The sequence below is a fragment of the Nocardia sp. JMUB6875 genome (assembly GCF_041154655.1).
Taxonomy (GTDB): Bacteria; Actinomycetota; Actinomycetes; order Mycobacteriales; family Mycobacteriaceae; genus Nocardia.
Genome location: NZ_BAAFGR010000050.1, coordinates 1 through 45,999, shown reverse-complemented (window position 1 = coordinate 45,999; position 45,999 = coordinate 1). Strand labels below are relative to the sequence as shown.

Annotated in this window: 40 protein-coding genes and 1 pseudogene; 26 read left to right on the top strand and 15 right to left on the bottom strand. The window is 68.3% G+C overall.

All coding sequences use genetic code 11. From position 1 onward, the window contains the following. Positions 1–643 (bottom strand): TerD family protein (locus ACAM49_RS15360; RefSeq protein WP_369636165.1); only part of this gene is annotated, 643 nt, incomplete at its 3' end. A 111-nt stretch (positions 644–754) separates the two neighbouring features. On the opposite strand from ACAM49_RS15360, the gene ACAM49_RS15355 reads away from it, so the two are divergent. From ACAM49_RS15355 to ACAM49_RS15335, 5 genes are read left to right on the top strand one after another with little or no spacing between them, the layout of a single operon-like run. Then, positions 755–1,486: a hypothetical protein gene (locus tag ACAM49_RS15355; protein ID WP_369636164.1), complete on the top strand. Its 732-nt coding sequence runs from the start codon at positions 755–757 to the stop codon at positions 1,484–1,486. 18 nt (positions 1,487–1,504) lie between these two features. Continuing rightward, on the top strand, positions 1,505–2,506 hold the full coding sequence (gene dhaK / locus ACAM49_RS15350) for a dihydroxyacetone kinase subunit DhaK (RefSeq protein ID WP_369636163.1): 1,002 nt from the start codon (positions 1,505–1,507) through the stop codon (positions 2,504–2,506). Then, entirely contained in the window at positions 2,506–3,120 is a 615-nt protein-coding gene (gene dhaL, locus ACAM49_RS15345) for a dihydroxyacetone kinase subunit DhaL (RefSeq protein WP_369636172.1), read from the top strand. Before dhaK ends, dhaL begins: the two co-directional genes overlap by 1 nt. Beyond that, entirely contained in the window at positions 3,117–3,860 is a 744-nt protein-coding gene (gene dhaM, locus ACAM49_RS15340) for a dihydroxyacetone kinase phosphoryl donor subunit DhaM (RefSeq protein ID WP_369636162.1), read from the top strand. Before dhaL ends, dhaM begins: the two co-directional genes overlap by 4 nt. Next, the gene (locus tag ACAM49_RS15335; protein WP_369636171.1) at positions 3,841–4,599 is read left to right on the top strand and encodes an isocitrate lyase/phosphoenolpyruvate mutase family protein; all 759 of its coding nucleotides are present in this window, start codon (positions 3,841–3,843) and stop codon (positions 4,597–4,599) included. The genes dhaM and ACAM49_RS15335 overlap by 20 nt, the downstream gene beginning before the upstream one ends. 18 nt (positions 4,600–4,617) lie before the next feature. On the opposite strand, the gene ACAM49_RS15330 is transcribed toward ACAM49_RS15335, so the two are convergent. The 4 genes from ACAM49_RS15330 to ACAM49_RS15315 all read right to left on the bottom strand — a co-directional run bounded on the left by ACAM49_RS15330 (position 4,618) and on the right by ACAM49_RS15315 (position 10,268). Next, entirely contained in the window at positions 4,618–5,418 is an 801-nt protein-coding gene (locus tag ACAM49_RS15330) for an HAD family hydrolase (RefSeq protein ID WP_369636170.1), read from the bottom strand. 15 nt (positions 5,419–5,433) lie between these two features. Further along, complete coding sequence (locus ACAM49_RS15325; RefSeq protein ID WP_369636161.1) at positions 5,434–7,821, bottom strand: phosphoribosyltransferase; 2,388 nt, start codon at positions 7,819–7,821, stop codon at positions 5,434–5,436. After that, entirely contained in the window at positions 7,818–8,975 is a 1,158-nt protein-coding gene (locus ACAM49_RS15320; protein ID WP_369636169.1) for an HpcH/HpaI aldolase/citrate lyase family protein, read from the bottom strand. Before ACAM49_RS15320 ends, ACAM49_RS15325 begins: the two co-directional genes overlap by 4 nt. 90 nt (positions 8,976–9,065) lie before the next feature. Beyond that, the gene (locus ACAM49_RS15315) at positions 9,066–10,268 is read right to left on the bottom strand and encodes a hypothetical protein (RefSeq protein ID WP_369636160.1); all 1,203 of its coding nucleotides are present in this window, start codon (positions 10,266–10,268) and stop codon (positions 9,066–9,068) included. Between the two features lie 215 nt (positions 10,269–10,483). On the opposite strand from ACAM49_RS15315, the gene ACAM49_RS15310 reads away from it, so the two are divergent. Beyond that, entirely contained in the window at positions 10,484–11,059 is a 576-nt protein-coding gene (locus ACAM49_RS15310) for a TerD family protein (protein WP_369636159.1), read from the top strand. 99 nt (positions 11,060–11,158) lie between these two features. Next, on the top strand, positions 11,159–12,277 hold the full coding sequence (locus ACAM49_RS15305) for a DUF475 domain-containing protein (protein WP_369636158.1): 1,119 nt from the start codon (positions 11,159–11,161) through the stop codon (positions 12,275–12,277). Between the two features lies 1 nt (position 12,278). On the opposite strand, the gene ACAM49_RS15300 is transcribed toward ACAM49_RS15305, so the two are convergent. Then, on the bottom strand, positions 12,279–13,241 hold the full coding sequence (locus ACAM49_RS15300; RefSeq protein WP_369636157.1) for a DUF389 domain-containing protein: 963 nt from the start codon (positions 13,239–13,241) through the stop codon (positions 12,279–12,281). A gap of 36 nt (positions 13,242–13,277) precedes the next feature. Further along, positions 13,278–14,219, bottom strand: coding sequence for a DMT family transporter (locus tag ACAM49_RS15295; protein ID WP_369636156.1), 942 nt, complete (start codon positions 14,217–14,219; stop codon positions 13,278–13,280). 85 nt (positions 14,220–14,304) lie between these two features. Here ACAM49_RS15295 and ACAM49_RS15290 point away from each other — a divergent pair, with 85 nt between their 5' ends. Next, complete coding sequence (locus tag ACAM49_RS15290; protein ID WP_369636155.1) at positions 14,305–14,865, top strand: ABATE domain-containing protein; 561 nt, start codon at positions 14,305–14,307, stop codon at positions 14,863–14,865. On the opposite strand, the gene ACAM49_RS15285 is transcribed toward ACAM49_RS15290, so the two are convergent. After that, the gene (locus tag ACAM49_RS15285) at positions 14,767–16,122 is read right to left on the bottom strand and encodes a glycosyltransferase family 87 protein (RefSeq protein WP_369636168.1); all 1,356 of its coding nucleotides are present in this window, start codon (positions 16,120–16,122) and stop codon (positions 14,767–14,769) included. The genes ACAM49_RS15290 and ACAM49_RS15285 overlap by 99 nt on opposite strands. 247 nt (positions 16,123–16,369) lie before the next feature. Between ACAM49_RS15285 and rpsF the strand changes: the two genes are divergently transcribed. The 6 genes from rpsF (at position 16,370) to ACAM49_RS15255 (ending at position 21,592) form a co-directional block, all read left to right on the top strand. Beyond that, positions 16,370–16,660 (top strand): 30S ribosomal protein S6, encoded by a 291-nt coding sequence (rpsF, locus tag ACAM49_RS15280; protein WP_369636154.1) that lies wholly within the window; start codon positions 16,370–16,372, stop codon positions 16,658–16,660. Positions 16,661–16,783: 123 nt separating this feature from the next. Then, complete coding sequence (locus tag ACAM49_RS15275) at positions 16,784–17,344, top strand: single-stranded DNA-binding protein (protein WP_040814318.1); 561 nt, start codon at positions 16,784–16,786, stop codon at positions 17,342–17,344. Positions 17,345–17,406: 62 nt separating this feature from the next. Beyond that, positions 17,407–17,676 (top strand): 30S ribosomal protein S18, encoded by a 270-nt coding sequence (gene rpsR / locus ACAM49_RS15270; protein ID WP_040814320.1) that lies wholly within the window; start codon positions 17,407–17,409, stop codon positions 17,674–17,676. 17 nt (positions 17,677–17,693) lie between these two features. Continuing rightward, entirely contained in the window at positions 17,694–18,149 is a 456-nt protein-coding gene (gene rplI, locus ACAM49_RS15265; protein ID WP_369636153.1) for a 50S ribosomal protein L9, read from the top strand. A gap of 644 nt (positions 18,150–18,793) precedes the next feature. Continuing rightward, a complete protein-coding gene (gene dnaB, locus ACAM49_RS15260; RefSeq protein WP_369636152.1) occupies positions 18,794–20,191 on the top strand; it encodes a replicative DNA helicase in 1,398 nt (465 codons plus the stop codon). Between the two features lie 45 nt (positions 20,192–20,236). Beyond that, on the top strand, positions 20,237–21,592 hold the full coding sequence (locus ACAM49_RS15255; RefSeq protein WP_369636151.1) for an LAGLIDADG family homing endonuclease: 1,356 nt from the start codon (positions 20,237–20,239) through the stop codon (positions 21,590–21,592). Position 21,593: 1 nt separating this feature from the next. On the opposite strand, the pseudogene ACAM49_RS15250 reads toward ACAM49_RS15255, so the two are convergent. After that, positions 21,594–22,609 (bottom strand): annotated as a pseudogene (locus tag ACAM49_RS15250) (alpha/beta hydrolase). A gap of 479 nt (positions 22,610–23,088) precedes the next feature. On the opposite strand from ACAM49_RS15250, the gene ACAM49_RS15245 reads away from it, so the two are divergent. The 3 genes from ACAM49_RS15245 (at position 23,089) to ACAM49_RS15235 (ending at position 27,538) form a co-directional block, all read left to right on the top strand. Then, positions 23,089–24,831 carry a CocE/NonD family hydrolase gene (locus ACAM49_RS15245; RefSeq protein ID WP_369636167.1) on the top strand — a complete coding sequence of 581 codons (1,743 nt, stop codon included), beginning with the start codon at positions 23,089–23,091 and terminating at the stop codon, positions 24,829–24,831. Between the two features lie 137 nt (positions 24,832–24,968). After that, positions 24,969–26,903, top strand: coding sequence for a DUF6301 family protein (locus tag ACAM49_RS15240; protein ID WP_369636150.1), 1,935 nt, complete (start codon positions 24,969–24,971; stop codon positions 26,901–26,903). After that, a complete protein-coding gene (locus ACAM49_RS15235) occupies positions 26,900–27,538 on the top strand; it encodes a class I SAM-dependent methyltransferase (protein ID WP_369636149.1) in 639 nt (212 codons plus the stop codon). Before ACAM49_RS15240 ends, ACAM49_RS15235 begins: the two co-directional genes overlap by 4 nt. Positions 27,539–27,543: 5 nt before the next feature. On the opposite strand, the gene ACAM49_RS15230 is transcribed toward ACAM49_RS15235, so the two are convergent. Next, the gene (locus ACAM49_RS15230) at positions 27,544–27,966 is read right to left on the bottom strand and encodes a winged helix-turn-helix transcriptional regulator (protein WP_369636148.1); all 423 of its coding nucleotides are present in this window, start codon (positions 27,964–27,966) and stop codon (positions 27,544–27,546) included. A 66-nt stretch (positions 27,967–28,032) separates the two neighbouring features. On the opposite strand from ACAM49_RS15230, the gene ACAM49_RS15225 reads away from it, so the two are divergent. The 3 genes from ACAM49_RS15225 (at position 28,033) to ACAM49_RS15215 (ending at position 32,147) form a co-directional block, all read left to right on the top strand. Then, complete coding sequence (locus ACAM49_RS15225; RefSeq protein ID WP_369636147.1) at positions 28,033–28,932, top strand: NADP-dependent oxidoreductase; 900 nt, start codon at positions 28,033–28,035, stop codon at positions 28,930–28,932. A gap of 91 nt (positions 28,933–29,023) precedes the next feature. Then, positions 29,024–30,559, top strand: coding sequence for an FAD-binding protein (locus ACAM49_RS15220; protein WP_369636166.1), 1,536 nt, complete (start codon positions 29,024–29,026; stop codon positions 30,557–30,559). A 37-nt stretch (positions 30,560–30,596) separates the two neighbouring features. Further along, a complete protein-coding gene (locus ACAM49_RS15215) occupies positions 30,597–32,147 on the top strand; it encodes a phytoene desaturase family protein (protein ID WP_369636146.1) in 1,551 nt (516 codons plus the stop codon). On the opposite strand, the gene ACAM49_RS15210 is transcribed toward ACAM49_RS15215, so the two are convergent. Further along, positions 32,144–32,620, bottom strand: a complete 477-nt coding sequence (locus tag ACAM49_RS15210; protein WP_369636145.1) for a winged helix-turn-helix transcriptional regulator — start codon at positions 32,618–32,620, stop codon at positions 32,144–32,146. The two genes, ACAM49_RS15215 and ACAM49_RS15210, sit on opposite strands and share 4 nt — an antisense overlap. Positions 32,621–32,648: 28 nt before the next feature. Here ACAM49_RS15210 and ACAM49_RS15205 point away from each other — a divergent pair, with 28 nt between their 5' ends. Then, positions 32,649–33,536 carry an NmrA family NAD(P)-binding protein gene (locus ACAM49_RS15205; protein ID WP_369636144.1) on the top strand — a complete coding sequence of 296 codons (888 nt, stop codon included), beginning with the start codon at positions 32,649–32,651 and terminating at the stop codon, positions 33,534–33,536. On the opposite strand, the gene ACAM49_RS15200 is transcribed toward ACAM49_RS15205, so the two are convergent. Further along, entirely contained in the window at positions 33,511–34,155 is a 645-nt protein-coding gene (locus tag ACAM49_RS15200) for a class I SAM-dependent methyltransferase (RefSeq protein ID WP_369636143.1), read from the bottom strand. The genes ACAM49_RS15205 and ACAM49_RS15200 overlap by 26 nt on opposite strands. A 25-nt stretch (positions 34,156–34,180) precedes the next feature. After that, positions 34,181–35,101, bottom strand: a complete 921-nt coding sequence (locus ACAM49_RS15195; RefSeq protein ID WP_369636142.1) for a LysR family transcriptional regulator — start codon at positions 35,099–35,101, stop codon at positions 34,181–34,183. Between the two features lie 188 nt (positions 35,102–35,289). Here ACAM49_RS15195 and ACAM49_RS15190 point away from each other — a divergent pair, with 188 nt between their 5' ends. Then, positions 35,290–36,843, top strand: coding sequence for a threonine/serine exporter ThrE family protein (locus ACAM49_RS15190; RefSeq protein WP_369636141.1), 1,554 nt, complete (start codon positions 35,290–35,292; stop codon positions 36,841–36,843). Here the strand turns inward: ACAM49_RS15190 and ACAM49_RS15185 are convergent. Further along, positions 36,789–37,412, bottom strand: a complete 624-nt coding sequence (locus ACAM49_RS15185) for a GDSL-type esterase/lipase family protein (protein ID WP_369636140.1) — start codon at positions 37,410–37,412, stop codon at positions 36,789–36,791. The genes ACAM49_RS15190 and ACAM49_RS15185 overlap by 55 nt on opposite strands. A 229-nt stretch (positions 37,413–37,641) precedes the next feature. Here ACAM49_RS15185 and ACAM49_RS15180 point away from each other — a divergent pair, with 229 nt between their 5' ends. Continuing rightward, positions 37,642–40,092 carry a lysylphosphatidylglycerol synthase domain-containing protein gene (locus ACAM49_RS15180; RefSeq protein ID WP_369636139.1) on the top strand — a complete coding sequence of 817 codons (2,451 nt, stop codon included), beginning with the start codon at positions 37,642–37,644 and terminating at the stop codon, positions 40,090–40,092. Here the strand turns inward: ACAM49_RS15180 and fadD5 are convergent. Further along, positions 40,089–41,654, bottom strand: coding sequence for a fatty-acid--CoA ligase FadD5 (gene fadD5, locus ACAM49_RS15175; protein ID WP_369636138.1), 1,566 nt, complete (start codon positions 41,652–41,654; stop codon positions 40,089–40,091). The two genes, ACAM49_RS15180 and fadD5, sit on opposite strands and share 4 nt — an antisense overlap. Positions 41,655–41,937: 283 nt before the next feature. Here fadD5 and ACAM49_RS15170 point away from each other — a divergent pair, with 283 nt between their 5' ends. The 3 genes from ACAM49_RS15170 to ACAM49_RS15160 form a co-directional block, all read left to right on the top strand. Further along, positions 41,938–42,912 carry an NAD(P)H-dependent flavin oxidoreductase gene (locus ACAM49_RS15170; RefSeq protein WP_369636137.1) on the top strand — a complete coding sequence of 325 codons (975 nt, stop codon included), beginning with the start codon at positions 41,938–41,940 and terminating at the stop codon, positions 42,910–42,912. Positions 42,913–43,103: 191 nt separating this feature from the next. Then, the gene (locus ACAM49_RS15165) at positions 43,104–43,277 is read left to right on the top strand and encodes a type II toxin-antitoxin system VapB family antitoxin (protein WP_369636136.1); all 174 of its coding nucleotides are present in this window, start codon (positions 43,104–43,106) and stop codon (positions 43,275–43,277) included. 210 nt (positions 43,278–43,487) lie between these two features. Further along, positions 43,488–45,999 (top strand): acyltransferase domain-containing protein (locus tag ACAM49_RS15160; RefSeq protein ID WP_369636135.1); only part of this gene is annotated, 2,512 nt, incomplete at its 3' end.

Sequence of the window (45,999 nt, the reverse complement as noted above, 5' to 3'; positions counted from 1 at the left end):
GGGGATACCCGGTGCCCGCGGCGAACTGGTCCACGGGCGGCCGGTAGCCACCGGTCGGAGCGTAGTTGGCGTCGGGCGCGGGGGCGGAGTAGCCGGTGGGCGCGGCCGGAACCGGCTGGGGCGCGGGCTGTGCGGCGTCGTCGTCGACCTTGACGCCGTGGTCGGTGACCAGCGCGGCGAACCCGCCCGCGTAGCCCTGGCCCACGGCGCGGACCTTCCAGTCGCCCTGGCGGCGGTACAACTCCAGTGCGATGACGATGGATTCGGTGCTGAGTCCCTCGATCCGGTACTCGTACAAGGCGTTTCCGGCCCCGTCGCTGACCACGGCGACCGGCGCGGGCAGCCGTCCGAAGCTGCCGGTGGCGTCCTCGAGGGTGATCACGGCCCGAAGCTGTTCGATATCAGCGGGAATCGCGCTCAGCGACACTCCGAGCACGGCGGGCTGCCCGGGCGCTCCGGGCCGCAACTGCACGCCGGGGCCCGAGGGCTGGTTGAAGAAGATGAAATCGGCGTCGGTGCGTACCTTGCCGGCGGCGGTGACCAGCAGCGCGGACAGGTCCGCGGGCGCGGCCACCTGCACGCTGATCACCAGATCATGGACGTTCAGAGGACCGTTCTGGCCCTTCACCAAAACTGCGGACAAGATCGACCCTTCGCTTGTCGGTGCTGTCGCTGCCACTCTACGAGAACTCGGCGACACGAGCCCCGGCGGCGATTAACGGCCATCGCGCGCGGGCGTGGCAGTATCGGCGGAGTGAGCGACGGTGAAGTCGATCCCGTGGAAGCGCACGAGCAGTACCTGCGCGCCTTCCGGCATCCGGCCGTGTCCCGGGATCAGCTGCGTGACCTGCTCGATGCCGTGAACGCGTTCCTGGACACCATCACACCCAAGGACGGCGAGTTCGTCCCGCGCGGGGGCTGGGCGCCGGCGTCGACGGCCATGGCCTTCCAGATCGGCCGGGCGGTTGAGCAGGTGCTGTCCGAGCGCGAGGACGCCGATCGGGAGCTGGTGCGCCGCCGCGATATTCGCGACCGGCTGGTGGCCGCGCTGGACGCGGTACTGGACTGCCTGCGCACCCTGCCCGAACTGGCCGAGAACGAGGTGAAGCTGGGCACCGTCTGCGTGAACGAGGGCTTCCAGGTCTACGAGGACGGTTCGGTGCGCACCACGCCCGCACAGGAGCTCGGCGCGGAACCGGGCCTGCTGGAACGCCGCCGGGCCGAACTGGACGAGCAGATGACCGCCGCCGTCGCGGCCCGCACCGGGCTGGTGGACGACACCACCGATCTGATCCGGGAGCGGCTGGGCGTGGCCGAGGTGGGCATTCCCTGGGTGATCCTGGCCGCGACCCGGGGCGGCCTGGATGTCTCCGAGCCGTTCGAGTTCGCCGCCGAGCACCTACCCGACTGTGAATTACGGGATTTGATGGTGCAATTGGTGACCGATATCGAGTTGGCCCGCACCCTGGAGGAACCTGCGGAATAACTCGAGAGAGGCGATTCGGTGAAGAAGCTCATCAACGATCCGGCCGAGGTGGTGGATGCCGCGCTGGCGGGTATGGCGGCGGCGCATCCGGAGCTGCGGGTGGATGTCAAACAGCGAATCGTGGTGCGCGCGGACGCGCCGGTGCCCGGGAAGGTGGGCCTGGTGTCCGGCGGCGGGTCCGGGCACGAGCCGCTGCACGGCGGATTCGTCGGGCTGGGCATGCTCGACGCCGCGTGCCCGGGCGAGATCTTCACCTCGCCGGTGCCCGATCAGATCCAGGCCGCCACCGCGGCGGTGGACGCCGGGGCGGGCGTGCTGCACATCGTGAAGAACTACACCGGCGATGTCATGAACTTCGACATGGCCGCCGAGCTGGCCGCCGCCGAGACCGGCATCGAGGTGCGCTCGGTGGTGGTGAACGACGATGTGGCGGTGCAGGACAGCCTCTACACGGCCGGGCGGCGCGGGGTGGGTGCGACGGTGATCCTGGAGAAGATGGCGGGTGCGGCCGCCGAACAGGGGCGGCCGCTGGCGGAGGTGGCGCGCATCGCCGAGGCGGTGAACGCCAATTCGCGCAGCATGGGCATGGCGCTGACCTCGTGCACGGTCCCGGCGGTCGGGCATCCGACCTTCGAACTCGGTGCGAACGAGATGGAGATCGGCGTCGGCATCCACGGCGAGCCGGGACGGCTGCGGCTGCCGCTGGCCCCGGCCCGGGATGTGGCGCAGCTGCTGCTGGAGCCGATCCTCGCGGATCTGCCCTTCGCGCAGGGGGATCGGGTGCTGTGCTTCCTCAACGGCATGGGCGGGACACCGCTGATCGAGCTGTATCTGATGTTCGACGAGGTGTCGCGGCTGCTGGGCGGGCACGGGATCCGCATCGAGCGTTCCCTGGTCGGCCCGTACATCACCTCGCTCGAGATGGCGGGCTGCTCGATCACGCTGACCAGGCTCGACGAGGAGCTGACGGAGTTGTGGGACGCGCCCGTGCGGACTCCCGCGCTGCGGTGGGGCATCTGATGGCCGCCGTCGACGCGGCCGCGTGGGTGCGCGGATTCGCGGCGCTGGTGGACGCACACGCGACGGAGCTGACGGCGCTGGACGCGGCCATCGGCGATGCCGACCACGGCACGAACATGCAGCGCGGCATGGCGGCGGCGGTTGCGGCGCTGGATGATTCGACCCCGGCGACACCGGCCGAGGTGTGCAAGCAGACGGCGATGGTGTTGATCCGCACGGTCGGCGGGGCGAGCGGGCCGCTGTTCGGCACCTTCTTCCTACGCTTCGCCGGTGCCGTCGAGGGCGGGGAGATCGCCGATTTCGCGCGCGCCTTCCGGGCCGGGCTGGACGGTGTGATCGCCCGCGGCAAGGCCGAGCCCGGGGACAAGACCATGGTGGACGCGCTGGGCCCGGCGGCGGACGCGCTGGACAAGCAGGTCGCCGGGGGCGCGTCGGCGCAGGACGCGCTGGCGGCCGCGGTGGCTGCCGCCGAGGCCGGACGGGACGCGACCACGCCCCTGGTGGCGCGCAAGGGCCGGGCCTCCTATCTCGGGGAACGCAGTGCGGGACACCAGGATCCGGGTGCGACGAGCGCGGCGCTCTTGGTGCGGGCCGCGCTGGAGGCGCTGCGGTGATCGGCCTGGTGGTGGTGTCGCACAGCCGCGCCTTGGCCGAGGCGGCGGTGGCGCTGGCGGCCGGGCTGCTGCCCGAGCAGGGCGTGGCGGTCCGGATCGCGGCGGGACTGCACGACAATGAACTGGGGACCGATGCCGTCGCGGTGGCCGACGCCATCACCGCGGCCGATTCCGGCGACGGCGTGCTGGTGCTGATGGATCTGGGCAGCGCGGTGCTGTCCGCCGAGACCGCCCTGGATCTGCTCGAATCGCCTGTCGAGGTGAAGCTTTCGGCCGCGCCGCTGGTGGAGGGTCTGCTGTCGGCGCTGGCCGCGGCGGGCGGCGGCGCGGATCTGGCGACCGTCGCGCGGGAGGCGGAGGGTGCGCTCGCGGCCAAACGAGCTCAGCTCGGCGAATCCGCCGATGCCGCAGTCGGAAACGATCCACAGTTATCCACAGGCGTGATGCCCGTGGATAACTCGGTCACCGGTACTTTCGAGGTCACCAACGAGCACGGCCTGCACGCCCGCCCGGCCGCCGAATTGGTCGCGGTGCTCCGGAATTTCGATGCCACGGTGAGTTTGCGCAATGCCACCACCGGCGCGGGCCCGGTGCCCGGCGACAGCTTGACCAGGGTGCTCACCCTCGGTGTGCTGCCCGGCCAGTTGCTCGAGGTGAGCGCGACCGGTCCGGACGCGGCCGAGGTGGTCGCCAAAGTCCGCGCCCTGAACCAGAATCGAGATCATGACCAACCTCGGTGAGAAAGCAACGACCTTCCTCGAACTGCACCAGCCCGGCAATCCGGTAATCCTGCCGACGGTCTGGGACGCCTGGTCCGCGAAGCTGGTGCAGGAGGCCGGTTTCCGGGCCCTGACCATCGGCAGCCACCCGCTCGCCGATTCGATGGGCAAGCGGGATCAGGAGGGTATGACCCTCGCCGATGTGCTGGCGCGCGTCGCGGAAATCACGGCGGCCGTGGACATTCCGGTCTCGGTGGATCTGGAGTCCGGCTACGCCCAGAAGCCCGCCACCATCATCGAGGGCCTGCTCGAGGCCGGGGCCGTCGGCTTCAATCTCGAGGACACCGTGCACAGCGAGGGCGGGCGGCTGCGCACCCCGCAGGAGCACGCCGACCTGGTCGCCGAGCTGCGCGCGGCCGCGGACGCCACCGGCGTGCACGTGGTGGTGAACGCCCGCACCGACGTCTTCATGCGGCCCGACACCGGCACTCCGGCCGAGCGGCTCGAGAGCGCGCTCACCCGCCTGCGGCTGGCCGCCGAGGCGGGCGCGGACGTGCTCTACCCGGTGGGCCGCCACGAACCGGACGTGCAGCGCACCCTCACGGCGGAATTGCCGCGGCCGATCAACGCCATCGGCATCCCGGACCAGGGCTCCCCCGCCTATTTCGCCGAACTCGGCGTGGCCCGGGTCAGTTTCGGGCCGTTCCTGCAGCGCGCGCTGACCGCGGCGGCCAACGGGCTGCTGGCGGGCTGGCGCTGATCGCGGACGTCCGGCGGGTCAGGCCCGCACGCCCAGGAAATAGTCGAGGATCTCCTCGGAGGCGTGGATGCCCGATGCCGCGGTGACCACCACTCCGGGGTGGTTCCAGTTGCTCTGCTCCAGTTCACCGTGGCGGGGCCGGATGGCGGCGTCGGCGGTGCGCAGCATCTCGGCATCCAGCGCGCCGTCTCCGGCGGCCAGCAGCCGCGAATCCGGATGCAGCTCACCGGCGTCCAGCATGCGGCGCCGGACCTCGTGCACCGCATGGCTTTTGCACACCGGCAGCGGCATGGTGTAGATCTTGCGCCCCTGCCGGGACGCCGACCAGCCGCGCGGGCGGCACCAGGCGTCCCATTCGGCGAGGAAGCCGTCGGGCAGTCGCTCGAGGTCGACGACCAGGTAGACGAACAGGTCGTCGGCCTCGCGCAGCTTCAGCGCGAACGATTCGTCCACGCGCGCCCGCAGTTCCGCGCGCACCTCGACCAGGCTGGCGCATTCGGCGCGCACCCGGGCGTCCAGCGCGGAGCGCCAGCGCCGGTCGGGCAGGCCGTTGCGCAGGATGGTGCCGCCATTGCTGGTGACGGCGTAGGGCCAGGGCGCGCCGGGCAGGCGCACCCGCTGGAACTGCTCGATGGTGCGGGTGGTGACCGGCACCAGCGCCGCCGCCGAGGCCAGCGCGCCGAGCTGCTTGGTCGCCGCCACGGTCATGTACGAGATCTCCCGGCCGTCGAGGTGTTCCACACACACCGTCTCCGGCTCCGCCGGCCCGAAGGCCGCCCGTGAGTAGATCACGGTCCGATCCAGATCGGTCGCCACCATCACCCCGCGCACCAGTTACCCCTTCACGTCCTTGATCAACCCCATACAGGAATACGCCAAATCGGGCAGGACCTCGACCGGCACGCCGCGCGAGCGCGCCAGCAGCCGGATGTGGGCGTGCTCGGGCGCGTCCGCATCGCGCACCAGCACCCGCCACGGCACCCGCCGCAACAGCACCCGGGTCGTCTCGCCGACGCCGGGCTTCACGAAGTTCACGCTGGAGATCCCGTACGCGGCGCGCACCCGCTCCACCGAGGCCCAGCCCGCCCAGGTGGGCGTGCGATCGGCGGCCAGCAGCTCGCGCACCCGGTCGGCGACCAGTGGCCGCACCCGCGCGAAGCAGTCGCTCACGGCGTCCAGGAGTCGACCCGACACATCCTGGTCGGCCAGCTCCCGATAGAACTTGGCCCCGTGGAACTGCCCCGGCCCGATCAGGTCCCGGTTCAGCACCGTCCGCGAAACCAGTCCCGACACAGTCGAATTCAGGCACGCGGACGCGATGAGGAAATCGTCGCGGGTGCCGTAGGTCCGCACGCACCCGCCCGGATCGGCGAGCACCGCGAGTTCGGGATCGAACCGCGCCCCGCCCGCCGCGTGATAGGCCGCCAGCGCGTCGGCGAGCTCGTGCGTGATGGCTCCCTTGCCCGTCCACCCGTCGACGAACACGACCTTCGCCGGATCATGATGGCGCGCAAGATAATCCAACGCCACGGAATCGATCCCGCGATCCCGCACGATCGACACCGCATAGTGCGGCACCTCGACGCCCCGCTCCGCCAGCCATCGCCGCATGAGCACCCCGACCGGCGTCCCCGCCCGCGCCAGCGACACCAGCACGATATCGGTCCCGCGTTCGGCCACAACGAGTTCCGTCACCGTAGCGACCGCCAAAGCCAACCGCTCGGCGCTCTCCGCCAGCACGGTCTCGAACAACTCCCGATAGGCGGCATCCGGCTGATACTCCACCGGCAGCGATTCCGCGTAATGCGCCACCCCCGCCTGAATCCGCTTCTCCCGCTCCGCCACATCGGCTTCCAGCGCCACCCCCGACAGATCGGTCAGCAGCCACGCCACCTCGTCCCGCCCATACGACCCGAACTCGGGCCCGTACAGCGGTTCCGGACCGTGCGAGCGCGCGGCGGCGAGCGCCCGCGGATCCGCCTCCGGCAGCACGGCCAACAGCACGTCAGCGCCGGACGCGGTGAGTACGTCGATGAGTCCCCCGGCGGCCGTGAGCCTTTCGGTGTCGGCGGGCCGGTCGGCGACCACGAGCAGGATCGGATCGAGCGCGGGATCCGGCCACTGCGCGTTGTACAGGAAGCGCGGCGCCTCCTCGCCGAGTTCCGGTGCGGTGAACCGGAATCCGCGCCGCAGCGGGTAGCCGGGTTCGTCCAGCACATATGCCGGGGACCGGGTGGTGGTCTGGTAGCGGGTCGGGATGCCGCCCTCGGCAAGTGCCGCCGCGATGCGCAGCGGCAGGTACATGAGTTCCTCATGGGCGAGGACGATGACCGGGCGTCCGGTGTCGGCCAGTTCCCGGGTGAGAGCGCCCGTCACGGTCGCGAGCGCCGCGTCGAACGCGTCGGTGTCCGAGTTCAGGAACCCGTGCCGCCCACCCTCCGGAACGGTTCCCGGCCAGGGCAGTTCGACGCGGGTGAACATACCGCGCTGGGCGGCAACCGGATTCAGGACGGGATCGGGCAGTTCGGCGACGGCGTCGATCAGGTCGGCGGGCAGTGTGGTGCTGCCGCTGGCCAGGCAGACGGTATCGATGCGAGCACCGAGATCGGCGGCGGCTTCCTCGAATTCGTGACGGTCGGCTTCGGTGCGCATGTCGACCAGGGAGGCGAGGACGTAATGGTCGCGCGGCTGGAAGGCGTGCAGGGCACGGATGGCGTCCAAGGCGGTTGCGCCGGTGGAGATCTCGTCGTCGACCAGGACCAGGGGCAACCGGTCGCCGAAGACTTCCGCGGGGGCGGGCTGCAGCAGGTGCGCGGTGGCGTGCGAGTGCCCCTCCTCGAAACCGGTGAGGGTTTCCGCGCTCGGCACGTCGCGGCGGGTGGAGTGCAGATAGCAGCGCGCCTCGATGCGGGCGGCCACGGTGTGGCCCAGACCGGTGGCGGTTTCGGCGAAGCCGAGCACCAGCGCATCGGACTTGCCGAGCACCTCACGGACCAGGTCGCCGAGGCGGTTGCCGGCGTCGAGGACGCGATTGGGATCGGTGGGCAGGTGCTTGCCGAGGACCGTGGAGACCAGCAGGTGGGCGCGGCGGGGGTTGCGGCGCAGGCCGGGTTCGACGAGCGCCTCGATGCGCCAATCGGGTTCGAGGAGGGCCGAATCGGTGTGGCGGAGGGTGAGACCCAGTTCGCGGGAGGCCCAGGGCAGGGTGGCGTCGGCGGTCACGATTCGACCAGGGCCTTGAGCAGGTCCACGAAGGAGACTCCTTTGTTGGCTACGCCGAAAACCTTGGCGCGCAGCATGATCTGGTGCGCCCAGCTGCGGTGCGGGCGCATTTCGTTCATCTTGTTGCGGTACTCGGAGGCAGCCACGCCGCCGGCGCCGGTGCTCAGGATGTCGAGGGCGTCGGCGTACTCCTCGTGGGTGACGATCGCCAGCGCGTGCACGACCGCCACATGCGAGGGATGGATGACGGTCTTGCCCTGGATGCCATTGGCGCGGTCCAGGGTGATCTCCCGCAGCAGCCCGTCCAGATCGCGGCTGACCAGCGACTGCCGGAAGCGCACGGCATCACTGTCGGCGAACGGCGAGGTGCGCAGCAGCGGCCGGAACATGCGGGCGTGGTCGGCGAAGTACTCCCATACCGGCCCGGTGATGGTGAAGCCGGTGCCGTCGGCGCGGCCCAGGTAGTTGACGATGTCGGCGATGACATCGGCGACCACCCGCACGTCGTAGATGGTGAGCTCGCGGTCGCGGCGAATGCCGAAGGTGGAGCACATATCGGTGGCCCCGATCCGCACGGCCAGCACCCGGTCGCGATGTTCGGCCAGCAGCTCACCGATCGCGCGCAGTTCGGTGTCCCGGGTCTCACGGTGCACCAGCGCCGGGGATTCCAGCACCGGCATCCCGAAGATGGTGCGCCCCAGCCGATCCGATGCCGCGGCCACGGCCCGCAGGTAGGCCTCGGCGCGGGCGCTGTCGAATTTGGGCAGCACGAATCCGGTCAGCGCCGCCGCCCCAGGCCCGATCCGCTCGGCGATCTCGCCGATGCTCTGCGGATCGCGCACCCGCACGAACAGCAGCGGATGCGATTCGCCGCTGTCGGCCAGTTCGTCGAGAGTCCGTGCGGCCTGCCACTTCCCGTCCTCGACGGCGTGGTCGGCGACGGCGTCCTCGAGGTCGATGACCATCGAGCACACCCCGCGTTCGGCGCGGCGCGCGATGGTGGCGGTGAGATCGGGGCGGGTGGCGGGCACGTAGAGGGTGGCGCCCAGCGCCATGGCCAGCAGCTCGCGGTCGCGGGAGCCGCCGAAGGCCTCGGGCTCGCGGTGGAACAGTCGCCGCAGTTCCGGGCCCGGTACCTGCCGGAAGTGCCGCAGCGGCACATGTTTCCGCAGGGAGACGGGGGCGACACCCGGATCGCTGGTGATCGTCGCGGTCATCGGTGTGGCCGTCCTCCTGCTTGCTGTCTATCTGTCGGTGTTTCTCATGCGCTCGACCACTCCGGCGACGAACGCGGAGATGGCGTCGAGTTCGGACACATAGGCCCAGTAGTCGGGATGGCGTCCGGTCAGGCCCGCACCGGCCCGGTCCAGGCGCTCGGCCTGGGCGTCGAGCACCGAACCCCATTGCGGGACCACACCTTTGTTCACGGCCAGCATCTGGGCGTCGCGCAGTTTGAAGCGGACGGCCTTGGCGCGTTCGGCGGGCTGCTCGCGCACCTGCCGCAGCAGGGCGAGCCGATCGGTGACGGCCTCGGCGCGCTCCTCGGCGGTGGCGAGGTGGGCGCGGGCGGTGGTGGTCAGGTCGAGCGCTTCCTCCGGGTCGTGGTCGGCAAGGGCGGCCCGGGCGCGGGTCAGATCCGCGTCGGCGGCCGCGACGGCCTCCCGGGCTTGCCGCTCATTGTTGGCCAAATCGTTCGAGGACGCAGCCGCAAACTCGCGGAGCAGCGCCGACATGGCCGGGGCGACCCGCTCCAGCCGATTGCGCGCGGCATCCAGCCGGGTGGCCGCGGAGCTGATGGCGGTGGTGGCCGAATGCTGTTTTCCGGGAGCGGCTTCCAGGGCGGCGGCCAATTCCTTGATGAGGGTCTCGAGCCTGGTCGCGGCGTCGCGGGTGGCGGCCCCGACCCCGGCGGCCACCGCGGCCTCGAGTGTGACGAGTCCCTCATCCACGGCGGCCGCGCATCGCCGGATCGACCGATAGGCGGCATAGGGCGAGGCGTCGGCGGCCTGCCGCTGCTGGGCCGCCTGCGCACGCACCTGCGCGACCAATTGCGGCACCGAACCGTAGACCGCGACCGCGTTCTCGAGATGGGCCTGATTGCCGCGGTAGAACTCGTCGACCCCGCGGGCGGCGTCGGCCAGGCCCCGGATCACGGTGTCGATCTCGGGCTGGGCGATCGTGCCGCCGTCGCGTTCGGCCTGGTCCAGGCGGTCGTTGAGGGCCAGGTAGGCCCCCGACGCGCCATAACAGCGGGCGCGCACCGGTTCCCAGCGCGCGGCCATGCCGCGTTCGGGGAACAGTGCCGCGGACGCGGCGACGGCAGCCTCGGCGATGCTCTGCCGGCGATCCATGTCCAGGAAGGCGGTCGTCAGCACCTGCCGGGCCTGCTGCACCCATTCGTTGTTCCGGGGATTCGTCCGGAACCATCCGCGTCGACGGCCTGCCACGTCCCCGATGGTAGGAGAACGTTGACGAACACCGCGACTGCGGCGATGGAGTGTGTGAGTCTGTTCTGTGACAGGCAGCTCACGCAGGGTGGCCTTGAGCTTTACCTACCCAAGGCTTGGGGAAACCATTACTGTCGAGACGGCGGAACCGACTTGCTGGACACGCCGTTAAGCAAGAAAAGCAGCAGACGCTTTACAACGGAAGGATTCCCGCAATGGGTGTCAGTTTGTCCAAGGGCGGAAACGTTTCACTGACCAAGCAGGCTCCGAACCTGACCCAGGTGGCCGTCGGCCTCGGCTGGGACATCCGGACCACCACCGGCACCGACTTCGACCTCGACGCCAGCGCCATCGCCACCGGCGCCGACAAGAAGGCGCTGTCCGACAAGCACTTCGTGTTCTTCAACAACCTGCAGTCGCCGGAGGGCTCGATCGTCCACACGGGCGACAACCTCACCGGTGAGGGCGAGGGCGACGACGAGGTCATCAACATCGACCTGGCCAACACCCCGCCGACCATCGAATCCATCTTCTTCCCGGTCTCGATCTACGACGCGGACTCGCGCGGCCAGAGCTTCGGCCAGGTGCGCAACGCCTACATCCGGGTCGTCGACCGCGCCAACGGGGCGGAGCTGGCCCGCTACGATCTGTCCGAGGACGCCTCGACCGAAACCGCCATGGTGTTCGGCGAGCTCTACCGCAACAATGGTGAGTGGAAGTTCCGCGCCATCGGCCAGGGCTACGCCTCCGGCCTCGCGGGCATCGCACGGGACTTCGGCGTCAACGTCTGATTTCATATCCCGCGACACGTTGAGGGCTCGGTCGCACGGGCCCTCTTCGTGTGTCCATCCACCCGCTACCCGACCCGCCACAACGAAAGGCCCCAAGCGGTGCGAATTTTCGGCCTCTCCATAGTCGTCACCGTATTGGCGCTGATCGCGGCGCTGGTCTACGGCGGCCCCACCGCGCTGCTGCTGTGCGCGATCCTGGGCATCCTCGAGGTGTCGCTCTCCTTCGACAATGCCGTCATCAACGCCAGCATCCTGCAGCGGATGAGCGACTTCTGGCAGCGCATCTTCCTGACCATCGGCGTCGTGATCGCCGTTTTCGGTATGCGCCTGGTGTTTCCGCTGGCCATCGTGTGGATCACGGCCGGGCTCAACCCGGTTCGCGCCTTCGATCTGGCCATGAACCCGCCCGCCGACGGCGCGCTCACCTTCCCCGACGGCAGCGCCTCCTACGAGAAGCTGCTCACCGACGCGCATCCGCAGATCGCCGCCTTCGGTGGCGCGTTCCTGCTGCTGCTGTTCTTCAACTTCATCCTCGAGGAGCACGAGGTCACCTGGCTGGGCTGGATCGAGCGGCCGCTGGCCAAGCTCGGCAAGCTGGACATGCTCGCGGTGGTGCTCACCCTGGGCGGCATCGTCATCGCGGCGGAATTCATTGCCACCGAGGATGATCGCGGGACCGTGCTGCTGGCCGGCATCCTGGGCGTGATGACCTACATCCTGGTCGACGGGCTCGGCTCGATGTTCCATGCCGAGGAACACGCGGAGGGCGCGGCATCCGGACCCTCGGGCGCGGTGAAGGCGACCGGCAAGGCGGCGTTCTTCCTGTTCCTGTACCTGGAAGTGCTCGACGCCTCGTTCTCCTTCGACGGTGTCATCGGCGCGTTCGCCATCACCTCCGACCCGATCCTGATCGCGCTGGGCCTGGGCCTGATCGGCGCCATGTTCGTCCGATCCATCACGGTGTACCTGGTGCGCAAGGGCACGCTCTCGGAGTACGTGTACCTCGAGCACGGCGCGTTCTGGGCCATCGGCGCCCTGGCGGTCATCCTGCTCATCACCATCGGCGTGCACGTGAACGAGGTGATCAGCGGTCTGGTCGGCGTGGCGTTCATCGGCGCGGCGTTCATCACCAGCGTGATCCGCAATCGGCGCGAAGGGGCGAACGGCGAGGGCGACGACGAGGAGTTGTCTCTGGAGAAGTCCTCTAGCGTCGGCTGATTCAGAGCATGCGGCGGGGGATGGCCATATGCCGAGCCCGCCGCACCGACACCCGGGTCCACAGCCGCTCCTGCACGGTCAGGGTGAGCCAGCCCGCGATGGCCATACCGACCAGGTTGACCAGCAGCTGGGCGGTACTGCCCCACACCGTGGCGCCGTCGGCGATGGCCACGCCGAGTGCGATATTGCCCGCCGCGGGGACGGTGGTCACCGAGATGAAAACACCTGCCAGGCCGACCGATTTGGCCGAGGTGATGGACAGCACGCCGGCCGCGCCCGCGATGACGGCGATGATGAACGACCACTTGTCGGGTGTGTAGATGAAATGGGTCGCCGGGCGCGGACCGGTCACCTGCGCCAGGGTGATCCAGCCCAACGCCCGCCCGATCAGCGCGAGCACGATGGTGATGCCGATGGCCGCCAGGAAGCCGATCACCAAGGTGCGCAGGGCCAATCGGAACAACATGAGACGCCGCCGCACGATGGCCACGCCCAGCGCGGCGATGGGACCGAACTCCGGTCCGAGCACCATCGCGCCGACGGTCAGGATCTGGGAATCGGTGATGATGGCGATGCTGGCGATGAGCGTCGCCAGGGTCATGAAGCTCAGGTAGGTCCAGTTCAGTTCGGTCTCGTCGTAGGCGCGCTGGGCCACCTCCGCCCAGACCACCGCATCGGTACTGCTGCCGGGGGTCCGGATCTCGGCCTCGAAGCCGCTGCGCGACAACCAGGTTCCCACCTGTTCGAGCTCGATGCTGCCCACCTGGTGCACCCGCATCGCGCGTAGCCGGCAGATCAGGTCGTTGGCGCCCTCGCGGGCGATCTGCGCGGTGATCAGATCGCCCGGCGGCTTGATGACCGCGTCGCGCACCGCGACCAGTCCGGTCACCGCGTCATCGGTCTGGAGGACCTCGAGGATCTCGTCGGTCATGGTGGCGGGGGCCAGGATCCGCAGGTGCAGCATGCGCACAGTCTGCCGTGCGGCGGGCGGCGCGGCGGGTCAGACCCGCACGGGTCGGCGGGGTTGAATGCGGTGGAAGACGGCGTTCGGGCGTTCGGGGGCGGTCGTCGCGGGTTCCGGCGCGGGGGCGCGACGGGAGGCCAGGACCATGCCGACCAGTCCGACAGCCAGGCCCGCAATCGTCAAGGGGCGCAACGGCTGATCGATGACCAGCCAGGCCATGATCGCGGTGACCGCCGGGATGGCGAAGAAGAAGCGGCTCACCCGGGTGGTGTCCCAGCGCTGCAGCATCGTATTGAGCAGCAGGAACGCGCCCATGGAGTTGATCAGCACCATCCACACCATGGAACCGGCGAAGCGGCCGGGATCGGCGATGTGGAAGCTGCCGGTGAGCGCGGCCAGCAGGCCCGCGAAGGGTGCGCTGACGGCCACGTGCACGGCGGTCGCGGCGCGCGGATCCACGGTGGGGGTGAAGCGCTTCTGGTAGATCGTGCCCAGGCTCAGGCCCAGCAGCCCGACCACGCACAGCACCAGGCCCAGCACCGAGAACGTCGAATGATGGTCCAGCACGGCCAGTCCCACGCCCAGCCCGCCGACGCCGAAGCCCAGCCACTGGGTGCGGCTCACGGATTCGCCGAGGGCGCCCGCGAAGACGGCCATCACGACCGGGCTCAGGCCCTGCATCAGGGAGATGACGGCGGCGGTGACGTGCTCGTGCATGGCGGTGTAGAAGGCGCCGAACTGCACCATCTGCATGAGCAGTCCGGCGACCACCGTGTGGCCCAGCGTCTTTCCGCGCGGCCAGACCGCGCGCACGATCAGCGCGTAGGCGATGAGCAGCAGGCCGGCGATGCCGAAGCGGGCGAACAGCACCAGCATCGGCGGTGCGGCCCCGACGCCGATGATGCCGGCGATGAAGGCGCTGCTCCACATGAAGATGAGCGCCGGTGGGCCCGCCACCTCGAGAAGCCGGTTGTCCATGATCCCTCCAGATCGCTAACCGCTTTAGGTGGTTACTACCGTCGCACTCCATTGCGTAACCTGTCAAGGTGGTTACTATGGCGGCATGACCACGTTCGCCGATCCCCACCTGTTCGTCAGCGGCAACCTGGCGCTGAACTTCATCGGCACCCGGCAGGAACGCCGCACCACCGGCATCGAACTGCTCACCGGCGATGCGGAATTGGGGGAATGGGTGGTCGCCGCGGGCATCCTGGACACCGCGCCCGACTGCACCGGCGCGCTCGCCCCCGCCCTGCGCCTGCGCGAGGCCGCGTGGCGGATCATGCTGGCCACCCTGAACGGGGAACCGGCCGCCGACGCCGACCGCAGGCTGCTCAACCGGCACGCCCACGACGCGCCGCCCGAACTCACGCTGCGCGCCGACGGCACTGTTCAGCGCAGCGGGACCGTCGAGGCCGCGCTGGCGGCCGTCGCGCGCTCGGCCATCGAACTGCTCGGCGGCCCGGATCGCGAACGGCTCAAGGAGTGCGGGCGCGACGCCTGCACCCGCCTCTACCTGGACACCTCACGCGGCGGTTCGCGCCGGTGGTGCGATATGGCGGTCTGCGGAAACCGGGCCAAGAGCAAGGCCTTCCGCGTGCGCAATACCGAAGCGGCCCACTGACCGCATCCGCGCGCCGACGAACAGGAAGAAGAACATCAGCAGCAACGCGGCCCGGCCCCACACGCCGATCTGCACGATGTTCTGCTCGAACTCGGCATTGTGGCCCTGACCCAGGGCATAGAAGTAGCGGAAGACGCCGACGCCGATGCAGGCGTCGGCCATCAGGTAGGCGACCACCAGCCCCCAGGGCACCTCGAGCAGCACCAGGAACGGGATCAGCCACAGCGTGTACTGCGGCGAATGCACCTTGTGGAACAACAGGAATCCACACAGCATGGCGCCGCTGACGCCGATCCACGGATAGACGCCGGCCAGCTGATACCGCCGCCAGCCCAGGCAGCAGGCCACCACGAAGGTGATCAGAATCAGCAGCGGCGAGGCCACCGTCACCATGTCCTGGAACGAATTCTCCCCGGCGCGAGTGTTCGCGAACAGCGGGCGCAATCCCCAGTACCAGATGGAATTGGTGGTGATATCGGCCTGCCGCAATTGCTGGAAGGTGATCGAGGCGCGCCAGCCGTCGTATCCGGCGAGCGCGAACGGCAGATTGATCGCCACCACCGTGCCGATCGCGGTGGCCGCGACCATGAGCGCGCCGCGCACGTCGAATCGCTTCTCGCGCAAGGGGTGTTCACCGACCAGCACGTAAATCAGCAACGGCAGCACGAAGATTCCGGGATACAGCTTGAAACAGAAGCCGATCGCCAGGAATACCGCCGCGGCGATCGCCCGATCCCGCAGCGAATATCTCGTCAGCACCGTCATCACATAGAACGCGGCGACGGCCGTGGCGACCACCGGCAGTTCCCAATTGTGGAAGGCGTAGAGCACCAGCGGCGGCCCGGCCGCCCACAGCAGCGCCGCCGGACCGGCCATGCGGGCCAGCAGATAGGCGGTGAGCAGCGCGAACGGGGCCAGCAGCAGCGCCGAGTGCAGCAGGAAGTCGGCGTCGGTGTGGCTGCCGATGCCGCCGATCCACATGAACAGCCCGCTCAGCACCGGATACTCGACCGCGCCGCCGGTCAGCTGCCCGTCGGGGGTGATGTCGCCGGTTATATAGGGAAAGACGTGCTCGTCGATCCCGCGGCCCAGCCACAGGTACTGAATATCGGAGTAGCAGACATTCGAGTCCTTGATGACATCGAAGATCGCGCTGCGCCCGTACTCGTCGAATGCCCCGCCCGCACAGCGCGCCTTGTTCCAATAAGCGATCAGCAATGTGACGGCGCACACCAGCGTCGACCCGATCGCGATCATGCTCGGCCCATAAGGGAAACGGCCCGAATCGCGACGGCGAGAAACCAATTCGCTCACGACGGGTCGGTTCGACATGCGCCCCACCCTAGGCGCGCTCTCGGCGTGTTCGCTCGCTCAACTCCGGAACAGGCCCGATTTCGCTGCTCAAACCCGGTCATGTAGCCTTGTCGGGTTGCTGACGCAACGAACCCTCCTGCCCACGGACAGTCCGTGGGCCGTTCACAGTCCACAGGAGGTGATGAGGTCCGTGCGTCATTATGAAGTGATGGTCATTCTCGATCCGAGCCAGGACGAGCGCACCGTCGGCCCGAACCTGAACAACATGTTGAGTGTTGTCGGTGCCGAGGGCGGCAAGGTCAACAACGTTGACATCTGGGGTCGCCGTCGTCTCGCCTACGAGATCGCCAAGCAGGCCGAGGGCATCTACGCGGTCGTCGATCTGACCGCCAAGCCCGAGACCGTGAGCGAGCTCGATCGCCAGCTGGGCCTGAACGAGTCGGTGCTGCGCACCAAGGTGCTGCGCCTCGACAAGAAGTAAGTCCAGTCCTCCCGCAACGTCGCTCGTAAATCGTCGGTCCCTGTCTCTAGGCTGACTGGCAAACCGTGCTTTTGACAGTACGGGCGAGCGCATTGCGGACTGCACCGGAAAGCAGGAGGAACCATGGCCCAAGGCGACACGGTCATCACCGTCATCGGCAACTTGACGGCTGACCCCGAGCTTCGATTCACCCCCGCGGGAGCGGCCGTCGCGAACTTCACGGTCGCGTCGACTCCCCGTGTGTTCGACCGGAATTCCAATGAATGGAAGGACGGCGAGGCGCTTTTCCTGCGCTGCAACATCTGGCGTGAAGCTGCGGAGAATGTCGCCGAGAGCCTGACCCGTGGCTCGCGAGTGATCGTGAGCGGACGACTCAAGCAGCGCTCCTACGAAACCCGCGAGGGTGAGAAGCGCACGGTCGTCGAACTCGAGGTCGACGAGGTGGGTCCCTCCCTGCGGTACGCGACCGCGAAGGTCAACAAGACCACCCGTGGCGGTGGTGGCGGCGGCTTCGGCGGTGGCGGACAGGGCGGCGGCCAGCAAGGCGGCGGCTTCTCCGGTGGCGGTAACAGTGGCAGTGGTGGGGGTCGCGGCGGCCAGAGCGCCGGCGACGACCCGTGGGGCAGTGCCCCCGCGGCCGGCTCCTTCGGGGGCGGGCCGATGGACGACGAACCGCCGTTCTAGACAACGGCTTTCCCCGGAATCGCCCCGACGGTTGATTCCCATAATTACGGAGTTGAAAGACCATGGCCAAAGCACCGGCACGCGAAAAGGTGCTGAAGAAGAAGGCTTGCACCTTCTGCAAGGAAGACAAGGCCGGCAAGAAGAACAACACGGCCGGCGCGAAGATCGACTACAAGGACACCGCGCTGCTGCGCAAGTACGTGTCCGACCGTGGCAAGATCCGCGCGCGCCGGGTGACCGGCAACTGCGTCCAGCATCAGCGCGATATCGCTGTCGCCGTCAAGAACTCGCGTGAGGTGGCCCTGCTGCCTTACGTGTCCACCGCTCGCTGAGAAGGGAAGGCACAGAGATGAAGCTCATCCTCACCGCTGATGTCGACAACCTCGGTGCGCCCGGCGACACCGTGGAGGTCAAGGACGGCTACGGCCGCAACTTCCTGCTCCCGCGCGGCCTGGCCATCGTGGCCACTCGGGGCGCGCAGAAGCAGGTCGAGGGCATTCGCCGGGCGCAGGACGCCCGTCGCGTGCGCGACCTGGACCACGCCAACGAGCTGAAGCAGGCCCTCGAGGGTCTGTCCGGCGTGTCCCTGTCGGTCAAGACCGCGGGCACCGGCAAGCTCTTCGGTTCGGTCACCGCCGCCGACGTTGCCTCGGCCATCAAGGCCGCCGGTGGCCCGGTTGTAGACAAGCGCAGCATCGAGCTGCCGAAGGCCCACATCAAGAGCACCGGCAAGCACGGTGTCGTGGTGCACCTGCACCCGGATGTGGTCGCCAAGGTCGACCTGCAGGTCAACGCCGCCGAGTAATTCGGTTTGTCGGAGGTCACCTCCCCGGTGGGGGGTGACCTCCGATTTCTTTTGTTTGCCCAGTAGTGGCTGATCCTCCGGTGCGAGTGTCCCGGCGGGCCGCGCGAAGGTGTCTCGACGAGGCATCCGCATGCATGACCCGCGATGTTCGCCCGGGTTGTGGATTGCTCAGCAAACCAACCATTCTCGTTGTGTGCTGGGTCACACGTGCGTGACCGTCCGTTTACCCAACACGCCCGGACGTTACCGTCCAGCGACACGCCGCACCGAATTGATCCACAGTTGCGCACAATGAGAATTCGGCCACTACCAGCACATTGATGTGTTCCGCCGACTGTTGTCCCCAAGTTCTCCACAGGGGGTGCACAACAGTCGGTGAACAATACCCACGTTATCCACAGGTGTGTGCACAGCTCGGTTTGGCGGGTGCCCGCCCGGTCGCCTAGGTTCGCATTCGAATGTCGTGACCACAGTCCGGGGACGGCTCGACTCCGTATATCCAGCGCCCACCACCACGGGTTTGCCACCGCGCCTTCATGACTGGCGTGTCGGCTCCGCGTGGCGGTCCGAACATGTCGGTGCGCAGGCGTAAAACGGGTCATGCACGTCGTTCCGGGCGCGAGGAGAGAGGACGGTCGAGCCTGATGGCAGTCATCGACGATCGCGGCCACGACGATCACGGACCCTCCGACTACCCGCCCGATGCCCCCGGCGAGGATTTCGGCCGCCAGCCACCCCACGACATGGCCGCCGAACAGTCCGTCCTCGGCGGCATGCTGCTGTCCAAGGACGCCATCGCCGACGTCATCGAGGTGATCCGCCCCGGTGACTTCTACCGCCCCGCACACCAGGCCGTCTACGACGCCATCCTCGACCTCTACGGCCGCGGCGAACCCGCCGACCCGGTGACCGTCGCCGCCACCCTCGACCGCAAGGGCGAACTCAAACGCATCGGCGGCGCACCGTATCTCGTCACCCTCACCCAAACGGTCCCCACCGCCGCCAACGCCGGCTACTACGCCGAAATCGTCGCGGAGAAGTCCGTCCTCCGCCGCCTCGTAGAGGCCGGCACCCGAATCGTCCAATACGGCTACGCCGGCGCCGACGGCCAAGACGTAGCCGAGGTCGTAGACCGAGCCCAAGCCGAACTCTACGACGTAACCGAACGCCGCTCCTCCGAAGACTTCGCCCCCCTCACCGACATCCTCCAGCCGACGATGGACGAACTCGACTCCATCGCCTCCCGAGGCGGCATCTCCCTAGGCGTACCAACCGGTTTCACCGAACTAGACGAAATCACCAACGGCCTCCACCCAGGCCAGATGATCATCGTCGCGGCTCGACCCGGCGTGGGAAAAAGTACGCTCGGTATGGATTTCATGCGCAGCTGCTCCATCAAGCACGGCATGGCCAGCGTCATCTTCTCCCTCGAAATGAGCCGCACCGAAATCGTCATGCGCCTCCTATCCGCGGAGGCGAAGATCAAGCTGGGCGATATGCGTTCGGGCCGCATGAGCGACGACGACTGGACCAAACTCGCCCGCCGCATGAGCGAGATCTCGGAAGCCCCGCTGTTCGTGGACGATTCCCCGAACCTCACCATGATGGAAATCCGAGCCAAGGCCCGCCGCCTCAAGCAGCGCCACGACCTCCGCCTCATCGTCGTCGACTACCTCCAGCTGATGAGCTCCGGCAAAAAGGTCGAATCCCGCCAGCAGGAAGTCTCGGAATTCTCCCGAAGCCTGAAACTGATGGCGAAGGAACTAGAGGTCCCGGTAATCGCAATCTCCCAGCTCAACCGTGGTCCCGAACAGCGAACCGACAAACGCCCCATGGTGTCCGATCTTCGCGAATCGGGATCCCTAGAACAGGACGCGGATATGGTCATCCTTTTGCATCGGCCTGATGCATTCGAACGGGATGATCCGCGTGGTGGCGAAGCCGACCTCATTCTCGGCAAACACCGAAACGGCCCCACCGCGACGATTACCGTTGCCCACCAGCTGCATTTGAGTCGATTCGTCGATATGGCACGGGGTTGATACATTTCGCGTGTTTCGAACGCGGATTCGAGTTACAGTCGATGGGTGCAGACGAACCAAGCTCCTGATGAAGCAAATGGTAAGTGCACCAACACCTTCAAATCCTACCGACCGTGCGGTCTACCGGCTGCCGCGCGAATTGCGCGCGCCGACAACGGAACATTCGTATCGCTGGAAACCTTGATGCACAGCGGTGAGCGACCACTGGTGTGGTCTCTCGACGAATATAAGCGGTTCGTTGCCCGGCCCATTTCGGAGATCTCCACTGGCGGCCACGGGACGATCTTCCAGGTGCGCTTGGCCTCCGGTCGGAGTATCGACGCCGCGGCGGCGGCGCGAATGCTGACTATAGACGGCTGGAAGCGGGTGGCGGACCTCGCGACCGACGACCGCATTGCCATACCGCGTTGGATTCCACATACCTTGGACACCAACGAGATGCCCCACTCAGAGGTTGTTCTGCTGGCGCACATGATCGGCGACGGCTCGTTCGTGAAGCGCCAGCCCATTCGCTACGCGAGCGTGGACGAGGAGAACCTCGCCGCTGTGGCGGAAGCCGCCACGCACTTCGGTATCACCGCCGTACGCGACGACTACGCAGCAGCAAAGGTAACCAGTCTGCGGTTGCCGGCGCCCTACCGACTTGCCAGAGGCAAACGTAATCCGATCGCAGCATGGCTCGACGAGCTCGGATTGTTCGGCCTCCGTAGTTACGAGAAGTTCGTTCCAGAAAGGATTTTCGCGCTCCCAACGGAACAGATCGCGATCTTTCTCCGTCATCTCTGGGCTACTGACGGTTCCATCCACTGGGATGAAGCTGGGCGACAAGTTCGGATCTACTACACCTCGACCAGCCTGCGTTTGATTCACGACGTCGCGAACCTCTTACTCCGGCTGGGAGTCCACAGCCGCATCAGGCTCGTGCCGAAGGCCGGTTTTCGTGACTGCTGGCATCTCAAGATTGATGGTGGGGAGAACCAAACGACCTTCCTGCAAGACATTGGCGCGCATGGTGCCCGGGGTGTCGCCGGTGAGGCATGTCTGGCTGAGCTTGACACCATGACGTTCAACCCGAACGTGGACACAATCCCCAAGGAGATCTGGGACCGAGTGCGGGAATTGCTGCCAGCACGCAACATCACCCATCGCGAGTTTCAGTCCGCCATGGGATCCAAATTCTGTGGTTCCACCATGTGGAAGCACTCGCCCAGCCGTGAACGACTGGCTCGCGCCGCACACATCTTGGATGCACCCGAACTCTCAATGCTCTGCATCAACGACATCTTTTGGGACCGAATCACCAAGATCACCTGCCTCGGCAAGCAAGAGGTGTTCTCGGTATCCGTGTCCGGCACCGAAAATCTGGTGGCAGACAGTGTTTCGGTCTATGCCGGGTCGTAGGTCAGCCGATGTTGGCGGAGAGGGAAGGGAGCATTCGGTAGGCCTCGTCTTGCCAGTTGTTCCAGGCGTGGATGCCGTACTCGGGGAAGGAGTAGTCGACGTTTGTTGCGCCCAGGGTGGCCATGCGGACTTGGAAGGCTCGGGTGTTGGCCAGGGCCAGGGCTTCCAGGGCCATGCCGTTGACGGTGCCCATGTTGGGGCCGTCCATGGCGGTGGGGCGGCCGGAGGCGGCGGAGACGTAGAGGCGGGTGCCGTTGCCCACCAGGCGGGGTGCGAAGACGAAGGGTCCATGTGCAGCCACTGCGGGCCCCAGGGCGGGGCCATGGAGTCGACGTTGTAGCCGCCGGCGTCGATCATGGCCAGGCGGATGGCTTCTCGCATGCCGGGGGCGGAGATGTTGAGGTAGCCGGAGAAGGCGCCGGCGAAGGAGAACTGGTCGGGGTGGTAGGCGGCGAGGGTGAGGGCCGCGCTACCGCCCATGGAGAGGCCGAAGACGCCGTTGCGATTGGGGTTGAAGCCCAGGCGATCTCGCAGGGCCCAGCGAAGATCGTTGGTGAGGAAGGATTCCCAGGTGTAGCGGTAGCTCTTGCCGGGGCCGCCGGAGAGGGCGTCGGTCGCGCCGGAGCCGGTGTTCGCGGAGCCGGTGCCGGGCGGAATGCCGAAGAAGGAGCTGGGGGCGTTCCAGTCGGCGTAGAAACTGGACTGACCACCTACCGGCATGACCACATTGATGTTGGCCGCCGCCATAGCTTCCGCGACATTGGTCTCGATTTCCCAGCCGTTGAGGTCCTCCCGGGCCCGCATGCCATCGAGGGCATAGACGACCCGGTTGGTATTGCCGTCAGCGGCGCGCAGCACGCGAGTTTTGATGGGCCCCATGGCGGAATCGACCCAGAAATCGAAGGCGGCCGGATCGAAGGCCGCCGACGCCGTTGCGCCACCGCCGGATACGGCGACAACCAGCGGTGCGACCAATGCCACGATCAGGGCCAGCACGCTTCGGATCGATCTCATCATCAGGTCCTCTCGCTCGAGCGGGCGAAAAAGCGGCGCGACGACGGGGGCAGTTCCCGTCGTCACGCTCGCTCGAAGTACCTATCGTCCGCTTCGGCGGTTTCGTTGCTGAAAATTAGCGACAATCTTTCGAAGTGATCCGTACTCGCAGGTCAGCCACCCGAAATCCACTGAAAGTCGCCCTCGGAACCAGGGTTTGCGCCAGAAATCAGGGAAACCGGAGGATAGCGGGCGGCCGAACTGGCCCGCTTTGCCTGATTGTCGATCACCGCGGCCGCGTGCGGGGTTACCGTCGATCTATGACCCTTAGTGGGAGAGGTCGTATCGCTCGGACGGGGGCGGTCGCGGCGGCGGCCGCGCTGGTCGCCGCGGGGTGTGGAAGCGGTGGGGAAAATTCGACGACGCCGACCGCGAGCAGTTGGCCGCCGGCGGGCGGGCGCGGCTCGTGCGCGGTGGACAAGCAGGAGAACGTGCCCGCTACCATGCGGGACGGCGTGGTGTTGAAATCCGATGTGTACAAGCCGAAGACCTCGGATTCGGTGCCCGTGATCCTCATGCGCACGCAGTACGGGAAGGCCGCGGCGCAGGTTCAGCCCTACCGGTATCAGACGCCGGATTGGTTCGCTTCGCACTGCTATCTGGTTGTGGTGCAGGACATTCGGGGGCAGGGCGCATCATCCGGGAACTTCACCGAGTTCGGGAACGATCTGAACGACGGGTACGACTCGGTCGAGTGGGCGGCCGGGCTGCCCGGGTCGAATGGCAAGGTGGGGATGTACGGGTCGTCGTATGTCGGTGCGACGCAATGGCTTGCGGCCGTCACCGCGCCACCGCACCTGACCACCATCGTTCCGGCCAATACGTCCTCGGACTATTACGACGGCTGGAATTACGAGGGCGGCGCGTTCCGGCTGGCATTCGTCGAGCCGTGGGCGATGGGGACCATCGGAACGAGCGCGGCGGTGAATCGAGGGGATACCGGGACCGCCAAACAGCTCGCCGCCGATGAGGCCGATTACTCGCGGTGGCTGGGTTTCCGTCCGTATCAACAGTTTCCGCCGCTACATCCGGGCGATCCGACGATCGCGCCGTGGTTCTACGATTGGATCGCGCATTCCACTCGCGATGACTATTGGAAGCAGTGGAGCATTCGGGACAGATACGCGAATGTCAAAGTCCCCGTACTGAATTTCGAGGGCTGGTACGACGCGTTCCTCGCGGGCGGGGTGGAGAATTTCGCCGGGATGGTCGCGAACGGCGGCACGCCCGAGGCGCGGGCCGGACAGCGGCTGGTGCTGGGCCCATGGGATCACCTCGGATGGGGGCGCGCGGACACCAATATCACGACGCCCATGTTGTCCACCGGCGGCGAGGCGGCCGACAGCCCGATCAACGACCTCATGCTGGCCTGGTACGACCACTTCCTGAAGGGCAAGGACAACAAGGTTTCCGGGCAGCCGGTGGTCGACTACTTCCTCATGGGCGCCAATAAGTGGAAGTCGGCGTCGGCGTGGCCGCTGCCGAACACCCGATGGACCACCTACTACCTGTCGGGCAAGGGCGCCAGCACCCTTCAGGGCCGTCTCGGTCAGCTCACCACCGATGCCCCGAAGGACCCGCAGGAGCCCGACCGCTACGTGTACGACCCGCTCAATCCCGTGCCCAGCGCGGGCGGGCACTCCTGCTGCGGCGCGTCGACCGGGCCGCAGGGGCCGGTGGACCAGTACGTGGTGGAGCAGCGCTCGGATGTGCTGACCTACACCACCGCGCCCATGGCCTCCGATACCGAACTCACCGGCCCGATCCGGATGACGCTGTGGGCCGCCTCGACCGCGCCCGACACCGACTTCACCGCGAAGCTGGTGGCGGTGGCCCCGGACGGTTCCACCATGAACCTCAACAACGGCATCATTCGCGCCGCGTTCCGGGATTCGCTGGAGCATCCGTCACCGATAGTGCCGGGGCAGCCCTACAAGTACTCGATCGACATCTGGCCGACCAGCTATCTGGTGAAGGCGGGATACAAGATCAGGGTCGAGGTCTCGAGCAGCGATTTCCCGCAGTTCGCGCCCAATCCGAATACCGGTGATCCGTTCGGGCTGAACACGAATACACAGATCGCGACCCAAACCATCTACCACGATCCGGACCACCCCTCGGCACTGGTTTTGCCGATCATTCCGGCGGGCGACGCGGGAAGTTCACGATTCCCGATGGAGCACTGACATATTCGGCTACGAGCATGACCGTGGCCGGGCTTCCCGAGGATTGTCCGCCCCAATCGGGAAGCGCCGGCCACTGACAGACTAATAGCCACCGGAACGCCTCCCTACACCGCCGAGGACGGGGCTACTGTCACCGAGTGGGTTTCGAGGTGCGTGTCGATACCGCGGGTGCGGTCGAGATCGTCAGAGCGGCAGCCCGGTTCGGCTGGCGCTGGGGCTCCGGAAATGTCTCGGAATTCTCCCGACTGGTCGGATGGAGTAGTCCGCAACCGGTGGGAACGCTGCGCGACGGCCCCGTTTTCTCCCGCACCGGACTGTCCGTGTGGTGGGACTCGGCCATGTTCTGGGGCAGCGAACGCGGCCTCGACCATGTGCGCGTCACCATCTCCGACTGTCCCCCGCCCACCGACTCCGGCAGCCGGGAACTCCTGGACGCCGCGCTGGCCGAGGCCGTCGCCGCCCTCACCGCGCACTGGGGCGAACCCGAGGCCGCCGATGCCGGACCGGCCGAAGGGGTGGCGTGGCGGTTCGCGAATGTCTTCGCGGGCTTGACCATCGGCGTCGACACCGTGGATCTGCTGCTCATCAATCCGATGGCGCAACGGTATTGGATGGACCGCCGCCACGAGATCGCCCGCCGCCGCACCGCCGCGGGTGGCTGGATGCGCCTCGCCGAGAGCCTGGCCGGATTCCTCGAGACGCTGCCCGTGGACGGGCGACTGGTGCTCACCCTGCCGGGCGGGCGGTTCATCCAGTTCGAGGCCGGACCCGAACAGCTCACCGGAGAACTGGCCCGCAGCGAATTCGTCGACCCCACCTGGCGCTACACCCCCGAGATCGAGCAGGCGCTGATCGACCAGGGCTGGACGCCGCCGCGCGAAGCCAATTGGACGCGTGCCCTTTCCCGGCGCGCGGGCAGCGTCGCCATGAGCGGGCTGGCCTTGCGCATCGTCGAGGCCCTGCGCACCATCGGCGCGACCGCCATCACCGATCTGGTCGCCGACGCCTGGGTCGAGGGCGGCCCCGATCTCGAGGTGACGCCGCTGGGCGTGCCGCCGCATCCCACCTCCCGTACCCAGCGCGCCGAATTCCTGCGCAATCACGCCGCCTACGAATTCGACGCCGGACCGCTGCGGGTGGACGTGCCCGCCGGGATCGAGATCGCCCGCGCCGCCCGCGGCTTCGACTGGACCTGGACCCGCGCCGACCTCGCCGGTTTCACCGCCGCCTCGGGCTGGAAACCGGTGCACGACAGCGCTTCCGGCGAACGTACCGTCTGGGCCGACACCGACCTACGGGTGGACGATCCACGCGCCCGCTTCTGTTTCGACGGCGACCGCCTGGAAGCGGTCTGCGTCACCCTCAGCGACAGCATCGAATCCTTCCTCTACGACGAGGGCCTGCCCGCCGAGGTCCGCGAGCAGCGCACCGCCGCGTACGCCCGGGCGCTGGACGGCTTCCGCGCCGAATTCGGCCTGCCGCGGCACGGGGTGCTCGGCCACGCGCACGGGGCGGCCTGGCAGAGCCCGGGTCTCACCATGGGATTGGTCACCGAGGCCGACACGGTGGAGCTCTACCTGGTGCCCCCTGGCGACCGCGACCGCCGGCTCATCATCGAGCAGCAGCGCGCCGCGCACCGGGCCCGGGACCGCGAATGGGCGCAGTTCTTCGAGGAATTGGCCGGGCTCATCGCCGATCTCGGCGAGACCGGACAGCTCACCGTCGACGCCGGGGACCCGCATCGCGCCCGCATCGACCGCGATCACGAACAGCTGCGCCTGGAACTGGCCAGCGCCACCGCCCGCGCGCTCTCGCCGCGCGTACTCAAGCTCATGCTGCGCGACGGCTGGCAGCATCCAGATCATCGATATCCATTGTGGCGCATTGGTATCCGCCTACCCGCCCTGCACCGTGATCTGCGTCGCCTGGCCCGGCTGGCGGTGCTGCCGCTGCAAACCCTGATGCCGCCGCAGGCCCCGGTGCGGGTGCTGTTGAACGGACTGGATCAGCCGGTGCGCTCACCGTCCACCGGATCGATCGGGGGCGGTCCGGCGCCTATGGTCGAACCATGATCGAAACCGAGGACATGGTCGTCACCCGGACCGCCTACGACGAGGTAGCCGAGCTGTACACAACGCTGTTCCAGCGGCAGTTGCAGGACAATCCATTCGACCGGCTGATGATCGACGCGTTCGCGGAAACCGTGTGGGACAGCGGGACCGGCCCGGTGGCCGATATCGGCTGCGGGCCCGGCCGGGTCACCGGTCACCTCGCGGCGGCCGGGCTGGAGATGACCGGCCTCGACCTGTCCCCGGAGATGATCCGCCTGGCCCGGGAGCTGTACCCGGACATCCCGTTCGCGGTCGGGCCGATGGAGCGGCTGCCGTTCGAGGATGCCGCGCTGGCCGGAATCGTGGCCTGGTACTCCATCATTCACATTCCACCGGCGCGGGTGCCCGCGGTGCTGAGTGAGTTCGCACGCGTGCTGCGGCCGGGCGGGCATGCGCTGTTCGGCTTCCAGGCCGCCGACGAGCCCACGGGCGTCACGGAATACGCGCACCAGGTCGCCCCGTCCTTCCGCTGGGCGCCGGATACCTTCGCGGAAATGCTGGCGGCCAACGGTTTCCGAGCCACCGCCAAGTTCTTCCGTGAGGCGCGTCCCGATGAGCGCACCCCGCAGGGGATGGTGCTCGCCGTCCGGATCTGACCCGGTCAGGACCTGACCGGCTCCGGGTCCCGCGCAGCGCGTTCGTCGAATTCGGTTCGCGAGGCGGTGATCTCATCCGCGTGCCGCAGCGCCCACTGCCCCATGGCGTGGGTGATCTGCCCGAGGTCGGCGCCGAGGTCGGTCAGGGTGTACTCCACCCGGGGCGGCACCGTCGGATACACGGTGCGCCGCACCAGCCCGTCGCGCTCCAGATCGCGCAGGGTGCGGGTGAGCACCTTCTGGGTGATGCCGTCGAGGCGGCGGCGCAGTTCGTTGAAGCGGATCGGGCCGCCCTCCTTGCGCAGCGTGCCCAGCACCAGCAGCACCCACTTGTCCGCGAGCACCGCGAGAATGTCGCGGGCGGGGCAGCGCCGGAGGTAACTTTCCACCAGATTTCCGGATGGCTCCCAGTCAGGGGTGGTATCCATGAGGTACCTCGGGATCAAAATAGTGCCTTCTTCCGATTGGATACTACCCGGCGCAGGATCGAAATCATGAAGACGATCACGCAGCGCACCCTCGGCGGACCCGATGTTCTGGAGACGGTGGAGGTCGACATTCCGCGGCCCGGCCCGGGTGAGGTATTGGTCCGGGTGGCGGCCACGTCGATCAATGCGGCCGACTGGAAGCTGCGCAAAGGTGAGGTCACCAAGCTGGGGCCGCCGCCGTTCACACTCGGCTTCGATCTGTCGGGTGTGGTGACCGGGATCGGTGCGGACGTCACCGAATTCGCGCCCGGTGACGAGGTTTTCGGCAATGCGGTGAGCCGAAACGGGGCATACGCCGAATATGTCGTGACACCTGCGGGATTCCTCGCGCACAAACCGGAGGCGCTCGATCACGTGCACGCCGCCGCCCTGCCGACGGCCGTGCTCACCGCCTGGCAGGCATTGACCGAAGTGCAAGCGGGCCAACGGGTTCTGGTGCACGCGGCGGCGGGCGGCGTGGGCCATCTGGCCGTGCAGATCGCGAAGGTGCGCGGCGCGTATGTGATCGGCACCGCCCGCGCCGCCAATCACGAGTTCCTGCGCAGCCTGGGCGCGGACGAGCTGATCGATTACACGACAACCGATTTCACCACCGCCGTCGATCCCGTGTACGTCGCGTTCGATCTGGTCGGCGGCGACTACTCCGAGCGGTCGCTGCGCGTGCTCACGCCGAACGGCCGCGTCATCGACGCCCAGGGCGAGGAACCCCTCGCCGATCCCCGCTATCACCGCCACTACTTCCACCCGTCCGGCGCGGACCTGTCCGAGATCGCCGCGCTCGTCACGGCCGGGCGGCTGCGCGGCGAGATCGACCGCGTGCTGTCCCTGGCCGATGTCGCCGAGGCCCACAAGCTCAGCGAATCCGGCCGGGTGCGCGGCAAGATCGTGCTCACACCCTGGACCTAGGCACGGGCGATCCGGCCATCGGGACACCTGGTGCGCGATCCGCCGCGCGGGCATACCGTCGCGAGGAGACCGCGTGTACAAGGGAGTAACGGTGACGGACTGGATCGAAGAAGTCGATGTCCTGGTGGCAGGGTCGGGCGGCGGCCTGGCCGGGGCCTACACGGCGGCCCGTGAGGGATTGCGCGTGGCGGTCGTCGAGGCCACCGACAAGTTCGGCGGCACCACTTCGTATTCGGGTGGCGGCGGCCTCTGGTTCCCGTGCAACCCGGTGCTGAAGCGCGCGGGCGTGGACGACACCGTCGAGGACGCGCTCACCTACTTCCGGTCCGTCGTCGGCGACCGCACCCCGGCCGAGTTGCAGGAGACCTACGTCCGCAAGGGCGCGAAGGTCATCGAATACCTCGAAGCCGATGAGGCTTTCAAGTTCCAGATGTTCCCGTGGCCCGACTATTTCGGTAAGGCCCCCAAGGCCCGCACCGACGGCAAGCGGCACATCGTGCCCGCGCCGTTGAAGGCCGCCAAGCTGGGCGAGCTGAGCCGGTCGGTGCGCGGCCCGCTGGGCACCGACCGCAACGGCGAGCCGCAGCCGGACTATCTGATCGGCGGGCGCGCCCTGGTCGGCCGATTCCTGCTGGGCCTGGCCAAGTACCCGAACGCCTCGCTGTACCTGAACACCCCGCTGGTCGAGCTGGTGACCGAGGACGGCGCGGTGGTCGGCGCGATCGTCGAACGCGACGGGCAGCGCGTGGCCATCCGGGCGCGCAAGGGTGTGCTGCTGGCCGCGGGCGGCTTCGAGGGCAATGACGAACTGCGGCAGCGCTACGGTGTGCCCGGCGTCGCCCGGGACACCATGGGGCCGTACGGAAATCAGGGCAAGGCGCACGAGGCGGGCATCGCGGTGGGCGCGGACACCGATCTGATGGATCAGGCGTGGTGGTCGCCGGGCCTGATCCATCCGGACGGGCGCGCGGCCTTCGCGCTGTGGTTCACCGGCGGCATCTTCGTCAACCAGGCCGGTGAGCGGTTCGTCAACGAGTCCGCGTCCTACGACCGGCTCGGCCGCGACATCATCGAGCACCTGAACGCCGGTTCGGCCACGCTGCCGTTCTGGATGATCTACGACGACGCCGAAGGGCTGGTGCCGCCCATCAAGGCCAGCAATGTGCCGATGGTCGAGGCCGAGCGCTATGTCGAGGCGGGCCTGTGGAAGACCGCCGACACTCTCGAGGAGCTGGCGGCCGAAATCGGTGTCCCTGCCGAGGCTTTGACCGCCACCGTCACCCGCTTCAACAAGTTCGCCGCCGACGGCGTGGACCCGGACTTCGGCCGGGGCGACGAGGCCTACGATCGCGCCTTCTCCAATGGCGAACCCCCGCTCGCGCCGATCGTGAAGGGCCCGTTCCACGCCGCCGCCTTCGGCATCTCCGACCTGGGCACCAAGGGCGGCCTGCGCACCGACACCGCGGCACGCGTGCTGAACGAAGCGGGCGATCCGATCCCGGGCCTGTACGCCGCGGGCAACACCATGGCCGCCGTGAGCGGCACCGTCTACCCCGGCGGCGGCAACCCGATCGGCGCGTCGGTCCTGTTCAGCCACCTGGCCGCGCTCGACATGAGCACCCGCTAGCCCCGTTCGCCGCCCGAAGTGTGATGCGATGGGCGGCATGACGCGAGCTGCTTACGACGTGATCGTGGTGGGCGGCGGCCACAACGGGTTGGTGGCCGCCGCGTACCTGGCCCGGGCCGGGCGTTCGGTGCTGGTACTCGAACGCGCGGACCACACCGGCGGGGCGGCCGTGTCCGAGCGGGCGTTCCCGGGCTTCGACGCGCGGCTGTCGCGCTACTCGTATCTGGTGAGCCTGCTGCCCGAACGCATTGTGCGGGACCTGGATCTGAGCTTCGAGACCCGCAAGCGGCGTATCTCGTCGTACACGCCGATCGGCGATACCGGCCTGCTGGTGGACAACGGTTCCGAGGCCGCCACCCGCGCCAGCTTCGCCCACGTCACCGGCTCCGAGCGCGATTACGCCGCCTGGCAGGACTTCTACGCCATGACCGGGCGGCTGGCCGAGCGCGTCTTCCCGACCCTGACCCAGCCGCTGCCCACCCGCGACGAATTGCGGCGCGCCGTCGACGATTCCGCCGCCTGGGAAGCGATCTTCGAACGGCCGCTGGGCGAGACGGTGGAGGCGCGGTTCGCCGACGACACCGTGCGCGGAGTGGTGCTCACCGACGCGCTCATCGGCACGTTCACCCATGCCCATGACCCGTCGCTGCTGCAGAACCGCTGCTTCCTCTACCACGTGATCGGCGGCGGCACCGGCGACTGGAACGTCCCGGTCGGCGGCATGGGCGCGCTGACCGACGCGCTCGCGGCGGCCGCCCGCGCGGCCGGGGCCGAGATCCGCACCGGATGCACCGTCACCGGCATCGAAACCGACGGGGCCACAGCGGAAGTAAGCTTCGTCCACGGTGAGCTCGAGCAATCGGCGTCCGCGCGGCACGTGTTGGTGAACGCCGCGCCGTATGTGCTGGCGGGACTGCTTGGCGAGTCCGCCGAGAAGCCCGAGGGCGCCCAGCTGAAGATCAACATGCTGCTGCGCCGTTTACCGAAACTCCGTGACCCGCAGGTGGATCCGCGTACCGCCTTCGCCGGTACCTTCCACATCGCCGAATCCGCGACCCAGCTCGAACACGCCTACCGCGAGGCCGCCGCGGGACGGACGCCGTCGGCCCCGCCCTCGGAGATCTACTGCCACACCCTGACCGACCCGTCGATCCTGGCGCCGGACCTCATCGAGCGCGGCTTCCACACCCTCACCCTGTTCGGTCTGCACACTCCCGCAAGCCTTTTCGCTGGTGATCCGCGCGGCACCAAGGACCGTCTCGTGGATGACACCCTGGCCCAACTGGATTCGGTCCTGGCCGAACCCATCCGCGACTGCCTGGCCCTCGACGGCGAGGGCAACCCCTGCCTCGAGGCCCGCACCCCGCTCGAACTCGAGCGCGAGATCAGCATGCCCGGCGGCCATATCTTCCACGGCGACTTGGCCTTTCCCTACCGCGACGACTCCGACGACAGCCCCGCCGCACGCTGGGGCGTCGCCACCGGCCAGCGCAATATCCTGCTGTGCGGCGCGGGCGCGGTGCGCGGCGGCGGAGTCAGCGGCATCGGCGGCCACAACGCCGCCATGGCCGTCCTCGAACAGGGCTAATCGAGTCCGCCGTGCTCGGCGTCCCAGCGGGCCCGGGCCGCGGCGACCCCGTCCATGTGCGCCCGGGACCACTCGGCCAGATAGAACGCGACTTCCGCGAGGCTCTCGCCCGATTCGGTGAGCCGGTATTCCACCTGCGGGGGAATCGTCGGGTAGGCGGTGCGCTCCAGAAACCCGTCGCGCCATAGCCTTTTCGTGGTCAGGGTCAGCATGCGTTGGGAGATGCCGGGCAGGGCTCGCTGCAGTTCGCCGAATCGCCGGGTGCCCTTGCGCAATTCGGCCAGTACCAGGACCGTCCATTTGTCGCCGAGCCGGTCGAGGGTGTCGCGGATGCCGCAGTTGTCATCGCCACAGGGCCCGGCGGGAATAGGGTCCGCGACCTCTTCGGTAACAACGGTGTTCGTGAGTGACAGCAAAGTGCCTTCTTCCCGGGCCGTCGCGATGGCCGGATGCTCGGTCAGGTCGATATTCACGACATGGACAACGCAGGAAGTGGTTCGAATGATTCTGGTAACCGGTGTTTCGGGAGCCCTGGGCGGACTGGTGCTGGCGGGGCTGCGCGCCCAGCCGGATCTGGAGGTGCTGGCGGGCAGCAGCTCCGGCGACGGCGAGGCCGTGCGCCGCCTCGACTTCGACGATCCCGCCACGCTCGCGGCGGGACTCGACGGTGTGGATGTGCTGGTGTTCGTCTCCGCCGGATACGCCGAGGACGATGTGGTGTTCGCCCGCCACGGCGCGCTGGTCGCGGCCGCCGCGCCCGCGGGCGTGCGGCACGTGATCTACACCAGCCTGTCCGCCTCGGCGCACTACACCTCCATCTCGGTCCCGCATCTGTGGACCGAGAAGCGGTTGGCCGCGGCGCCTTTCGACGTCACGGTGTTGCGCAACGGCTTCTACAGCGAACTGACCGTGGGTCTGGCCGCGGACGCCGTCGAATCCGCCGCCGCCACCGGCGTTTTCGCCGCGCCGTTCGGGACCGGGCGGATCTCCGGAGCCTCGCGGCAGGACCTGGCGGAGGTGGCGGTCCGGGTGGCCGCCGAGACCGAGCGCGCACTGAAGGCCGACGAGGTCAGCCCGCACGCCGGTCGCACCTACGAGCTCGAGGGCGTGGACTCGCTCGACGGCATCGAGATCGCCGAGCTACTGAGCGAATCCCTCGGCCGCCCGGTGGAATACCGCGATGTCTCGCTCTCCGATCTGCGCACGGGCCTGCTCGCCGGTGATCTGGACGCCTATCGGATCGGGCACAGCGTGTCGCTGTTCGCCAACCTGAAGGCAGGTTTCCTGCACGCCACGAGCAGCGATCTGCCCGCCCTGCTGCCGACCGCACCGCGCTCGATCCGCGCGGCGCTGGCCGCCGCGCTCAGTGCCGCGGCAGTTCCTGCGTGACCCGCCACAACCGGCGCGGCAGTTCGCCCTCCTCGAACGAATACCGTTCGCGCAGATCCCATCCCAGGGCGAGGGTGTCGACCAGTTCGGCGGTGAAGAAGTGGACGGCGAATCCGCCGTGTTCGTAGATGTAGTCGCCGAGCGCCTTGCCGGTGCCGAAGTGGGCATCGTCGGTATTGCGGACGGTGTAGACGAATACGCCGCCGGGTTTGAGCACCCGGCGCACCTCGGCGACCAGGTCGCGGATCTCCTGGGTGCTGAGGTTCATGCACAGCAGCATGTGCGCGTAGACGGCGTCCACGCTGCGGTAGGGGAGCGGAATCGGCTGTCGGACATCGTGTTCCAGGGTGCTGACCTGATCGCCGAGTCCGGCCGCCTCCGCCCGCTCCCGCAATTGGGCCAGGGCGATGGCGCTGAAGTCCGCGGCCGTCACCCGAAATCCCCGGCGGGCCAGATAGATTGCGTCCCGGCCGTGCCCGGAGCCCAGCTCCAGCACATCGACCGCACCGGACTTCCGGAAGGCGTCCGCGGCGTACACGGCGGCCGCCGAGGGCTCCTCGCCGTACATGCCCGGATGCTCCCGGTAGGTGCGCTGCCAGTGCTCGTGCTGGTCGCTCATGCACCCATCATGTCCGACCGGACGGCTAGGAAGTGCGGCGACCGTCCGCACTGTGCGAACCGCCCATGATGTCGGAGCAGCAGCGAATGAAGTACCGCATCACCGGATCCGCCTCGGAGGCGTCCGGCCACACCACCGCCACCCGGGTCGGGCCGATGCCGTGCACCGGCCGGAACACCACGCCCGGGTACTCGGTGCGCGCGGTGGAGGCGGGGGTGAAGCTCACCCCGAACCCATTGGCGATGGCGCGCAGCCACTCCTCGGTGCTGCGGGCGATGGCCCCGATGATGGCGGTGTCCGCGGGCCGCGCGTCCAACCCCATCCAATAGTCGCGCCACCAGCCGGTTTCCGCGGGCGAGGCGACATACGGCTCGTCCCACAGCTCGCGGAAGGCGATATCGTCGCGCTCGGCCAGCGGATGGTCCTGGGCCAGCGCGATCCAGCGCGGTTCGGCGAACAGCTCCCGCAGGTGGTACTCCTCCTGACCGGGAAAGGGCAGGCGCAGCAGGGCCACATCCACATCGCCCTCGTCGAGCCCGGCGGTCGGATCGGTCCAGCCGCCCTGGTGGATATCGACCTGCCAGTCCGGGTGCAGGCGGTGGAAGACCCGGATGATCTCCGGGATGTGCGCGTCGGCGGCGCTGTTCACGCAGCCCAGCCGCAGCACCCGGGAGGCGCGGCTGGCATCGCTCTTGGTGTCGCGCAGTATCCGGTCCCACGAGGCCAGCAGGTCCGGGACCTGTTCGGACAGCACCTTTCCCGCCGCGGTCAGCGTCCAGCCGGCGCGGGACCGGATGAACAGTTCCACACCCAGCTGCTGTTCCAGCTGTTTGATCTGGGTCGCCAGCGCGGGCTGCGCGACATGCAGTCGCGCGGCCGCCCGCGGCAGGTTCTCCGCATCCGCGACTGCCAGGAAGTAACGCAGCAGTCGCGTGTCGATATCCATGCCACCAGGTTAGGAACAGGGCAACCGGTAGGCATACCCCATGGCCTGGAAGGCGGGATTGAGCCGGGATGCTATCGGCAGTTCTCCGACGCGGACGGCGTCGGCGGGGAAATCACCTCGCCGTTCGAGGGCTCGGATTCGGCTCCGCGCTACTGTGCAATGAGTTGCGAGAAGTTAGCCAGGAGGCGATGGGCACGAGCACCGAGCGGCCGCACCATCCACAGCACCGGCGCGTGCAGCGCAGCCGGGGCCCGGTGTCGCGCACCCTGTACGGGGCCACCCGCCGCGCCGCGGGATCCATGGACCGCTGGCTCAAACGGGTCAGCCTCGAAACCGCCACGCCCCCGGAGGAAGCGCCCGCGCCCGACGAGCCGCCCGTCTCCCAGGATCTGCTGGATCTGCTGCGCTATCTCGGCGTCGCGCTCATCCGCTCCGGCGAGACCACCGATCGGGTGCAGTCCATCCTCGACGATCTGGCCCACCGCTACGACGTCGACGAGGTGCACTTCTTCGTGCTGCCCACGGGAGTGTTCGTGCGCGTACAGGATTCGCGCGGCTCGGCCGTCGACCTGCTCGAGGCCAACTCCGACACCCTGCGCCTGGATCAGATCGCCAAGCTCTACCGGCTCATCGACGACATCAAGAAGGAAGTCCCGCCGCCCGCCCGGGCCACCGCCCAGCTGGCGGAGATCCTGGCCGCGCCGCAGCCCACCCCGGTGTGGCGGCTGCTGGTCGGCAATGTGGTGCTCACCGTCGGCCTGGGCCTGATGCTCAACCCCACCTCCGACGCGCTGCTCGGCTATATCGTGCTCGGTCTGGTGGTGCAGCTGCTGATCATGGCCGCCGACCGGTTCCGGCTGCTGTCGACCGCGCTGCCCGTGGTGGCCGGGGCCGCGGTCACCCTGCTGTCCTTCGGTTTTCCCAACACGCTCGGCGGCGGCAATCCCTCGCAGCTGCTGATCCCGTCGGTGTCGAGCCTGCTGCCGGGTTCGGCGCTGACCAACGGGTCCATCGAGCTGGCCACCGGGAACATGGTGGCGGGCGCGAGCCGCACCATCTTCGGCTTCAACAAGCTGCTACTGCTGGCCTTCGGCATCCTGATCGGCCTGCAGCTGCTGGGGACGCTGCCGCCGGTCACACCGGCGCATTCGAGCGGATTGGGCTGGTGGACACCGGTTCTCGGGGTCCTGCTGATCGGACTGGGCCACAGCTGGCGGGCCAGCGCGCCCAAGCGCTCACTGGGCTGGCTGCTCATCGTGCTGTACGCGGCGTTCTGCGGACAGCAGCTGGGCCAGCAGTTGCACGGTGGCGGACTGCTGGGTTCGTTCCTGGGCGGCATGATCGCGGTGCCGGTGGCATTCCTGGTGCAGCGCAGCAAGGATGCCCCGCCGACGCAGGTGGTGTTCCTGCCCGCCTTCTGGATGCTGGTGCCCGGCGGCATGGGACTGACCGGGGTGTCGGAACTGGTCACCAAGAACGATCCGAACGGCCTGCACGTGATCGTGAACGCGGTGCTCACCGTGCTCGCCATCGCCATGGGTGTGCTGGTCGGGTCGGGGCTGGTGGCCTCGACCCGGCGGCCGCGGCTGGAGAACATCGTCGAGGACTGGCTGGGCCCGGACACCGGACGCCATGCCGCCGACCGTTCACCGGAGGCCGCCGCCGCGGCCGCGGCCATCGACGAAACTCACCGCACCACAGGTAATTCCGAACCCGGATCGGCGAGCCAGAGCAGCCAGTGAGGGGCGAGCAGGGCGGCGAATTCGTCGTAGCCGGCCGCGCCCGGGTGGTAGCCGTCGCCCGCGGCGATGTCCTGCATCCAGATCTGGTTCTCGCGTAGCGGCTGATGCGACCGCAGGTAGGGCACCTTGGCGTCCTCGCAGAGGTCGGCGTAGGCGGTGTCCAGGGCCACGATGCGGGCATTGTGACCGTCGTCGACATTGGGCGGCGGCGCGACCACCATTGTCTGCCAGCCTCTTTCCCGCGCCTCGCGCAGGATCTCGCCCAGATTGCGCACCGAGTCCTCCGGGTCGACCCGGGCCCGGCCGTCCTCGAACTGGGTGTCGTTGACGCCGGTGGAGATCACCACCCGGCAGTCCGCGTCCAGGGGCAGCCGCGGCGCGCATTCGGCCGCCCAGCGCCCGCGTAGTTCGGTGCTGTTCTCCCGCCGGACCCCCAGGTTGTAATAGGTCAGCGGCTGGCCCGCAGCGATGGCTCTGGCGGCCAGGCGCCCCGCCCAGCCCAGGCATTTCTGGTCACCGACCCCCGCGACGAATGATTCCCCGATAAAGCAGACACGAAGATCGAGCACCACACAGCGATCCTCGCACGCCCGTTCGGCCAACACCTAAGCCTCGTAATAAGCAGGAAAAACAGGTATCCGGGCCCGGCGTGCCGACGGGCGGAACACTTCTCCCGCCCAGCACGGGTTACGGTTACCGGCGTGTTGGAAGGTGGGTGACCGTCTTACCTGCCGCATACTCAACCGAGCCGACCATGGGACCGCAGCCGTTCCCACGATCCGAAAGCGCGTATAGGACATGCGAGTCGACGGGCGGGAGATTCCCGTCTCCGGCAGCCTGCTGCAGCCGCGGATCCGCCGGACCACCGACATTCTGCGCGTCGTGCTGTCCGCGTTGTCGGTGGGCATCGTGGTCGCCGGATCGCTGATCACCCGCCCGCAGTGGGAGGCGCTGGAGCGGTCGGTCTCCAATATCGTCGGATTCCTGACGCCGGAACAGTCCAACCTGGTCTACATCGTCTACGGCATCGCGGTGCTGGTGCTGCCCTTCGCCATTCTGGTGCGGCTGATCCTGCGCCGGCAGTGGAAGCTGCTGGGCGGCTTCGTCTCCGCGGGCCTGATCGCGCTGGGGCTGTTCTCCATCACCGGCACCGGCTTCTCCGCACCGCGCTGGCATCTCTCGGAACCGCAGCAGGTCAACACCTTCCTGTCGCAGTTCCTCGACGATCCGCGCTGGATCGCCATGCTGGCGGCGACGCTCACGGTGGCCAGCCCGTGGCTGCCCAAGCGGGCGCGGCGCTGGTGGTGGACGCTGCTGCTGGCCTTCGTGCCCATCCACCTGTTCGTCTCGCTGGTGGTGCCCGCCCGGGCCGCGCTCGGGCTGGTGGTGGGCTGGCTGGTCGGCGCGGTCATCGTGCTGGTGGTCGGCACGCCCGCGCTGGAGGTGCCGCTGGCCGCGGCGGTGCGGGTACTGGCCCAGCGCGGCTTCCGGGTGACCGCCTTCAAGGTGCTGCGCCCGGCCGCCCGCGGGCCGCTGGTGCTCTCGGTGAGCACGACGCCACAGCCGGAGCTGGGCGCCTCGCCGAACGGCACGCCGGAGCCGAAGGACGGCGCCGGGAACGGTGAATCCCGTTCGCCGGACAATGAATTGATCATCGAGATGTACGGCGCGAACCAGCGCAGCCGCGGCATGCTGCAGCAGCTGCGGCGCTGGCTCACCATTCGCACCGGCGAGTATCCGGCCCCCTTCGCGTCCATGCGGCGCGCGGTGGAGCATCGGGCGCTGATGGGCTTCGCCATCGCCGATCTCGGCCTGGCCAGTAACAAGCCGCTCACGGTGGCGGCGCTGGACCGCGGCTGGATGGTGTACGCGCACACCGTGCCCCAGGGCCGCCCGCTGGCCGCCGCCGACGGCGAGAAGACCCTGGCGCAGGTCTGGCGAGCGCTGCACGCCATGCATCAGGCCCAGATCTCGCACGGCGACCTGCGCGCCGAGGAGATCCGCGTCCTGAACGACGACGTGCTGTTCGGCGGCTTCGTGCAATCCGAATTCGGCGCGTACAAGGTGCGTTTCGACTCCGACGTGGCGCAATTGCTGTTGTCCTCGGCCGCGCTCTACGGCGCCGAACCGGCGGTGCGCACCGCGCTCGAGGTGCTCGACAAGCAGGCGATCCTGGACGGCTCGGCGCGACTCACCAAGACCGCCATGCCCGCTCACGTCCGCAAGGCGGTGCCGGACGCGGGCGCGCTGATGAAGAGCATCCGCGACGAGGTGACCGAGCAGACCGGCCAGGACAAGATCGAGGCCGCCAAGATCACCCGCTTCTCCCGCAACCAGATCATCCAGCTGGTGCTGCTGATCGGCCTGGTGTACGTGGCCTACCCGTACATCAGCGCGGTACCCACCTTCGCCTCGGAGCTGCGCAACCTGAACTGGTGGTGGGCGCTGCTGGGCCTGACGGTCTCCGCACTGACCTACGTGGGCGCGGCAATGGCGTTGTGGGCGTGCGCCTCCGAGGCCGTGAAGTTCCGCAACCTGCTGCTCATGCAGATCGCCAACACCTTCGCCGCGACCACCACGCCCGCGGGTGTCGGCGGCCTGGCGCTGAGCGTGCGGTTCCTGCAGAAGGGCGGCCTGGGGGCGTTGCGGGCCACGGCCGCGGTCGCCCTGCAGCAGACGGTGCAGGTGGTCACCCACGTGATCCTGTTGCTGATCTTCGGCGCGCTGGCCGGAACCTCCACGAACCTCTCGCATTTCGTGCCCAACGCCACCGTGCTGTACCTGGTGGCGGGCGCGCTGCTCGGGGTCGTGGGCGCGACCATGTTCGTTCCCAAGGTCCGCAAGTGGCTGATCCACGAGGTGCGGCCGCAGCTGGCGGATGTGCTGGGGCAGTTGAAGGATCTGGCCCGGCGGCCCGGACGGCTGGCCATGATCGTCGGCGGCTGCGCCACCACCACGCTGGGCATGGCGCTGGCGCTGTGGGCGAGTATCGAAGCCTTCGGCGGCAGTACGACTTTCGTGACGGTCACCATCGTCACCATGATCGGCGGCACGCTCGCCTCGGCCGCCCCGACCCCCGGCGGCGTGGGCGCGGTCGAAGCCGCCCTCATCGGTGGTCTGGCCGCGTTCGGAGTCTCGGCGGGGATCGCCGTCCCCGCCGTCCTCCTCTACCGCGTGCTCACCTGCTGGCTGCCCGTCTTCTGCGGCTGGCCGATCATGCGCTGGCTCACCGCGAAGGACATGATCTAGGCCGAATACTGCTTGCGCAGTTCGACCTTCACGACCTTGCCGCTGGCATTGCGCGGCAGCTCGGGCACGATCACCAGGTGCTTGGGGTGCTTGTAGCGGGCCAGTGACTCGTTCAGGAACGGTTCCAGCTCTTCGAGAGTCAGGTCGTCGACGCCCTCGACCAGCGCCACCACCGCGACCGGCACCTCGCCCCACTTCTCGTGCGGGCGGGCCACCACCGCGGCCTCGTGGATCTTGGGATGCGCGAAGAGCACGTTCTCCACCTCGGCGCAGTAGATGTTCTCGCCGCCGGAGATGATCATGTCCTTCTTGCGGTCCACCACGTAGACGAAGCCCTCCTCGTCGCGGCGCACCAGATCACCGGAGTGGAACCAGCCGCCGTGGAAGGCCTCCGCGGTGGCCTCGGGCTTGTTCCAGTAGCCCTGCATGAGAGTCGGTCCGCGATAGACGATCTCGCCCACCTCGCCCGGCGCGACATCGTTCATCTCGTCGTCGACCACGCGGGCCTGGATGGTCGGGATGGGCAGGCCGACCGAGCCGAGCTTGCGCAGCGCGTCCTTGCCCTCGAGCACACAGGTGATGGGCGACATCTCGGTCTGCCCGAACACGGCCACGTTGAAGGCGTTCGGGAAGCAGTCGGCCATGGCCCGCAGCACGGTGTCCGAGGCCGGGGCCGCGCCCCAGCACAGTGCCTGCAGTGCCAGCTTGCGCTGCTTGACCGTCGGCTCCTCGCAGATCAGTTGCCATTGCACTGGCACGCAGAAGGCGGCGGTGGCCTGTTCCTTCTCGACCTCGTCGAGGAATTCGGTGGCGTTGAACGCGCCCAGCGGATGCAGGACGGTCTTGCCGCCGAGCATGAAATATGGGGTGAGCGAACCCAATCCGGCGATGTGGAACAGCGGCGAGGTGCAGAAGCCGATGGAATCGGGGGTGATCTCCATGGCCCGGATACAGGTCAGCGCCTGCGCGTTCATGTTCGCGTGGGTCAGCACCGCGCCCTTGGGGCTGCCGGTGGTGCCCGAGGTGTACATGATCAGGCAGGGGGTTTCCTCCGGAATGTCCAGCGGCGCATGGGGTTCGCCGGGCTCGTTCAGGAAGTCCTCGTAGCCGATCACGCCCTCGCCGGTCTGCCCGTTGATCACGACGACGGTGTCGAGACCGGGGGCCTGCCCGGCCACGCCCACCGCCAGCGGCCGCAGGACCGCGTCGGTGACGATGGCCTTCGCGCCGGAGTCGGACACGATGTAGGCCACCTCCGGCGGCGTGAGCCGGAAGTTCACCGGCACCGCGATCGCGCCCAGGGCGTTGATGCCCATGACCGCCTCGATGTACTCGGTGTAGTTCAGCGCCAGGATGAGCACGCGATCGCCGAACCCGACCCCTCGACGGGACAGCGCGTCGGCGAACTTCTCCGACCGCTCGTGCAGCTGCTTCCACGTGGTGTCCACGCCCTGGAACTTGAAGGCGACGTGGCCGGGCCGCATGGCCGCGTGCGTCGCGACCTGGTTCACCCAGTGGTTGCGACGCGACCGAATCGGCTCGTCTAGCGGCTGGAAGGTCATGCGGTGTCCTTTCACGCTGATCGACCGTGAGAATACCGCCTAACTTTCTGACGTGACAAGGGTTACAGAGAAGGTTTCACTGAGAAGTTCTCACGCTTTCAATCAGCAGTTCAGAGGGCACATCAGGCCGTATTGGGTTCGAGCCGTGTCGCTCATCTATCCACAGGCACACCGCGAAAAGGCCACCTGAATAGCAAACTCCGACTCACATCGGGGTTGTCCGCCCATATGCAACTATGCGAGTATCAGGGCAGTCGTGAGAGGCAGGGAGAGGACAGCGCCAATGGCACTGAAGACACGGTTCACCGAGACCTTCGGGGTCGAGCACCCCATCGTGCAGGGCGGCATGATGTGGGTCGGCCGCGCGGAACTGGCCGCCGCCGTCTCCGAGGCGGGCGGGCTCGGCATCATCACCGCGCTCACCCAGCCCACCCCCGATGATCTGCGCCGCGAGATCGACCGCGCGCGGGAGCTGACCGACAAGCCCTTCGGCGTCAACGTCACCATCCTGCCGTCGATCAACCCGCCGCCGTACCAGGAGTACGCCAAGGCGATCATCGATTCCGGCGTGAAGATCGTGGAGACCGCCGGGTCCAATCCGGAGCCCTTCCTGCCGTACTACAAGGAAGCCGGAATCAAGGTGCTGCACAAGTGCACCAGCGTCCGGCACGCGCTCAAGGCGCAGAAGATCGGCGTGGACGGCGTGTCCATCGACGGCTTCGAATGCGCCGGACACCCGGGCGAGGACGATGTGCCGGGCCTGATCCTGATTCCGGCCGCCACCAAGGCCCTGGACATCCCGGTCATCGCCTCCGGCGGTATCGCCGACGCCCGCGGCCTGGTCGCGGCGCTGGCGCTGGGCGCGGACGGCGTGAACATGGGCACCCGCTTCATGTGCACCCAGGAGTCGGCCATCCACCAGACGGTCAAGGAGCAGATCGTCGCCAACTCCGAGCGGGCGACCCAGCTCATCTTCCGCACCATGCACAACACCGCGCGCGTGGCCGACAACGAGATCAGCCGCAAGGTGGTCGAGATCGAGAAGGCCGGCGGCAAGTTCGAGGACGTGAAGGACCTGGTCGCCGGTGCGCGCGGGCGTCGCGTGTTCGAGGAGGGCGATCTGGACGCCGGCATCTGGTCGGCCGGTCAGGTGCAGGGGCTCATCGACGACATCCCGACCTGCGCGGAACTGGTGTCGCGGATGGTGTCCGAGGCCGAGGCGCTGATCGGTCAGCGGCTCGCGAGCATGCTCGGCTGAGCTTGACGAACAAGATCGGGTGAATCCGGCGAAAACCGGTACGCCCCAGACAATTACGACAAGGGCCCTTGGCATTCGCGCCGAGGGCTCTTGCCCTTTCCGGAGGCCGGGCTCTTGCCATTCCGGCTATCACTGTCGGTGGTATCCGTCATGCTTTTGAGTACACGACGGATGCGGCGGAGGTGCCTGAAATGGCAATCACTCGAATCTATCTCGATGACGACGCACTGCGCCGGACCATGGCCATCTCGGGCGTGTACACCGAGCAGGACGCGGTGAACCTAGCACTGCGATTCTTCAGCACACATGCCACGGCCGAGGATTTCGACCATCCCTTTCAGGCGCGGACGGCCACGGCCTCATAGCTCCAGGCAGCGCTGAACCGGAGTCCCGGGCAGCGCTGAACCGGACCTTCCGGTCGAACACCTCGGGCCCCTCTCGCGAAAGCCCTTCTGGCCGCGGCGAAATCTTGGCAGAATCGCCGGAGGTACCTCGACGGCCGACCGCGGACACGGGAGGGCATCCCTGTGCGGCAGAGTACGAGAGCATCGACCGATACCACCCCCTTCGCGCGGGTGTCGATCGTCGGTGTCGGCTGCCGGACGACAGGTACGGATTTCGACCACGAGTGGTTCGGCATGGACCGGCTCGAGGCGGCCGGCCTCACCCCGCGCCAGCGCGCGACCCTCGAAGTGGCCGTGGAGGCCCTCGACGACTCCGGATTGGGTTGCCTGGCAGCGGGTTCCCAGGCGGCCGTGGTCTTCGGCGCGGTGGGCGGCACCAACAGCGCCCACCACCTCTCCCGCGCCCTCGACCTGCGCGGGCCCAGCCTCACCGTGGACAGCCGGCGCGCCTCACCCCTGGTGGCCGTCGACATGGGCGTCCGCCTGCTGGCCGACCCCACCGTGCCCTTCGTGATCGCGGGCGGCGTGGATCTCGCTCTGCTACCGGACATTTCAGACCTCCGCCTCCCCGGCGCCCGCACCGGCCCCGGCGTCTGCACCGTCCTGATCCTCCAGCGCACCACCGACGCGGTCCACACCCGCACCCGCCGCTACGCCGAAATCGGCGGCCCGGGCCTGGGCTTCCAGGAAGCGGACAGTCTCGACCCGCATATCGCCCTGCACGACCCCGCGAACAACCGCGAGGCGACAGTCGACCGCGGTGACGAACCCCCGGTGCTGATCCCGATCACGGGCCGCGACCCCGCCACCGTCCACAATCTGGCTCTGCGCTGGGCGGTGGCGGTCGGCTCCTACCGCTCGATTCGCGAATTCGCCACCGCCACAGCCCGATTGGTACCCGAGGACACCCGCGCCGCCGTCCTGGCGCGCGACGCCACCGAAGCCGCGACCCGATTGCGCACGCTGGCCAGCCGCATCAGGGCCACGGGCGCGAATGCACCTGCCGCCCAGTTGATCACGTCTGCCGCGGCAGCCTCGGGCCCGCTAGAGATATTCGATCCACCCCGGGCGCAGCGCACCGGTGAACTCCTCTTCCTGTTCCCGGGAACCGGCGACCACCCGCGCATGGGACGCGCCCTGGCCGCCCGATACCCGGTCTTCGCCACCGCTCTCACCGCGGCCACGGACGCCGTCGTCAATGCCGGTGGACCCCGGGTGTGGACACCGCGCAACGGATTCCGCCCGCCCGCCCGCGCCGCTGCGGGACCGGCCGCCGGATCGACGTGCAGCGTGGGAGCCGTGAAGACGGGCATCGGCCACCCCGCGGCCCCGGCCGGCGGTCGACCAGGCCGATTCAGCGCCGCCGAATTCGGTCGCCGGGACGAACCGCGATCCGCTCACGGCGGTAGCGACGGCGGATACACCGACGCGACTCCACTCGATGCCACCCACACCGGCCGGACGGCCGCGCCGCCGCCGGAGCCGAACACACCGAATGGTGCGATCGACACCGGTCGAGTCCTCGCGGCAGATCGCTCTACCGGCGAGGTGACGCGTGCCGACTCGGCAGCGCCGGACCCGGTCGGCGGTGCTCCTCTCGGAGCCGGTCGCAGCGCCGATACCGGCGACGGAAACGGTTCGGGCGAGCTGGTTTTCGCGCACGCGTCGCTCTTCGTGTTCCAGGTGGCCCTGGCCCAGTTGCTGGAATCCTGGGGAGTCCGTGCCGACGCGGTCGCCGGGCACGGTGTCGGAGAGGTGGCGGCGGCTGTCTGCTCCGGCGCGCTGCCGGTGCAGGCCGGGGCGCGAGTCGTGGTGGCGCGAGCGCGGCTGCTGGAGCGAGTGGGTGCGGCGGGGGCCGCCGCCCGACTGGAGGCGACGCCCGCCGAGGTGGCGCGCCTGGTCGAACCCATGAGCGCGGATGTCGCGGTGGCGGCGGTGGACGGGCCGACCACCGTAACCGTGTCGGGGGAGCCGCGCTATATCGACGCGCTGGTGCGGCGGGCGCATCGGCGCGCGATCTTCGCTCAGCGCCTGGCGCCCGACGCCGTGCCGCAGCCGTCGCATCTGCCGTCGATTCGTGCCCGCGTAGACGAATTGCACGGTGCGCTCGCCGATCTCGAACCTGTCGCCGCCACCCGACGGCTGTACTCGACCACCCGGCGCGGGGCGGTGTTGCGGGCGGGCAGTACGGACGGCGAAGACCCGTCGGACTCCGGCCCGCCCGGCGCCGGCACGGGCGCCGACGCCGATCTCCGCCTGGACGGTCGCTACTGGTCGGCCAACGCCGCGAGTGCGGTCGAACTGTCCTCCGCCTTGGAACACGCTGCCGCCGAAGGTATTTCGACGGTGCTCGAAATGGGCCCGGCCGCGGTGCTCACCTCGACCGTCCGCGAGCGCGCCGCCTTCCGGGGTGGTGCGCACCCCGTGCTCGCGCGTGACGACGAGGCCGCGAGCCTGCTGCGGACCCTGGCGCTGCTGTATCTCGAAGGACGGCAGGTGGATTGGACGGCGCTGGGGACACATACCGCCGCGCCGCCGCAACGGCAGTGGCGCAGAGAGTATTCGGGAACCGAGCGGCGGTGGCCGGATGGTGGCGCGGAGCTGTTGGGTGGGGAGGTGGGCGCACCGGCCTTCCCGGTGGTGGAGGTGCGGCCCGAGGGGACGTATGTGGTCGCGGGTGGGT

What these genes read in the sequence shown, in the direction of transcription:
- ACAM49_RS15190 (WP_369636141.1), top strand. Translation starts at nt 35,290, where the DNA reads ATGGGCACGAGCACCGAGCGGCCGCACCATCCACAGCACCGGCGCGTG.
- ACAM49_RS15215 (WP_369636146.1), top strand. Translation starts at nt 30,597, where the DNA reads ATGACGCGAGCTGCTTACGACGTGATCGTGGTGGGCGGCGGCCACAAC.
- ACAM49_RS15285 (WP_369636168.1), bottom strand. Translation starts at nt 16,122, where the DNA reads ATGATCGCGATCGGGTCGACGCTGGTGTGCGCCGTCACATTGCTGATC.
- ACAM49_RS15275 (WP_040814318.1), top strand. Translation starts at nt 16,784, where the DNA reads ATGGCCCAAGGCGACACGGTCATCACCGTCATCGGCAACTTGACGGCT.
- ACAM49_RS15295 (WP_369636156.1), bottom strand. Translation starts at nt 14,219, where the DNA reads ATGGACAACCGGCTTCTCGAGGTGGCGGGCCCACCGGCGCTCATCTTC.
- dnaB (WP_369636152.1), top strand. Translation starts at nt 18,794, where the DNA reads ATGGCAGTCATCGACGATCGCGGCCACGACGATCACGGACCCTCCGAC.
- ACAM49_RS15205 (WP_369636144.1), top strand. Translation starts at nt 32,649, where the DNA reads ATGATTCTGGTAACCGGTGTTTCGGGAGCCCTGGGCGGACTGGTGCTG.
- ACAM49_RS15245 (WP_369636167.1), top strand. Translation starts at nt 23,089, where the DNA reads ATGCGGGACGGCGTGGTGTTGAAATCCGATGTGTACAAGCCGAAGACC.
- rplI (WP_369636153.1), top strand. Translation starts at nt 17,694, where the DNA reads ATGAAGCTCATCCTCACCGCTGATGTCGACAACCTCGGTGCGCCCGGC.
- ACAM49_RS15200 (WP_369636143.1), bottom strand. Translation starts at nt 34,155, where the DNA reads ATGAGCGACCAGCACGAGCACTGGCAGCGCACCTACCGGGAGCATCCG.
- ACAM49_RS15230 (WP_369636148.1), bottom strand. Translation starts at nt 27,966, where the DNA reads ATGGATACCACCCCTGACTGGGAGCCATCCGGAAATCTGGTGGAAAGT.
- ACAM49_RS15225 (WP_369636147.1), top strand. Translation starts at nt 28,033, where the DNA reads ATGAAGACGATCACGCAGCGCACCCTCGGCGGACCCGATGTTCTGGAG.
- dhaL (WP_369636172.1), top strand. Translation starts at nt 2,506, where the DNA reads ATGGCCGCCGTCGACGCGGCCGCGTGGGTGCGCGGATTCGCGGCGCTG.
- rpsR (WP_040814320.1), top strand. Translation starts at nt 17,407, where the DNA reads ATGGCCAAAGCACCGGCACGCGAAAAGGTGCTGAAGAAGAAGGCTTGC.
- ACAM49_RS15180 (WP_369636139.1), top strand. Translation starts at nt 37,642, where the DNA reads ATGCGAGTCGACGGGCGGGAGATTCCCGTCTCCGGCAGCCTGCTGCAG.
- ACAM49_RS15235 (WP_369636149.1), top strand. Translation starts at nt 26,900, where the DNA reads ATGATCGAAACCGAGGACATGGTCGTCACCCGGACCGCCTACGACGAG.
- ACAM49_RS15165 (WP_369636136.1), top strand. Translation starts at nt 43,104, where the DNA reads ATGGCAATCACTCGAATCTATCTCGATGACGACGCACTGCGCCGGACC.
- fadD5 (WP_369636138.1), bottom strand. Translation starts at nt 41,654, where the DNA reads ATGACCTTCCAGCCGCTAGACGAGCCGATTCGGTCGCGTCGCAACCAC.
- ACAM49_RS15195 (WP_369636142.1), bottom strand. Translation starts at nt 35,101, where the DNA reads ATGGATATCGACACGCGACTGCTGCGTTACTTCCTGGCAGTCGCGGAT.
- ACAM49_RS15330 (WP_369636170.1), bottom strand. Translation starts at nt 5,418, where the DNA reads ATGGTGGCGACCGATCTGGATCGGACCGTGATCTACTCACGGGCGGCC.
- ACAM49_RS15170 (WP_369636137.1), top strand. Translation starts at nt 41,938, where the DNA reads ATGGCACTGAAGACACGGTTCACCGAGACCTTCGGGGTCGAGCACCCC.
- ACAM49_RS15300 (WP_369636157.1), bottom strand. Translation starts at nt 13,241, where the DNA reads ATGCTGCACCTGCGGATCCTGGCCCCCGCCACCATGACCGACGAGATC.
- ACAM49_RS15290 (WP_369636155.1), top strand. Translation starts at nt 14,305, where the DNA reads ATGACCACGTTCGCCGATCCCCACCTGTTCGTCAGCGGCAACCTGGCG.
- ACAM49_RS15310 (WP_369636159.1), top strand. Translation starts at nt 10,484, where the DNA reads ATGGGTGTCAGTTTGTCCAAGGGCGGAAACGTTTCACTGACCAAGCAG.